The organism is Caloramator sp., from assembly GCF_020054765.1.
In the GTDB taxonomy this organism is placed as follows: Bacteria; Bacillota; Clostridia; order Clostridiales; family Caloramatoraceae; genus Thermobrachium; species Thermobrachium proteoclasticum.
Genome location: NZ_JAIHAO010000023.1, coordinates 1 through 40,595, shown reverse-complemented (window position 1 = coordinate 40,595; position 40,595 = coordinate 1). Strand labels below are relative to the sequence as shown.

At 33.7% G+C, this 40,595-nt stretch carries 44 protein-coding genes; 42 read left to right on the top strand and 2 right to left on the bottom strand.

The window, feature by feature from the left end:
• Positions 1 to 388: 388 nt before the first annotated feature.
• The 14 genes from JG776_RS12435 to JG776_RS08320 all read left to right on the top strand — a co-directional run bounded on the left by JG776_RS12435 (position 389) and on the right by JG776_RS08320 (position 13,727).
• On the top strand, positions 389 to 835 hold the full coding sequence (locus JG776_RS12435; RefSeq protein ID WP_366934198.1) for a CsxC family protein: 447 nt from the start codon (positions 389 to 391) through the stop codon (positions 833 to 835).
• A gap of 137 nt (positions 836 to 972) precedes the next feature.
• Positions 973 to 1,101: a hypothetical protein gene (locus JG776_RS08380; RefSeq protein WP_291966531.1), complete on the top strand. Its 129-nt coding sequence runs from the start codon at positions 973 to 975 to the stop codon at positions 1,099 to 1,101.
• Between the two features lie 171 nt (positions 1,102 to 1,272).
• Positions 1,273 to 2,136: a branched-chain amino acid ABC transporter permease gene (locus JG776_RS08375; protein WP_291966530.1), complete on the top strand. Its 864-nt coding sequence runs from the start codon at positions 1,273 to 1,275 to the stop codon at positions 2,134 to 2,136.
• A gap of 3 nt (positions 2,137 to 2,139) precedes the next feature.
• Positions 2,140 to 3,114 carry a branched-chain amino acid ABC transporter permease gene (locus tag JG776_RS08370; RefSeq protein WP_291966528.1) on the top strand — a complete coding sequence of 325 codons (975 nt, stop codon included), beginning with the start codon at positions 2,140 to 2,142 and terminating at the stop codon, positions 3,112 to 3,114.
• On the top strand, positions 3,111 to 3,872 hold the full coding sequence (locus JG776_RS08365; protein ID WP_291966526.1) for an ABC transporter ATP-binding protein: 762 nt from the start codon (positions 3,111 to 3,113) through the stop codon (positions 3,870 to 3,872). The genes JG776_RS08370 and JG776_RS08365 overlap by 4 nt, the downstream gene beginning before the upstream one ends.
• A gap of 11 nt (positions 3,873 to 3,883) precedes the next feature.
• A complete protein-coding gene (locus JG776_RS08360) occupies positions 3,884 to 4,591 on the top strand; it encodes an ABC transporter ATP-binding protein (RefSeq protein WP_291966524.1) in 708 nt (235 codons plus the stop codon).
• Between the two features lie 31 nt (positions 4,592 to 4,622).
• Complete coding sequence (locus JG776_RS08355; protein WP_291966522.1) at positions 4,623 to 5,822, top strand: ABC transporter substrate-binding protein; 1,200 nt, start codon at positions 4,623 to 4,625, stop codon at positions 5,820 to 5,822.
• An 11-nt stretch (positions 5,823 to 5,833) separates the two neighbouring features.
• Positions 5,834 to 6,652: an alpha/beta hydrolase gene (locus tag JG776_RS08350; protein ID WP_291966520.1), complete on the top strand. Its 819-nt coding sequence runs from the start codon at positions 5,834 to 5,836 to the stop codon at positions 6,650 to 6,652.
• 169 nt (positions 6,653 to 6,821) lie between these two features.
• The gene (locus JG776_RS08345) at positions 6,822 to 8,183 is read left to right on the top strand and encodes a sigma 54-interacting transcriptional regulator (RefSeq protein ID WP_291966535.1); all 1,362 of its coding nucleotides are present in this window, start codon (positions 6,822 to 6,824) and stop codon (positions 8,181 to 8,183) included.
• A gap of 110 nt (positions 8,184 to 8,293) precedes the next feature.
• On the top strand, positions 8,294 to 9,322 hold the full coding sequence (locus tag JG776_RS08340) for a 3-oxoacyl-ACP synthase (protein ID WP_291966518.1): 1,029 nt from the start codon (positions 8,294 to 8,296) through the stop codon (positions 9,320 to 9,322).
• Positions 9,323 to 9,337: 15 nt separating this feature from the next.
• The gene (locus JG776_RS08335) at positions 9,338 to 10,633 is read left to right on the top strand and encodes an acetyl-CoA hydrolase/transferase C-terminal domain-containing protein (protein WP_291966516.1); all 1,296 of its coding nucleotides are present in this window, start codon (positions 9,338 to 9,340) and stop codon (positions 10,631 to 10,633) included.
• A 10-nt stretch (positions 10,634 to 10,643) separates the two neighbouring features.
• Positions 10,644 to 11,531, top strand: a complete 888-nt coding sequence (locus tag JG776_RS08330; RefSeq protein WP_291966514.1) for an alpha/beta hydrolase — start codon at positions 10,644 to 10,646, stop codon at positions 11,529 to 11,531.
• A gap of 281 nt (positions 11,532 to 11,812) precedes the next feature.
• Entirely contained in the window at positions 11,813 to 12,268 is a 456-nt protein-coding gene (locus JG776_RS08325) for a hypothetical protein (RefSeq protein WP_291966512.1), read from the top strand.
• Between the two features lie 13 nt (positions 12,269 to 12,281).
• The gene (locus JG776_RS08320) at positions 12,282 to 13,727 is read left to right on the top strand and encodes a hypothetical protein (protein ID WP_291966510.1); all 1,446 of its coding nucleotides are present in this window, start codon (positions 12,282 to 12,284) and stop codon (positions 13,725 to 13,727) included.
• A gap of 217 nt (positions 13,728 to 13,944) precedes the next feature.
• Here JG776_RS08320 and JG776_RS08315 read toward each other — a convergent pair whose 3' ends face one another.
• Complete coding sequence (locus tag JG776_RS08315; RefSeq protein ID WP_291966508.1) at positions 13,945 to 14,715, bottom strand: hypothetical protein; 771 nt, start codon at positions 14,713 to 14,715, stop codon at positions 13,945 to 13,947.
• A gap of 110 nt (positions 14,716 to 14,825) precedes the next feature.
• Between JG776_RS08315 and JG776_RS08310 the strand changes: the two genes are divergently transcribed.
• Both JG776_RS08310 and JG776_RS08305 read left to right on the top strand, forming a co-directional pair.
• On the top strand, positions 14,826 to 16,784 hold the full coding sequence (locus JG776_RS08310) for a molybdopterin-dependent oxidoreductase (RefSeq protein WP_291966506.1): 1,959 nt from the start codon (positions 14,826 to 14,828) through the stop codon (positions 16,782 to 16,784).
• Between the two features lie 12 nt (positions 16,785 to 16,796).
• Positions 16,797 to 17,807 carry an asparaginase gene (locus JG776_RS08305; RefSeq protein WP_291966504.1) on the top strand — a complete coding sequence of 337 codons (1,011 nt, stop codon included), beginning with the start codon at positions 16,797 to 16,799 and terminating at the stop codon, positions 17,805 to 17,807.
• A gap of 60 nt (positions 17,808 to 17,867) precedes the next feature.
• Here the strand turns inward: JG776_RS08305 and hcp are convergent, their stop codons facing one another.
• Positions 17,868 to 19,514, bottom strand: a complete 1,647-nt coding sequence (gene hcp, locus JG776_RS08300) for a hydroxylamine reductase (RefSeq protein WP_291966503.1) — start codon at positions 19,512 to 19,514, stop codon at positions 17,868 to 17,870.
• A gap of 180 nt (positions 19,515 to 19,694) precedes the next feature.
• Between hcp and JG776_RS08295 the strand changes: the two genes are divergently transcribed.
• The 26 genes from JG776_RS08295 (at position 19,695) to murA (ending at position 40,435) form a co-directional block, all read left to right on the top strand.
• Complete coding sequence (locus JG776_RS08295) at positions 19,695 to 20,585, top strand: DUF1385 domain-containing protein (protein ID WP_291966502.1); 891 nt, start codon at positions 19,695 to 19,697, stop codon at positions 20,583 to 20,585.
• Between the two features lies 1 nt (position 20,586).
• Positions 20,587 to 21,429 (top strand): peptide chain release factor N(5)-glutamine methyltransferase, encoded by an 843-nt coding sequence (prmC, locus tag JG776_RS08290; RefSeq protein ID WP_291966500.1) that lies wholly within the window; start codon positions 20,587 to 20,589, stop codon positions 21,427 to 21,429.
• Between the two features lies 1 nt (position 21,430).
• Positions 21,431 to 21,961: a chromate transporter gene (locus JG776_RS08285; RefSeq protein WP_291966497.1), complete on the top strand. Its 531-nt coding sequence runs from the start codon at positions 21,431 to 21,433 to the stop codon at positions 21,959 to 21,961.
• On the top strand, positions 21,951 to 22,463 hold the full coding sequence (locus JG776_RS08280; RefSeq protein ID WP_291966496.1) for a chromate transporter: 513 nt from the start codon (positions 21,951 to 21,953) through the stop codon (positions 22,461 to 22,463). Before JG776_RS08285 ends, JG776_RS08280 begins: the two co-directional genes overlap by 11 nt.
• 85 nt (positions 22,464 to 22,548) lie before the next feature.
• Entirely contained in the window at positions 22,549 to 23,622 is a 1,074-nt protein-coding gene (gene prfA, locus JG776_RS08275; RefSeq protein ID WP_291966494.1) for a peptide chain release factor 1, read from the top strand.
• A gap of 44 nt (positions 23,623 to 23,666) precedes the next feature.
• Complete coding sequence (locus JG776_RS08270) at positions 23,667 to 24,044, top strand: hypothetical protein (protein WP_291966492.1); 378 nt, start codon at positions 23,667 to 23,669, stop codon at positions 24,042 to 24,044.
• Positions 24,045 to 24,066: 22 nt separating this feature from the next.
• Positions 24,067 to 24,675, top strand: coding sequence for a hypothetical protein (locus JG776_RS08265; protein ID WP_291966490.1), 609 nt, complete (start codon positions 24,067 to 24,069; stop codon positions 24,673 to 24,675).
• A 34-nt stretch (positions 24,676 to 24,709) separates the two neighbouring features.
• Positions 24,710 to 25,441, top strand: coding sequence for a ZIP family metal transporter (locus JG776_RS08260; RefSeq protein ID WP_291966488.1), 732 nt, complete (start codon positions 24,710 to 24,712; stop codon positions 25,439 to 25,441).
• Between the two features lie 14 nt (positions 25,442 to 25,455).
• Positions 25,456 to 26,499, top strand: coding sequence for an L-threonylcarbamoyladenylate synthase (locus JG776_RS08255; protein ID WP_291966486.1), 1,044 nt, complete (start codon positions 25,456 to 25,458; stop codon positions 26,497 to 26,499).
• A 9-nt stretch (positions 26,500 to 26,508) separates the two neighbouring features.
• Positions 26,509 to 26,955 carry a low molecular weight protein arginine phosphatase gene (locus JG776_RS08250; protein ID WP_291966484.1) on the top strand — a complete coding sequence of 149 codons (447 nt, stop codon included), beginning with the start codon at positions 26,509 to 26,511 and terminating at the stop codon, positions 26,953 to 26,955.
• A 76-nt stretch (positions 26,956 to 27,031) separates the two neighbouring features.
• Entirely contained in the window at positions 27,032 to 27,481 is a 450-nt protein-coding gene (gene rpiB / locus JG776_RS08245; protein ID WP_027307906.1) for a ribose 5-phosphate isomerase B, read from the top strand.
• Between the two features lie 19 nt (positions 27,482 to 27,500).
• Positions 27,501 to 28,133, top strand: coding sequence for a uracil phosphoribosyltransferase (upp, locus tag JG776_RS08240; RefSeq protein ID WP_291966482.1), 633 nt, complete (start codon positions 27,501 to 27,503; stop codon positions 28,131 to 28,133).
• Positions 28,134 to 28,141: 8 nt separating this feature from the next.
• Positions 28,142 to 28,585: a cytidine/deoxycytidylate deaminase family protein gene (locus JG776_RS08235; RefSeq protein WP_027307904.1), complete on the top strand. Its 444-nt coding sequence runs from the start codon at positions 28,142 to 28,144 to the stop codon at positions 28,583 to 28,585.
• A gap of 511 nt (positions 28,586 to 29,096) precedes the next feature.
• Positions 29,097 to 30,125 (top strand): MraY family glycosyltransferase, encoded by a 1,029-nt coding sequence (locus JG776_RS08230; RefSeq protein ID WP_291966479.1) that lies wholly within the window; start codon positions 29,097 to 29,099, stop codon positions 30,123 to 30,125.
• The gene (gene wecB, locus JG776_RS08225) at positions 30,126 to 31,277 is read left to right on the top strand and encodes a non-hydrolyzing UDP-N-acetylglucosamine 2-epimerase (protein WP_291966477.1); all 1,152 of its coding nucleotides are present in this window, start codon (positions 30,126 to 30,128) and stop codon (positions 31,275 to 31,277) included.
• A 424-nt stretch (positions 31,278 to 31,701) separates the two neighbouring features.
• A complete protein-coding gene (locus JG776_RS12430) occupies positions 31,702 to 32,088 on the top strand; it encodes an ATP synthase subunit I (RefSeq protein ID WP_366934197.1) in 387 nt (128 codons plus the stop codon).
• Positions 32,075 to 32,776: a F0F1 ATP synthase subunit A gene (locus JG776_RS08220; protein WP_291966475.1), complete on the top strand. Its 702-nt coding sequence runs from the start codon at positions 32,075 to 32,077 to the stop codon at positions 32,774 to 32,776. The genes JG776_RS12430 and JG776_RS08220 overlap by 14 nt, the downstream gene beginning before the upstream one ends.
• Positions 32,777 to 32,799: 23 nt before the next feature.
• Positions 32,800 to 33,045 (top strand): ATP synthase F0 subunit C, encoded by a 246-nt coding sequence (gene atpE, locus JG776_RS08215; RefSeq protein WP_027307899.1) that lies wholly within the window; start codon positions 32,800 to 32,802, stop codon positions 33,043 to 33,045.
• A gap of 134 nt (positions 33,046 to 33,179) precedes the next feature.
• Positions 33,180 to 33,659, top strand: coding sequence for a F0F1 ATP synthase subunit B (locus JG776_RS08210; RefSeq protein WP_027307898.1), 480 nt, complete (start codon positions 33,180 to 33,182; stop codon positions 33,657 to 33,659).
• A 1-nt stretch (position 33,660) separates the two neighbouring features.
• Complete coding sequence (gene atpH, locus JG776_RS08205; protein ID WP_291966473.1) at positions 33,661 to 34,212, top strand: ATP synthase F1 subunit delta; 552 nt, start codon at positions 33,661 to 33,663, stop codon at positions 34,210 to 34,212.
• Positions 34,209 to 35,714: a F0F1 ATP synthase subunit alpha gene (gene atpA, locus JG776_RS08200; RefSeq protein WP_291966472.1), complete on the top strand. Its 1,506-nt coding sequence runs from the start codon at positions 34,209 to 34,211 to the stop codon at positions 35,712 to 35,714. Before atpH ends, atpA begins: the two co-directional genes overlap by 4 nt.
• Positions 35,715 to 35,737: 23 nt before the next feature.
• A complete protein-coding gene (gene atpG, locus JG776_RS08195) occupies positions 35,738 to 36,583 on the top strand; it encodes an ATP synthase F1 subunit gamma (RefSeq protein ID WP_291966471.1) in 846 nt (281 codons plus the stop codon).
• Positions 36,584 to 36,593: 10 nt separating this feature from the next.
• A complete protein-coding gene (atpD, locus tag JG776_RS08190) occupies positions 36,594 to 37,988 on the top strand; it encodes a F0F1 ATP synthase subunit beta (protein WP_291966470.1) in 1,395 nt (464 codons plus the stop codon).
• Positions 37,989 to 37,999: 11 nt separating this feature from the next.
• Positions 38,000 to 38,410, top strand: coding sequence for an ATP synthase F1 subunit epsilon (gene atpC / locus JG776_RS08185; RefSeq protein ID WP_291966468.1), 411 nt, complete (start codon positions 38,000 to 38,002; stop codon positions 38,408 to 38,410).
• 63 nt (positions 38,411 to 38,473) lie between these two features.
• Positions 38,474 to 39,163, top strand: a complete 690-nt coding sequence (locus tag JG776_RS08180; protein ID WP_291966467.1) for a YwmB family TATA-box binding protein — start codon at positions 38,474 to 38,476, stop codon at positions 39,161 to 39,163.
• A gap of 18 nt (positions 39,164 to 39,181) precedes the next feature.
• A complete protein-coding gene (gene murA / locus JG776_RS08175) occupies positions 39,182 to 40,435 on the top strand; it encodes a UDP-N-acetylglucosamine 1-carboxyvinyltransferase (protein WP_291966465.1) in 1,254 nt (417 codons plus the stop codon).
• Positions 40,436 to 40,595 lie beyond the last annotated feature (160 nt).

Genomic DNA, 40,595 nt, shown 5'->3' with positions numbered 1-40,595 from the left:
TTCTTAGCTTTTCGACTTTGGAAAAGTCCGTAATTCGGCACAGGACGTGCCGAGCCGAGCGGCCATCAGGACGATGGCATCGCGAGGGTAGGACTTTTTTAAATAAAGAAAAGCTTAGAATTGATTAGCGAAATGAACGAATGCCTTAAAATCTTTCATGGGGCTAATCAATATATAACTTTTTCAACAGCCTGAGTATCTTAATGTATAAGACACTGGATTTTTTTATTTTAGTTTATCTTTTACGAATATTCAACAAAATATTAAATAATATGGAGTAGAAAAAAGTAAAAGGGGGCCATATATGCCAGATATAAGAAATAATATATCTATGGACGTAAAGCAGGAGGAAAATAGGGGAATTTGTAATCCAACATAAAATGAGCAAATCATAGAAGTTACAAATACAGAAACAAAATGTCTATGCAAGAACTATCAATATGGAAGGAAGAAATATGTTAAGATACCTGTAGTTCTTGCAGAATTTACCGTTCAGATAGATACAAAAGCAGATATAACTCTTCCAGAGGATGCAATAGATATTAAATTTATAGATAAAAATGTTTACCTCACCCAATGCCATCTAATACCAGGAACTAACAAAGTATATCTTGCAGGTTATGTAAGAAAAAATATAGTATATTCAACCTTTGGAGGAGTAGTTGGTAATGGTATAGGGGGTAATATAAGACACGCAACTTTAAACGTACCATTTGACTGTGTAACAGAGGTATGTTTTGAAAGATATCCAAAGATCTATTTAACACCTCCAAGGAAGGAAGTAGAGTTCTTAGATTGCAAAAAAACTGGTAATAATATAAAGGAAGATAACTAAAGCACGTAGAAATATTTAATGAGAGAGTTTATTGTGAGTTAGAGAACGTATATATCTATGAAACAGATATTAAACTTGACTCAAGACCAGTTAGAGGGTTTGAGACTGAAGAAGTATTTAGAAGAATAAAGGAAAAGATGGTTGTATATGTAACAATAAAGCTTCTCCAAAATCAGCAGGTATGTTGGGATGTACCAGTTGATTATGAAGAAGATGAGGAAGAAAAATTTGATGAACTAAAGGTTGAATTTGAGGATGAGAAATAGATTATAAAATGACTTAAGGCCTTATGCCTTAAGTCATTTTTGTATCATATATAGACACAGTCTCAAGTTTATACAAAATTAAGGTGTATAAACTTGAGACTTTTTTATTTTTAGATTGGCATATAAATTGCTTTAAAATATTAAGAAAATTCTATACACGGAGGTGGAGTGATGTCACAAGTAATTGTAAGTGGAATTATAACAGGAAGCCTTTATGCACTTGCTGCATTAGGATTGGTTTTAATCTTTAAAACATCGGATGTGGTAAATTTTGCACAGGGCGAGATGGCAATGTTTTGTACATTTATCGCATATACCTTTATGACCTTTTTAGGACTACCATACTATATAGCCTTTCCCTTAACAATAGTTTGTGCTGGAATTTTAGGGGTAATAGTTTATAGATTGATAATAAAGCCATTATCTAAATCCAATGTTTTGAGCATAATGATTGCAACATTGGGTTTAATTATGATTTTAAATGGACTTGCAGGAAATATATTTGGTTTTGAAACTAAGAGTTTCCCAAAGCTAATAAATGCAAAAAACATAAATATACTTGGTGTATCCCTTGAACCTAACAGCCTATTAATAGTTTTAATAACCTTTGCTATAATGCTGACACTCTTTTTTTATTTCAAAACTATGGAGGGAATAGCTATAAGAGCAGTTGCACAGGATGTTGATGCAGCAAAGCTAATGGGTATATCAGTAAAGAGGGTTACAGTAACAACTTGGATTATAAGTTCAATGCTTGCAGCAACAGCAGGTATGTTAATTGCACCAACAACATTTTTAGATATCAATATGATGTCTGAAGTGCATTTAAAATCCTTCTGTGCAGCAGTTTTAGGAGGTTTTAATACATTTGTTGGCCCAGCAGTTGGTGGCGTATTGATTGGTATTCTTGAAAATTTAGTTGGTAAATATATATCCCTTGCTTGGAAAACAGTTTTTGCTTTCATATTAATTATAGTAATGTTAGTGGTAAGGCCTAATGGATTATGCGGCAAAAGCTATAGAAGGAAGGTGTAGAGTATGAAAAAATATATGAAACAGGTTATTATTTTAGCAATATTTATACTTCTTCCGTTAGTTTTTAATTTTAATAGAAGCTTTATGACTCTTTTAAATATGGCGGGAATTTATGTTGTTATTGCAATAGGTTTTAACATACTTTTAGGATATGCAGGCCAAATTTCACTTGGACACGCTGCTTTTGTAGGAATTGGTGCATATACTACAGCAATTTTATCAACAAAGTATAATCTTTCCTTCATACTTATAATTCCAATTGTCATTTTAATAAGTGGAATATTAGGATTTGTTTTAGGGCTTCCTGCCCTTAGACTTCAGGGCAACTATCTTGCTATTGCAACATTAGGATTTGGTGTTGCCTTTAGCCATATATTTATGGAATGGGAAAGTGTAACAGGTGGTTTTTCTGGTATAAAGGGAATTAATCCTCCCACTTTATTTGGATATCAATTTAAAACAAGACTATCGATGTACTATTTTATCCTCTTCTTTATTGTAGTTTCAATCATATTTGCTAAAAACCTTATTAAAACAAAAACAGGAAGAGCTCTAATGGCTATAAGGGATAGCGAATATGCAGCTATGTCCCTTGGAATAGATGTTGCAAAGTATAAAACTATAGCCTTCTTAATAAGTGCAATATATGCAGGGGTTGCAGGTAGTCTTTATGCCTTTTTATTTAGACAAGTATACCCAAATACCTTTGATGTTGGTATGTCCTTAAACATACTTGCAATGATTGTAATAGGTGGAATTGCCTCAATTGAAGGATCTGTTGTTGGAGCACTTTTTATTACTTTGATTCCTGAATTTTTAAAGAATATAAAAGTACAAAATGCATCCTTTATACTTACAGGACTATTATTAATTTTATGTGTTATGTATTTCCCCTATGGACTTGTTGATATATATAGAAGATTTAAGGTGTGGCTGAAGAAAAAGGCAGCAGTTAAAGATGAGGGGGTTAAGGTATGAACAAGCAGGCATTAAACTTTAAAGATATAACAATTGCCTTTGGAGGGTTAAAAGCTATAGATAGTCTTTCCTTTGATGTTAAAGAGGGAGAAATAGTTGGTATAATAGGCCCAAATGGTGCTGGAAAAACAACCCTCTTTAATATAATAAGTCGTTTTTATAAGCAGGATACAGGAAAAATTGAGGTGTTTGGGGAGGATGTAAGTTCACTAAAGCCCCATGATGTAATAAATAAGGGAATAGTTAGAACTTTTCAAAATGTAGAGCTTTTTAAGCATATGACAGTATTAGACAACCTCCTAATAGGTCAGCATAGAAACTTAAACTATAACATATTTTCAAGCCTTATAATGACAAGAAGGGTTAAAAGGATAGAGGAGGATGCAAAGAAGAGGGCCTTTGAAATATTAAATATATTAGGTATTGGAAACTATGCCTATTACTATCCAATAAATCTTCCCTATGGAATACAAAAGAAGGTAGAACTTGCAAGGGCTCTAATTTCAAATCCAAGGATTTTAATATTAGATGAACCTGCAGCAGGAATGAATGATACAGAGACTATTGATTTATCAAACAAGCTAAAGGAATTAAAGGATAAGTTCAATTTAACAATCATAGTAATAGAGCACCATATGCCCTTTGTTATGAATATATGTGACAGAGTTGTAGTTTTAAATTTTGGTAAAAAGATTGCAGAAGGAACCCCAAATGAAATTAAGTTAAATCCTCAGGTTATAGAAGCATATTTAGGATAGGGGGGAATAAGATGCTTACCATTAAAAATCTAAAGGTCAACTATGGGTATGTTAATGCACTAAAGGGGGTTGATATAGATATAAAAGGGGGACAAATTGTTAGTATTTTAGGTTCAAATGGAGCTGGAAAAACAAGCCTCCTAAAGGCGGTGTCAGGACTTGTTGAGGATAAGTCTGGTACTATTTTATTTGATGGAGATGATATAACAAATATGTCAACAGAAAAAATAGTATCACTTGGAATTAGTCACTGCCCAGAGGGGAGAAGAATATTTCCTCAGCTTACTGTTGAGGAGAACTTAAAAATAGGTGCATATGTATTGAGAAATAAAAAAGTAAATTTACAGGAGGAATTTGAAAGAGTATATAGCTTCTTTCCAAAGTTAAAGGAGAGGAGAAGGCAGGTGGCAGGTACCTTAAGTGGAGGAGAACAGCAGATGCTTGCAATTGGTAGGGCACTTATGTCAAAACCTAAGCTTTTGATGCTTGATGAGCCTTCTCTTGGACTTGCTCCAATCATTGTTAATGAGATTTTTAAGATAATAAAACAAATAAATAGTGAAGGTGTAACAGTCTTATTAATTGAACAAAACGCAAATGGAGCATTAAAAATATCGGACTACAGCTATGTTCTTGAGTTAGGTCAAGTAGTATCAGAGGGAGATAGTAAGAAACTTTTAAATGATGAAGGCATTAGAAAATCTTATCTTGGTGCATAATTAATTTAAAAATATAAAGGGGGAATTTTTTATGAAAAAAATCTTATCAATCCTATTAACGCTTGTCTTATCACTATCTTTACTTTCAGGCTGTGGTAAGGAGACAAAAACAACATTAGCACAAGGGGTAGACGAAAAGACTATAAAGGTTGGAACAATAGGGCCAACATCAGGACCTATAGCAATAGTTGGAGTTCCTATGCTACACGGAATGCAGGCTTATTTTAATATGGTAAACGATTTAGGTGGAGTAAATGGCAAAAAGATTGAACTTATTGCAAAGGATGACCAATTTAAGCCAGATTTAGCACTTCAAAAGGCTGAGGAGCTTGTTGAAAAGGATAAGGTATTTGCTATTGTAGGTCAACTTGGTACACCAGGATGTCTTGGAACATTAGATTATTTCAAGGAAAAGGGAATACCTGCAGTATATCAAGGAACAGGAGTAAGTGCCTTTGCAAAGGCAAAGGGTAACTACTTCCCAGTACAACCAAACTATACCTTTGAAGGTGGACTACTTGTTAAATATGCTGTAGATAATCTAAAGGCAAATTCTATTGCAATAATATATGGTAATGATGATGCAGGAAAGGAAGAACTTGAGGGTGTTAAGGCACAACTTAAGAAGATGGGTAAAGAGGATGTTTTAAAGGCAGAGGTTCCATTTAATACACAGGATCTTGATTTCTCAGCACACGTTCAAAAGGCAGCAGAGGTTAAGCCAGATGTTACTATTGTTGTTGGATATCAAAAGGCAGTTCCAGGTATTTTACTTGAAGCAAAGAAACAAGGTTTTAAGACTCAATTTATGACTTCATATATAAATGCAGATTTAACAATGCTAACACTTGCTAAGGATGCAGCAGATGGTGTTATTGTTACAGCTTGGGTTCCAGATATAACAGATCCAAATAATCAAGCAGCTAAAAAGTTTATCGAAACATATAAAAAATACTTCCCAAATGAAACACCAAATGCCTTTGCAGCTGCTGGTTGGGTTGCAGCAGAGGTATTTGTAGAAGGATTAAAGAGAGCAGGAAATGACTTATCTTGGGAAGGATATATAAAGGCTATGGAAACATTTAAGGATTGGAATGATGGTATTGCGAAGGGCATAACATATACAAAGGACAGAAGAAATGGTGTTGAAAAAATGTATTTTATGAAGGCAGTTTGGGACGAAAAGATGCCAAGATTTGAAAAGATATCAGACTTTGTTGGACTTGAATAGGAGTTGATATTATGCCATTTGAAATAATAAACGATAAGAAGATGTATTATGAAGTATATGGAGAAGGTGAACCGCTAATTCTATTAAATGGAATAATGATGTCTACTGCAAGCTGGTTAGCATTTGTAGGCGTACTTTCAAAGTATTATAGAGTAGTTTTGGTGGATTTAATAGACCAAGGCAGGTCAGAGAAGGGAGATACTTTTTATACACAGGATATGCATACTGATATGCTATATGAACTTACAAAAAGGCTCAATATAGATAAGTTTAACCTTCTTGGTATCTCCTATGGTGGAGAAGTTGCAATGCTTTATGCATTAAAATATCAGAATACTTTAAAATCCCTCATCCTTTCAAATACAACTGCATATACAACTAAAATTATGAAACATATTGGTGATGCGTGGGAATATGCTGCTTCACTTTATGATACAAAAAATTTTATGAAGGCGACACTACCCTATATATATTCACAAAGATTCTATGAAGAAAATTTTAAATGGATTAACGATAGAATTGAGCTATTTGATAGTTTATTTACTAAAGAATGGTATGATGGTTTTAGAAGGGCTGTTAAAAGTGCAGATGAATTAAATATTTTAGATAGGATTTCAGAAATAAAAGTTCCAACTCTAATTATAAGCAGTGAATTAGATATAATAACTCCTATATACTATCAACTTGAAATAAAAAATAGAATAGAAAACAGTAGATGGATTGAGATTAAAGAGGCAGGACACGCATCTATGTATGAAAGACCAAATGAATTTGCCCTTGCTGTTATAGGATTTTTAAAGACAGCAGAATTTGATATTAAGATTAAATGATAGTAAGTAAACAAAAGGTGCTTGTTACCTTTTGTTTACTTATTTAATTTAGAATATTTTATATTTTTATTCAAAAATAATTTAGATTTATTTATAATAAAATATAGTAGAGTCTAAAAAGAATTTGGGGTGAGGGGAATGATTAATTTTATGAAGACAAGGGAATTCAATTTTTTTTTGCAAAAATTTATTTGATAAGTTACCTGTTCCAGTTGACTTTTTAGATAAAGATGGAAGAATTGTTTATATAAATAGATGTTTTTTAGAATTTTTAGGTTTAAATGAAGATGATGTATTAGGAAGGGTTGTTACAGAGGTTGAACCTACCTCCAAATTTTTAGAAACCTTAAAGTATAGACAAGCAGAGGTGGCTAAAAGGCACGTTTTTTCAAATGGAAAAGAGGCGATTGTACATAGAATTCCAATAATAGATGAAAAGGACAATCTAATAGGTGGATTTGGAATGCTTCTATTTGATGACTATGAAAAGCTCAAGCAGGTAACAGAACAGATAGAGAAAATACATAAAGAACTTAATCTATATAAAAATGAAATAGCAAAGATGAATAGGGCAAAATATTCCCTTGATGATATAATAGGTGAGTCAAAGCCTATGAAGCAGGCTAAATCTAAGGTTAAAAAGCTTGCCAGAGTAAATTCAAATATTTTAATTATAGGTGAGAGTGGAGTAGGTAAAGAGCTTTTTGCCCACGCTATTCATAACGAAAGTGAAAGAAATGAATTTCCTTTTGTTTCAATAAATTGTTCTGCTATTCCAGAAAATCTACTTGAGGCAGAGTTTTTTGGATATGAGGATGGTGCCTTTACAGGAGCAAGAAAGGGAGGAAACATTGGTAAGTTTGAACTTGCAAATGGAGGTACAATATTCTTAGATGAGATAGGGGATATGCCTCTATATATGCAGGCAAAACTTTTGAGGGTTTTGCAGGAGAAGGAAGTTGTAAGAATAGGTTCAAATAAGGTTGTAAAGCTTGATGTTCGTGTTATATGTGCAACCCATAAAAATTTAGAACAGCTTGTAGATGAGGGTAAGTTTAGGGAGGATTTATATTATAGACTAAATGTACTTTCCTTAGATATTCCTCCACTAAGACAGAGAAGGGAGGATATACCTCTTTTAGTTCAAAGGTTTGTAGAGAAGTTTTATAAGGAGACAGGACTTTATAGGGAGATACCAGAGGAAGTTATGAATATATTGTGCAACTATGATTGGCCAGGGAACATAAGGGAGCTTAAAAATATAGTTGAGAGAATATGCGTCAATGCAGATGATACTGAAGTTACGGTTAACGACCTTCCAGCATCTATATTAAATAAGACCTTTAGGATTGAACACAAGAAAAATCAAGGTTTAAGGGAGATTATGGAGAGTATAGAGAAGGAAATAATAATAAGCACACTTAAGGAGTGCAACAATAATAAGAGTCTTGCAGCCAGTAAGCTAAATATTCCAAGGGCTTCCTTATATAGAAAGATTGAAGAATATAACATAGAGAGTGAAAACAAATAATACATATGTAATAATTTGTTACACAGGAGTACCTTTAAAATGGTGCTCCTTAATTATTTTTTTTGGCATAGTTTTTGCAATATTAATAAAAAAAACTAAGGGGTGATGTTATGAGAAAGCACGTTGGAATTGCTGGGGTTTCTTATTATATTCCAGATAAATTTATGACAGCAAAGGAAGTAAGTGAAGCAACAGGAGGAGTTTGGACAGAGGAGGCTGTTATAGAAAAACTTGGATTTTATAAAAAGCCAATACCAGGAGAAGATGATGGAACACAGGAGATGGGGGTTAAGGCAGCACTAAATTGTCTAAAGGAATACAATATAGATCCAATGGAAATAGATGTTGTAATTTGTATAGGAGAAGAATGGAAGGAATATCCTTTAACTACATCCGCAATATACATACAAGAGAAGATAGGTGCAAAAAGGGCCTATGGTTTTGATCTGCAACAAAGATGCTGTACCTGCATTACTGCAATGAAGGTTGCAAAGGATATGATGATGAGCGATGATTCAATAAATACAGTTTTAATTGTAGGTGGATATAGAAACGGCGACTTTATCGATTATAAAAATAATAGGGTTAGTTTTATGTACAACTTAGGTGCAGGTGGTGGTGCCTTAATTCTTAAAAAGAACTTAGGTAAAAATGAGCTTTTAGAGTCTGCAATAATTAGCGATGGCTCCTTTGCAAGGGATGTTGGTGTAAGATACGGTGGTACTGTTAATCCAATTAATAGAGATAATGTGGATTATGCGTATAAGTCCCTTGATGTATTTGATGTAGAGGGAATGAAACAGAGATTAAATGAGAAATCAACACCAAATTTCTTAAAGGTTATAAGGGATTCGTTAAAAAAAAGTGGATATTCACAGGAGGATATAGGTTATCTTGCAATACTTCATTTTAAATATTCTGCACATAAGTATATATTGAAGGAGCTTGGTCTTGATGAATCAAAATCAGTTTATCTATGTGATTATGGTCATATAGGACAAATAGACCAGATTTTATCTTTAAAGCTTGGTTTAGAGCAGGGAAAGGTTAAGGATGGAGACATTGTTGTTATGGTTGGTGCAGGCATAGGATATGCTTGGGCAGCAAATACAATCAAATGGGGAAAAATTGAAGATTAAGGAGGCAGGATTTTTATGAACTTTAGAGAAGAATATAATAGAAAGCTAAAAAGCCTTGATGAAATTCTACATTTAGTTAAATCTAACTATGAAGTTTGTGTGGCACTTGCAGGTGCAGAACCTATGGACTTTTTAGGAAGACTTCACGAGATAAAGGATAAAGTTCAAAATGTATCGGTATTAACTTGTCTTAATATGGCTAACTATAAATTTACAAGTGAGCCTGATATGGAGGGGCATTTTATAAACAATACTTGGTTCTATAGTCCACTTACAAGAAAGGCACATCAAAATAGAACAGCAAGCTTTTTACCAAACCACCTACACCTTGCAGCAAGACAAAGATTAGGATATAGAAGGCCTAATATATTTGTTGGAACTGCGACACCAATGGATAAGCACGGTTATTTTAGCCTGTCCCTTTCTGTAACCTATGAGAGGGAATATATTGAGGCGGCAGATATAGTCATACTTGAAGTGAATGAAAATTATCCAAGGACCTATGGTGATACCTTTGTTCATATAAGTGAGGTAGATTATTTGTATGAAAGCAATAGAAAACCTCCAGAACTTACAATTGTTGAACCAAATGAAAAGGATATGATTATTGGAAACTATATAGCAGAGCTTATTGAAGATGGTTCGACTATACAGCTTGGTATTGGTGGAATTCCTAATGCTGTATCAAAGGCTCTTATAAATAAAAAGGATTTAGGTGTTCATACAGAGATGTTTACAGATGGAATGGTGGATCTATATAATGCAGGAGTTATAACAAATAAAAAGAAGACACTTCATAGGGATAAATTTATAGCGACCTTTGCACTTGGAACTAAAAAGCTATATGATTTTATAGACGAAAATCCAGCAGTTGAATTTAAAAGAGGATGCTATACTAATGATCCATATGTTATAGGTCAAAATTATAAGATGGTTTCTATTAATACATCCCTTCAGGTTGACTTAACTGGACAATGTTGTTCAGAGGCAATAGGACACCTTCAATATAGTGGAACAGGTGGACAATCAGATACTGCAATAGGAGCACAAAATAGTGTAGGTGGAAAGTCTATAATTGCACTTTATTCTACTGCAAAGAATGATACAATATCTACAATAGTTCCAATGCTCTCACAAGGTGCAGCAGTTTCACTTTCAAGAAATGATGTGGATTATGTTGTAACTGAGTATGGTGTTGCACCACTTAAGGGAAGAACAATAAGAGAGAGGGTAAGAAATTTAATTAGTGTCGCACATCCAAACTTTAGAGAACAATTAAAAAAGGACGCAGAAAAATATATGATTTGGTAGGAGGGGGATTATGGGAAAGGTTGAACTAAAAAAGGTAGAGCTTAAAAATGGAGAGGTAATTGGATATCGTGAAGGAGGGGAAGGAAAAACAATTCTTCTTGTACACGGTAATATGGTTTCCTCAAGGCATTGGGGAGAACTTTTAGAGAGACTTGCTGACGATTATCACGTTGTTGCAGTAGATTTAAGGGGAGCAGGTGTATCAAGTTATAATAGACCAATTGAAACATTTAGGGATTTTGCAGAGGATATTAAGCTTCTATGTGATGAACTAAATCTAAGGGATTTTCTACTAATAGGATGGTCAATGGGTGGAGGAATTTCCCAGAGATTTGTGGCAGATTATCAGGGCTATGCCAATAGCTTAATGCTTTATGAATCAATTCCCTGTTCAGGGTATTCATATCACAAAAAGGGACCAAATGGCGAATTTTTACCTGAATGTTATCAAAATAAAGAAGAACTATTGCAGGATAGAATCCAATTAAAACCTATGATAGATGCCCTTGAAAATAACAATAGAGCCTTTATTAAATATCTTTGGGATCAACTTGTTTTTAATGTTGTAAAGCCAAGTGATGAAGAGTATGAAAAGCTTTTAGATGACATATTTATGACAAGAAATCTAAGGGATGCAGCTTGGGCAGCCCACAGCTTCAACATCTCCCATATGTACAATGGTGTAACACAGGGCAGTGGAGAGGTCGATAATATAGCTATACCTGTTAGAATCTTTGCTGGAGATAGGGATTTGATTGTTCCTTCAAACTTAGCATACTTTACTGCAAAGGAAATTGGTGATAATGCAGAGGTTGTAATTTTAAATGGCTGTGGCCATACTCCACATTATGATAATATAGAGCTTGTATTACAAAAGATAAAGGAATTTTATAGATAAGTAATTTAAGGTGCCAAATACTTAGCATAGTTTCCCCTTATACTGTTTTGGCACCTTTTTTAATTGTATAAATATGATAAGGTGTCTAAAATATATACATTTTTTAAAAAAGATAGACGCTTAAAGTACATTATTTAAAGACTATTTTATGGCATATAATTTGCTTTTACTTTTTTAAAGGCAGCTGACCCTATGGCAGTTGACCTTATATAAAAAAAGGGGGGATTTTAAAATTTTTTAAAAGCTATCTTTAAATTTTAAATAAGTGGGGAGGTTTGGTTATGAATAAGAAGGATTTAACTGTATTAGTTATTTTGATTTCAGCAGTATTAATGTTAATAGCACAATTTACTAAAAATAATATGTTGTTTGCACTTTCTTTTCCTTTTGTATGTATAGCTTGGATGTGGCTTGGTGCGATGAAGAAGGATGGCGTTAGAGGTAGGGCGAAGGTTTCACTTATTTCAATACTTATAATATGGTTAATTGCCTTTTCTTCTATGGTTTCAATGAATAGTAGTGAAGTGACTGGATATTTCTTAGGGCTTCCAAAGGCAACAGCTATAATGGTATATGGTGTATGGTTTGCATCATTTTTAGTTGCAACTTTAGTTTATGCATTAAGGTTTGATAAGGATTATATAACAAATGAAGATATTAAGGAATTTAATCAAAGAACAGGTGCTAATATAAACATAGAAGTGACTGAAAATAAACAAGGCAAATTGAATATGTAATGGGGGGATAAAAATGTCGACCATTAGAGTTGTTATGGTTATTTATATGTTGGTGGTTTTGGCGATAGGTTATTATGCGATGAAACAGACAAATAGCTCATCAGACTTTTTTATAGCAGGTAAAAAGCTTGGACTTATGGCTCTTGCAATGGCATCCTTTTCAGCTGCGATTTCAGGATGGGTTTTTGTAGGAGGGCCAGGACTTTACTTTAGTATTGGACAAGGTTCGCTTTGGATGACTTTCCCGACAGCTATATCCTTTGCAATGGCCTGGATAATACTTGGTAAGAGAATGAGATTACTAACAGAAGTAAACGATTGTATGACTGCACCAGATGCTGTATATGCACGTTATAAATCAAAGTGGGTTAGCGGTATTGCAGCAGTTGCAATATTAGTTGGACTTGTTCTATATCTTGCAAATCAAATAACAGCCTTTGCATTTATTTTATCTCCTATATTTAAAATAAATTTCCAATGGGCTGTATTAGTTGGGATGGGAATAGTGCTTATATATTCTGTTGCAGGAGGAATGCTTGCAGGTGTTTATACAGACGTTTTTCAAGGAACTTGTATGATTATAGCTTCAATAATAATATTTACATTATGTTTAGTTACAGGTAGTGGAACACAAAATATGGCAGCTAATATTGTTGATGCCCTATCAAAGGATGCGGTAGGTGCAAAATTTGTGAATCCTTGGGGTGTAATGCCTGCAATAACAACAATGAGCTGGTTCTTCTGCCTATCCATAGGTATAGTAGGACAACCCCACATAGTTCATAAATTCTATATGGTTAAAGATGTTAGAAAGATGAGATGGGGAGTTGTTCTTGCAGCAATAGGTGGAATGGTTGCAGGATTATTATGGTTTGGTGTTGGTTTAACTGTAAAATATTTATCAGTAACAGGAAAGCTACCAAAAGAGGCAGTAGAACTATTAAAGAAATCAACCGACAACACAATAGTTGTATTCTTAAATTACTATACTCCAAAGGTAATAGCAGGAGTTGTATATGCAGGTATAGCATCAGCAATAATGTCAACAGCAGACTCCTTTATAAATATAGCTGCAGCAAGTGCAGTAAGGGACTTACCCTTTGCCTTTAACAAGAAGCTAACTTCAAAGCAAGAGCTTTTTATGGGAAGAATAGTGGTTGTTGTTATAGCTGTAATTACAATTGTTCTTGCACTAACACTTGGACCTAAGGGAATTGCTCTTCTTGGTGCATTTGGTTGGGGTACCTTTGCAGCAGCATTGGCACCAGCTATAGGTATTGGATTTAACTGGTCAAGAGGAACAAAACAGGCAGCCTTTGCTTCAATAGTTGTAGGACTTGTTTGCAATGTAGGGCTTGAAATAGCAAAGGTTTTAGGAGCAGGGTTCTACAAAACATATATTGCACCAAAGGGAATATATAATGGTACATTATCCCTATGTCTATCGATAATTATCTAAGCTTTTCTTTGTTTGAAAAAGTCCTACCCTCGCGATGCCATCGTCCTGATGGCCGCTCGGCTCGGCACGTCCTGTGCCGAATTACGGACTTTTCAAAGTCGAAAAGCTAAGATTTGCTAAAGCTTATGAAAGAGCCTTTAAAAATCCATTCTTGGGGCTTTAAATAGTACAAAGTGTAACATCTACAAAAGTATGTTTAGTTTTAATTTAAAAGGGGCTAATTAGCCCCTTTATTCATACAAACAACTTGATTCTGCATAAGCCTTAGATGAAGGTTTAGAACAATTTTTTCTCTCATCTTATAAAAGCAATCTTGTCCCTTTATATTTTCAACAGGTACCACATCCTCACGGCACATAAGTTCATTTATCTTATACCTTAATATTTCGCATATTATATTTTGATTAAAGTATCCCTTATCTTCGCATACAAAGTGATACTCAAGGGGGATAAACTTTTGTTCCTTATTTGTTTTTATCTCAGGTGGATTTATATAGCTTATTTCAGTTGTACACTCAAAGGGAACAATATAGGTTAAATATCTAATATTTCCGCTTGTGCCCTTTGAACTTTGGCAGCGGGCAGAGGCGTATTCTAATACTTTTTTTATGACACCACGTATAAATACTTTTTTAGTTCCAGGGATTAATTTACATTCCTTTAGCTGAAGTGTCTTTTTAGATCCTTTTATACAAACAACAGGTTCGCAAAACCTTACTGAGTTTTCAAGTTGAAGGCATATTTTAAATTGGCTTATTACAACTGGTACATTTATATAACTAACGTCGCTACAGCAGGGTTCATCAGGTTCATTTTTACATTCAGGTATATTTTTTGAGCTTATAAGTATAGAATCACATTCCTCCTCTTGACCTCCTCTTGAGGCCTCATCAACCTCTGTATTTTCATTATCCTCTAATATATTCACAGTTAAGTTGGGTTCTTCTTTAACATTTAACTCTTCACTTCTTTTAGATTTACTACTCATTTGACCACCCTAAATTAAACTTCATTTTATATTATGAAGTAGATAAAAGGATGGTTACTATTTATTTTTGATGATGTATAATTATTATAGTAATTTTTGGAGGGGATTATATGAAGATAAAAGCAGTATGTCCAAGGGATTGTTATGGAGGTTGTTCTTTGATTTTAGAGGTTGCAGATGGAAGAATTACAAAAGTGAAGGGAGATAAAGAAAACAGGGCGACAGAAGGAATAATATGTAGAAAAGGAATTGAATACATAAGTAGAAATTATGGCAAAAACAGATTAAAGAAGGCATTAAAAAGAGTTGGAGAAAAGGGAAAGGGAGAGTTTAAAGAAATTGATATAGAGGAAGCCTTAAATGAAGTTGCAAAACGTATAAAGGAAGTACAAGAAAAGGAGCCTTTATCCTTTTTATTTTACAAGGGAGCAGGGGAGATAGGAACAGCCTCAAAGGTATACAATAATTTTATAAATCAGTTAAATGGGTATACATATGTTTATGGAGACCTATGTTCTGCTGCGGGGCTTGAGGCAGTTAAGGCTACATATGGAAGTGTTGAACACAATGCTCCTTGGGATTTAGAAAATGCAAAGCTTATTGTTATTTGGGGTAAAAATCCTGCCAATACAAATATTCAGGAATTAATTCATATAAAAAGAGCAAAGCAAAAGGGTGCAAAGGTTGTTTTAATTGATATAAGAAAAAGTGAAACAGCAAAATATGCAGATTTAGTTATAAACCCTGAGGTTGGAACAGATTTAGTTCTTGCAATGGCAATACACAATTATTTAATAGAAAATAAAAAGTATGATGTGGATTTTGTTGAAAACTTTACATATGGATTTGATGAATTTAAGGCTGAGGCTAAAAGATATACTTTAGATTATGCAGAGAGAATAACAAAGGTTTCAAAGGAAGATATAGTTTATATAGCAGATATGATGGCGAGCATTAAACCATTTACATTGATTTGTGGCTTTGGAATACAAAGACAAGCACAAGGTGGTCAAACAGTGAGGGCAATTTCCCTTTTATCTGCACTACTTGGAAGTGTAGGAGTAGTTGGTGGTGGTTTTAGATATTCAAATCATACAAGGCCAAGGTTAAATATACCAAAGATGTTAAAACCAATTAAAAATATAAGAGGAATAAATGTAGTAAATATGGGACAAGAAATTAAAGAAAAAGGAATAAAGTGTATGCTAATTCAAGCTGCAAATCCAGTAATGTCAAATCCAAATTCAAGGGCTCTAAGGGAGGCACTTAAGGAACTTGATTTCTTAGTTTGTATTGATACAGTAGTATCGGAGACGGCAAAGTATGCAGATATAATACTTCCTGCAGCTTCTACCTTTGAATATTATGATGTTTTAAGGTCCTATTGGCATCCATATATTATGCTTCACGAAAAGGTTATAGAACCGCTTGGAGATTCTATGCACGAGAGCAGGATATATAGAGAACTGGCAAAGAGGATGGAACTTAATGAAGAAAAAATACCAGAAAATAATTTAGAATTTATTGAGTCAGTTTTAAAATATTCAAAGATTAATGCTACTATTGATGATTTAAGAAAAGGGCCATACTTAACTGATGATTATAGTGAAGTAGTTTATAGGGATAGGATATTTAAAACACCATCTGGTAAGATAGAATTCAAATCTATATTGCTTGATGAACAAGGTTTTGATGGTGTGCCAAGATATAGGGAGAATAATTTAAATAATGGTTTTAAGCTCATTTCTATTCATAATAAAGATGTGATAAACTCACAGTATTTAAATATACCTTCAATACAAGATAAATTAGATAATCCATATGCATATATAAACATTGAAGATGCAGAGGTACTTAAAATAGAGGACGGAGAAAAAATAAGAGTATTTAATGATAATGGAAGAGTAGAGCTAAATGCTAAACTTACATATGATATAAGAAGGGGACACGTTATTGTACCCTTTGGACAGGATATAGATTTAAACTCATTAATTAAGGGGCAGAATACCGACATAGGACTTTGTACAGTTTTTCATAACATAGAAGTTAATATTGAAAAAGTAAAATAGGGGGAAGAAATTATGTCAGAAATATTTGTGGAGGTTACTCGGGGACCTTTAGTGGAATGCATCCATAGAGGGGATGCGGTTGTTGTAGAGAAGACTGGAAAGGTTTTAGCATATTCTGGAGATGCCTATAAACTTACCTATATTCGTTCTGCTGCAAAGCCAATACAGACAATGAATGTAATATTATCTGGTGCTGCAGATAGATTTAATTTTAGTGATAAAGAAATAGCAATAATGTGTGCGTCCCACTATGGTGAAGAATTTCATATAAATACACTCAATGAAATGCTAAAAAAGATAAACCTTAAGAAAGAGGCTCTTTTATGTGGGGAAACCTATTCAATAAATCAAGCATATAGACACAAACAGCTAAAGGAAAATCATAGTATAACAACTCTAAATTCAGATTGTTCAGGTAAACACATAGGAGTTGTTGCAACCTGCCTTCATAAGGGATATGGACTTATAGACTACAACACAAAGGAACATCCTGTCCAGAGGGATACATTAGAGGTTGTTGCAAAGGTGTGTGATATTGATAAAGAAAAGATTATAATAGGTGTTGATGGATGTAGTGTTCCTGTATTTGGTATGCCGATCTATAATATGGCATTAGGTTATGCAAGAATGGTTACAGGGTATGGATTAAATGAAGAATATAAAGCTGCAGCAGAGAGGATATATAATTCTATGGTAGCCCATCCTGAAATGGTGGCAGGAACTAATGGTTTTTGTACAGAGCTAATTAAGGCAGCCGGTGGAAAACTAATTGGAAAGCTTGGGGCAGAGGCTGTGTACTGCATTGGTATTAAGGATTTAGGAATAGGAATAGCAGTTAAAATAGAGGACGGAAACTATAGAGCGCTTTATCCTGCGGTAATGAAGATATTAGAGGATTTAAAGATACTAAATTATAATGAAATAAATAGGCTCTTGAACTTTAAAAACCCTCCAAATTTAAATAATAAGGGGGTTAAGGTTGGAGATATTAGAGCGGTTGTTGAGATGAAAAGGGTTCTTTAAGTTATATATTTAAAAAATTCCTTAATTGAAAAGAGGGGATAGAATCTTATCCCCTTTTTTTTATCCTAATATAACCTTTAAGTCCTCATCAGGAGTAGATATTGGCTTAATATTAAACTTATCGATTAAAACCTGAAGAACATCTGGTGAAATAAATGCTGGTAAACTTGGACCTAAGTAGATGTTCTTTATTCCAAGGGAAAGTAAAGTTAAAAGTATGCAAACAGCCTTTTGTTCATACCAGGATAAAATTAATGAAAGTGGCAAATCATTTACCGTACATTTTAGAGCATCGGCAAGGCCAAGGGCTATTTTAATTGCAGAATAGGAGTCATTGCATTGTCCAACATCCAAAAGTCTTGGGAACTCACCAATAGTTCCAAAATCCATCTTATTAAATCTATACTTACCACAGGCAAGGGTTAATATAATTGTATCCTTTGGCGTTTTTTGTGCAAATTCTGTGTAGTAGTTTCTTCCAGGTCTTGCACCATCACATCCACCTATTAAGAAGAAGTGTCTTATTTGTCCTTGCTTTACTGCATCAAGTATCTTATCTGCAAGTGATAAAACAGTATTGTGCCCAAATCCAACGAGTATTGTTTTTTCAGGTTCATCTTCTGTAAATCCACCAAGTTCAAGGGCTTTGTTTATAATTGGAGTAAAGTCTTTTTTTCTATTCTTTTCTTCAATATGTTGAACCTGTGGCCATCCTACAATACTTGTTGTAAATATCCTATCTTTATAGGAATCACGAGGTTTTTGTAGACAGTTAGTAGTCATTAATATACAGCCTGGTAAGTTATCAAATTCTTTTTGTTGGTCCTGCCAAGCACCACCAAAGTTACCAACAAGGTGTTTAAACTTCTTAAGTTCTGGATAACCGTGGGCAGGAAGCATTTCACCGTGGGTATATATGTTTATTCCCTTTCCTTCAGTTTGAACTAATAGCTCATATAAATCCTTAAGGTCGTGCCCAGATACAACAATAAAAGGTCCCTTTTTCTTTGTAATTAAAACAGGGGTTGGCACAGGGTTTCCATAGGTTTGTGTATTTGCTTTATCCAATAGTTCCATACATTTCAAATTAATTTTTCCAAACTCCATAGTTAAATTGAACAAATCATCTACACTTAATGAGTTGTTAAGGGTTGCAGCAAAACCCTTATAGAAGAAGTTATTAACTTCCTCATCAATATATCCTAAAACGTGGGCGTGGTGTGCATAGGCAGCCATACCCTTAAGTCCATATATTAATGTTTCCCTTAAAGAACGAATGTTAGCATCAAGGGTTTGGTCATACATTATACCAGCCTTTTTTGCATCCTGTAGCATTTGTTCTTTAGAATTTGGCAGTTTATAGTTTACGCATTCAGGAACATTGGAGGGTAGATTTTTAAGCTGAGATTTTAAGTTTTCCTTTACCTTTTCGGCCTCCTTTAAAAAGCATATAAATCTTTCTGGATCAAAGTTTACATTGGTAAGAGTAGAAAAACAGGCATCTGCAACAAATTTTGAGATTTCCTTATCAATTGATTTCCCTTGATTTAAAAGTTCATTTCCAATAAATCCTATCCCTTTAAGTTCGTATACAAGCAAATCCTGAAGTGCTGCAACTTCTGCATCTTTACCACAGTTACCAGCCTTTGTGCACCCCTTTCCACCTATTGTCTGCTCACACTGATAACAAAACATCAATTCCTCCATTTATTTAACCTCCTTTTTATATTTACATATTTAGTTTGTTCAAAAAAAATATATATAATCTTAAAAGGGAACCTATTTTATTTTGTTTTATAGACATTTGTATTTATGTTTGATATAAATATATATAAGGATTTTATTTTGAAATTTATAAAAATTAATTTAGAAATTTGGAGGTATAAGATGCAGGTTGGTGGACAAGCAGTTATTGAAGGTGTAATGATGAGGGCACAGGATAAAATGGCAGTTGCAGTAAGAAAACCTGATGGTGAGATAGAGGTTAGTGTTGAAAATATAGAGCCTTTATATAAAAAATATAAAATACTTTCCCTTCCCTTTATTCGAGGGGCTGCTGCTATGATAGAATCTTTAATAGTTGGTATTAAAACTTTACAGTATTCAGCCTCCTTTTATGAGGATGAAGAGGACAAAAGTAGGTTTGAAAAGTATCTTGATGAAAAATTTAAAGGTAAATCGGAAAATATAATAATGAGTTTAACTCTTTTTACATCCTTTGCATTTGCAATATTTTTGTTTGTACTTTTGCCGACTTTTGCAGCAAATTTTTTTAAGTCAAAAATACAAAGTAACATCTATATAAACCTATTTGAGGGATTTTTGAGGCTAATTATTTTCCTTGTATATATATATTTAATAAGCAAAATGGAGGATATAAGAAGGGTTTTTGAATATCACGGTGCAGAACATAAAAGCGTATTCTGCTTTGAGGCAGGAATACCTCTTACTGTTGAGAATGTATCTAAGTTTTCAACGCTTCATCCAAGATGTGGAACAAACTTCCTTTTAATAGTTATGCTGATTAGTATATTTATATTTAGTTTTTTTGGATGGCCTAATATAATAGTAAGAATAGTATCAAGAATATTATTAATACCTGTTGTTGCGGGTATATCCTATGAGATAATAAAGTGGCTTGGAAAATCGAACACAGGGCTTTCAAGAGCCCTTGCATATCCAGGGCTTATGCTTCAAAGACTTACAACAAGAGATCCCGATGAAAAACAAATAGAAGTGGCAATAGCTGCATTAAAGGCTGCCATAGGGGAGGAATAATATGACTATTTTAGAGGCAATCAGATACGGAATACAAAATATAAATTCAGATACACCTCAGCTTGATGCTGAGGTTCTTTTGAGCAGTGTACTAAAAAAGGATAGACTTTATTTAATAATTCATAGAGATGATACATTAGATAATGAAGTTATTGAAAAGTATAAACAGTATGTAGAGAGAAGAAAAAAGGGAGAACCAGTTGCTTATATAATAAACCAAAAAGAATTTTATGGTTATGAATTCTATGTTGAAAAGGGAGTTTTAATACCACGCCCAGATACAGAGATACTTGTTGAGGAAGTTATAAAAAGAAGTGGAGAATATGAAAACCCTGTAATAGTAGATGTAGGATGTGGAAGTGGTGCAATTTCTGTTGTATTAGCAAAGGAGATTAAAGGTAGTAGAGTTTTTGCACTTGATTTAATGGATATACCTATTAAAGTTACGAAAATAAATGCCAAGAGGCTCGGCGTTGAAGATAGGGTACAAGTAATAAGGAGTGATATTTTTGAAAATCTTAATAAGGAATTAGAGGGGAATGTTGATATAATAGTTTCAAATCCTCCTTATATAAGGGACGAAGTAATTCCGACTCTTATGACAGATGTTAAAGATTTTGAACCCTATGAGGCATTATCTGGCGGAGAGGATGGGCTAATATTTTATAGAAGAATTGCAGATGAAGCATTAAAGTATTTAAAAAAGGATGGATTAATTGCCTTTGAGATAGGATTTGACCAAAGGGAGGCTCTTTTTAATATTCTTTCAAGGGATTATAAAAATATAGAATGTATAAAGGATTTGGCAGGTTTAGATAGAGTAATACTTGCAAGGAGGGGGTAGAATGCTAATTCAGCTTTTTATGTCCTTTGCTAAAATAGGGGCCTTTACATTAGGTGGAGGTTATGCAATGGTTCCGCTTATTCAAGAGGAGGTTGTTGAAAAGAAGAACTGGATAGAAAAGGAAGAGTTTTTGGATATACTGGCAGTTTCACAATCTACTCCTGGTGCCCTTGCGGTTAATATGTCTGTTTATATAGGATATAGATTAAAGGGATTATTAGGGGCGGTATTTGCAGCGCTTGGATGTATTCTTCCTTCCTTTTTATCTATTATATTTATTGCAGCCTTTCTTACAAACTTTTTAGATTATAAATACGTAAAAAAGTTTTTTCAAGGAGCAGGGCCTGCAGTTGCAGCACTAATTTTGTATTCAGCAATAAAGATAGGAAAGACAAAAAAGTTTAAATGGTACTATTATATAATAACTGTTCTTACAATTGTACTTATGTTTTTAAAGGTTGACCCTATTGTTATAATTTTATCCTCTGCTATTTTAGGCTTATTGATAAGGGGGGAGAAGGATGGCATTTAGGCTGTTTTTAATTTTTTTTAAGATAGGTGCCTTTTCGATAGGTGGAGGTTATGCAATGCTTCCCTTTATTGAGAGGGAGTTTATAGGGAGAGGTTTTTTAACTATGAAGGAGTTTTCAGATATACTTGCCATATCTCAAATGACTCCAGGCCCTATCGCAATAAACTCTGCAACCTTTATAGGGTATAAAATGGCTGGTGTATTTGGAAGTGTAATGGCAACACTTGGAGTAGTTTCTCCCTCCTTTATAATGATTTTAATTATTGCAGCCTTCTTAAAGAGGTTTTATGAAAGGGAAGGTGTAAAGAAGGCCTTTAATGGAATAAGACCAGCAGTTCTTGGACTTTTAATATATGCTTCCTTTTCAATATTTAAAAGCAATGTTACAGGTGTTAAGGATGGTTTTATATATATTTTATCTTTGCTGTTACTTATGTATTTTAAATTAGATACAATATTAGTATTAATTATCTGTGGTATACTTGGTATAATTCTTTTTTAATAATATTTTTGTTGCAACAATGTAAATTCATTGCTAAAATAAGATAGGTATATTGTAAATTAAACTAAAGTATGGAGTGATAACTATGTTGCATAAATTGGATTTTATTGAAGAAAAGTATGAAGAGCTTTCAAAGAAGATAGCAGACCCAGATGTTATTTCTGATAATACTCTTTTTCAAAAATTATGTAAAGAACACAGTTCGATGGAACCAATTGTATTAAAGTATAGGGAATATAAGGACATTCAAAGGAGACTTAAGGAAGATAAGGAAATGCTCCAGGAGGGCGGACTTGACGATGAAATGGAACAACTTGTAAAGGAAGAGATAAAGGAGCTTGAGGAGAAGGTTGTAGAAACTGAAAAGGAACTTAAGATTTTACTTCTTCCAAAGGATCCAAATGATGATAAAAACGTTATCGTAGAAATAAGAGCAGGTGCTGGTGGTGAAGAGGCTGCACTATTTGCAGGAGACCTATTTAGAATGTACACAAGATATGCTGAAAGACATAACTTTAAAGTAGAGGTTATATCAGCTAATGAAACAGGAATAGGTGGATATAAGGAAGTTATATTTATGATAAAGGGACAAGGTGCCTACAGTAGATTAAAGTATGAAAGTGGAGTTCACCGTGTTCAAAGAGTTCCTCAAACAGAGTCAGGAGGAAGAATACACACATCAACTGCAACAGTTGCAGTTTTACCAGAAGTTGAGGATGTTGAGGTTGAAATCAATCCAAACGATTTAAGGGTTGATGTTTATCGTTCATCAGGTCACGGTGGACAAAACGTTAATACAACAGACTCAGCAGTTAGAATAACGCACCTTCCAACAGGTATTGTTGTAACGTGTCAGGATGAAAAGTCCCAGATTAAAAATAGAGAAAAGGCAATGAAGGTTTTAAGAGCAAGGCTTTATGAAATAGAGCTTCAAAAGCAGCAGAGCCAAATTGCTGAAGAGAGAAAGAGCCAAGTAGGTTCTGGAGATAGAAGTGAAAAGATAAGGACATACAACTTCCCACAAAGCAGAATTACAGACCACAGAATTGGGCTTACGATATATAAATTTGATGCATTCTTAGATGGAGAAATTGATGAAATGATAGATGCACTTATCACAAATGACCAAGCAGAAAAATTAAAGGCAGCAGGAGAATAGGCATGCTACTTAGCATGCCCAAATTTTTAGCTGGGGGTGCAATTATGAAACGCTATATTGCTAATAGACCACTGTATTTAATTTTCCCTCTGTTTGTTTTATCTATAATTTTTTCATATCTTCTGGTGCTTTATAAAAAAAGCTATACCTATGTAAACTATATAAATATAGGATTTGATATATTTATATTGATCTTTTATTTAAGAAGCTTCTGCATTGAAATTAGTATAGATAGTAAAGGAATAAATTTTAAAGGACTGTTTTTAAGAAAAAGGGTATATATAGAAGACTATATAGGAATTGCACAATCAAACTTCTTAACTCAAGTTAAAACAAAATCAGGAAACTTTTATATACTTACCACCAAAAATGGACGTAATATTTTAAATGATATGTTTAAAAATCTAAATAAAGGGGAATGACTTGCATTAAAGGGGTGGTACAGTGAAAATAAAAAAGAAACTTGCAAAGGAAAGGGCAAAGTTTAAAAGAAGTATATTCTTTTCAATAATTGTAATGATAGTAATGCTCTATCTTGTAAAGGTTCTTGATGATCAAGGCTATTTTATAGGTTTAGAGAGAACACTTATATATGCAAATTTATATATAATAGAGTTTTTGTTTATAGTCTATATGTTTAGGATGTATGTGGATTCAACCTTTGATATAATATTTAAACAAGACAGAGTTAAGGTGCAAAAGCTCTTTAGTAGGGTGGTTAATATTCCGTTAGATAATATATTGTTTGTTGATGTTGTAGAAAAATATGATGATTTTCAAATAATAATTTTAATTGATAAAATGAAACGTTCAAAATCATTAATTCTATTTGATAAGCAGTATGCATTAAATCATAATGACTATTTAAAATGTTACAAAGAGGCATCACATTTTTATGATAGGGAAAAATTTTATTGTTATATAATTAAAAATGGAGGAGCTAAAAAATATTTTTATTTATATAAGCTATACAAGACCTGCTATAGAGCCCACTTTACAGATAGAGCAATAAAATACATAAAATTAGTTATAGACGAATATAACCTCTCATAAACTTAAAAGGAGAAAATCAAAAAGGAGAGGTTTTATGGAATCAAGATTGTATATAACCCTATTTGCTACATTTTGCTGTTTGGTTGGAACATCCCTTGGAGGTGCACTAACAGTACTCTTTAGAAAAACGAATAATATGGTTTTATCTGCTGTTATGGGTATAGCTGGAGGGCTTATGCTCTCTGTTGTTACCTTTGATTTGATACCAGAGGCAATATTAATGGCAGATTTAGAAGTTGTTTTAATTGGAATAATATTTGGAGTCATATTTATTTCACTTCTTGATATATTTTTGCCCTATAGTAATTTCGTAAAAAAATATGGTAAAGGTATTAAAGTTGCACTGCTTCTTGCTTTTGGACTTGCTGCCCATAATTTTCCAGAAGGGCTCGCAATAGGTTCAGGTTTTAGAGGAAGCAGCATATTAGGGTATAAGATTGCCTTTGTAATAGCACTTCACGATATACCAGAGGGTGCAGCAGTTGCAGCTCCACTTTTAAGTTCGAGATTATCTAAGCTAAAAATAATTTTATTTACTGCAATAACAGCACTCCCTACTGCGATAGGTGCCTATATTGGTGCCTATATTGGTGAGATACAAAAGAGCTTTATTGCGGCATCATTAGGATTTGCATCGGGAACAATGCTCTACATTGTATGTGGAGAGTTAATACCTGAAAGTAAGGAAAACTACAGAGGATTGTTTTCAACTCTATCAATCATAATTGGATTTATAATAGGTTTTATTTTTATTAATATAATCTAATGGAGGCGAAGAGGTTGGATACAAAGGTTTATTATGTGGATGAACATAGTGATGAAAAGATAAAAGAGGCGGCAGAAGTTATAAAAAGGGGAGGTCTTGTTGTTTTCCCTACAGAGACAGTATATGGGCTTGGGGCCAATGCACTTGACGAGGAGGCCTGCAGGAGGATATTTAAGGCAAAGGGAAGACCACAGGACAATCCGCTTATAGTTCATGTTGCGGATTTTGATATATCAGAATATGTAGAGTATATACCAGAAAATGCAAAAAAAATAATGGAAAATTTTTGGCCAGGACCAATAACAATAGTTGTAAAAAAGAGTAGCAGCATACCTATGCTTGTTACTGCAAACTTAGATAGTGTTGCAATTAGAATGCCCTCCAATAAGGTTGCAAGAAAGCTGATAGAGTATGCAGGGGTTCCGGTTGCAGCACCAAGTGCCAATATATCAGGAAGGCCAAGTCCAACCACAATAGAACATACAATTGATGATTTAATGGGAAAGGTTGATATGATTATTGGGGGAGATAAATGTGAATTTGGTCTTGAGTCAACGGTGGTTGAGGTTTTAGATGAAAAGGTTACAATACTAAGACCTGGTGCTATAACAAAGGATATGCTGGAGGAAATTGGGCTTAATGTAGATATTGATCCTGCAATTTTAACAAAGCCAGATGAAAATCTAAAACCAAAGTCCCCGGGTATGAAGTATAGACATTATGCTCCAAAGGCTGAAATGACAATAATAACAGGAAGAATAGAAAGAGCTGTTGATTATATAAATATGAAAATAGATGAAATGAAATCAAAGGGTAAGCTTGTTGGTGTTCTTGCGACAGATGAGACAAAAGATCTGTATAGGGGTGGATATATTATTTCCATAGGAAGTAGAAAAAAATTAGGACTTATTGCTGCAAATCTATTTGACACATTGAGGGAATTTGATAAAATAGATGTAGATTATATATATGCAGAAGGTTTTGAGGAAGATGGATTAGGACTTGCTATAATGAATAGAATGAAAAAGGCTGCATCATATAATGTCATAAATCTATAGGAGGTAAGTATGAAGCTACTATTTGTGTGCACAGGAAATACTTGTAGAAGCTGTATGGCAGAAGGAATAGCTAAAAAAAGGGCACAGGAATTAAATTTAGATATGGATATCTCATCCGCTGGAATCTATGCAACAAATGGTGCATCCTGCTCTTTAAATGCACTACTGGCTATGGAGGAGATGGGAATAGATATAAGAAACCATCTTTCAAGGCAGCTTACATACGAACTTTTAGAAAATTCAGACCTTGTTTTAACTATGACAAGAGCACACAAAGATACAATACTTTCATACTATCCATCCTTTTCTAATAAAGTTTTTACACTTTTAGAATATATTGGAGAAAGTGGAGATATTGTAGATCCATTTGGTGGAGATATTGAAACTTATAGGGCTTGTGCTAATGAAATTAAACAAGCTATAGATATTCTATTCAGTAAATTAAAGGAAAGTTAAGGCTTTTTAGCCTTTTACTTTCCTTTTTTGTTAAATAAAAAGGTGAACTTACAAACTATATAAAGGAGGAATACCTATGAAGATAGCTTTAGGATGTGACCACGGAGGATACAATTTAAAACAGGCTATTTTAGAACATTTAGAGAAGAAGGGAATAGAATATAAGGATTTTGGATGCTATTCAATAGAATCCTGTGACTATCCTGATTTTGCAGAAAAGGTTGCAGAGTCAATAGTTAAGGGGGAATATGACTGCGGAATACTAGTCTGTGGAACAGGAATTGGAATATCAATAGCAGCAAACAAGGTTCCAGGAATTAGAGCAGCCCACTGTACAGATACATTTAGTGCAAAGGCAGCAAGACAGCACAATAATGCAAATATATTAGCACTTGGTGAAAGAATAACAGGAATTGGCCTTGCACTTGATATAGTTGATGCTTATCTTGAGGCTGAATTTGAAGGTGGCAGACACCAAAGAAGAATAGACAAGATAGCAGAAATTGAAAAGAAATATTCAAAATAAATAATATGAGGAGGATATTATGGATAAGAGAGTTATTGTTATTGATCACCCGCTAATTCAACACAAATTATCAATAATGAGGGATGTTAACACTGGTTCTAAGGATTTTAGAGAACTTTTAGAAGAAATATCAATGCTTATGGGTTATGAAGTTACAAGAAGTTTCCAACTTGAAGAGGTTGAAATTGAAACACCAATATGCAAAACAAAGGCAAAGATGTTAACTGGAAAGAAGGTTGCAATAGTTCCTATTTTAAGAGCAGGACTTGGAATGGTAGATGGAATGCTAAGATTAGTTCCAGCAGCAAAGGTTGGACATATTGGACTTTATCGCGACCCAGAAACTTTAAAGCCAGTTGAATATTACTGCAAGCTTCCAAGCGATATTGAAGAGAGAGAAATAATAGTTACAGATCCAATGCTTGCAACAGGTGGTTCTGCTGCAGATGCTATTAAGCTTTTAAAGGACAAGGGAGCAAAGAATATTAAGCTTATGTGTTTAATTGCAGCACCAGAGGGAATAAAGGCAGTTCTTGAGGCTCATCCAGATATTGAGATATACGTTGCACACGTAGATGAATATCTAAACGACCACGGATATATTGTTCCAGGACTTGGAGATGCTGGTGATAGAATATTTGGTACGAAGTAGGTGTAGCAATGAGACCAAGCTGGGATGAATATTTTATGGAGATTGCCCATACAATAAAGAAGCGTTCAACCTGCCTTAGAAGACAGGTAGGAGCTGTTATAGTTAAGGACAATAGAATTCTTACAACAGGATATAATGGTGTTCCGCCTAAGATGAAGCACTGTCTTGATATTGGATGTCTAAGGCAAGAACTTAACATTCCATCAGGGCAAAGGCACGAACTATGCAGAGCACTACACGCAGAGCAAAATGCTATAATACAGGCTGCAAAGTATGGAATATCAATAGAGGGTGCAACTATTTATGTTACTGCACAGCCCTGTATTATATGTGCAAAGCAGATAATTGCATCAGGAATAAAAAAGATTGTATTCTCGGGAGACTATCCAGATGAACTGTCACTTGAGATGATAAAGGAATCAGGAGTTGAAATTGTAAGGTTTACTATATAGTGAAAAAGCCCACAATGTATTATTTGTGGGCTTATATTGTTGACAAACTCATTTGTTAGCTAAAGTATGAAAAAGCCCTATGAAAGGATTTCGATAGGCTCTTTCATGAGCTTTAGCAATTCTTGCTTTTCGAATTTAAAAAAGTCCGTAATTCGGCACAGGACGTGCCGAGCCGAGCGGCCATCAGGACGATGGCATCGCGAGGGTAGGACTTTTTTAAACAAAGAAAAGCTTAGAATTGCTTGGCGAAATGAACGAATGCCCAAGAAATCCTTCATGGGGCTTTTTAATGCTTTAATACTTTAGATAAAAATTGGGTTTGTAAATAATCTGAGTCCACTTTGCATTATTTGTGGGCTATTTTGATTTATAAATATAGTTGGAAAAAATAAAATATATAAATTTTATAAAAAGATGTCCTAATCTGTAAAGTTCATTTATTTTTAATTATTTTTTTTATTATTTTATGATAAAATGTTTATGGTATTTTAAAAAAATGAGGTGTAGTAAAATGAAGTATCTTTATATGTTTTTGTTTCCAGCTTTAACATCCTTTTTATTAACACCATTGGTAAAAAAGCTTGCATACATATTAGGTGCAATAGATGTACCGAAAGATGAAAGACGACTACATAAAGAGCCTATTCCAAGGCTTGGGGGACTTGCTATTTTTACATCCTTTTTAATTTATTCTTTATATTACATAGGTTTTAAATCTAATTTTGATGGTATATTAGTAGGTGCATCAATTATAGTAGCTATGGGTATAGTAGATGACATAAGGGAGTTAAAACCAAAGACAAAGCTTTTATTCCAGATAATTGCTGCTATTGTTTTAATATTATATGGAATAAAAATAAATTACATAACAATACCCTTCCTACCTGGAACAGGCTCCTTTTACATAGGATGGTTAGGTATTCCAATAACTATTCTATGGGTTGTTGGTATGACTAATGCTGTTAATTTAATTGATGGATTAGATGGTCTTGCCTGTGGCGTTTGTACGATTTCTGCCTTATCATTATTTGGAGTATCAATTATAAGTGGTAGAATGATAGTGGGTATTTTGTCAATAATATTATCAGGTGCGTGTATAGGATTTTTATACTACAACTTCAATCCAGCAAGTATATTTATGGGAGATACAGGTTCGCAGTTTTTAGGTTTTACCCTTGCAGCAATATCAATACAAGGTGCAATAAAGTCAGCAACAGCAGTTGCTGTAGCAGTACCAATATTGGCACTTGGACTTCCTATTTATGATACTTTATTTGCTATGATAAGAAGAAAAATAAACAATAGGCCTATTATGGAGGCAGATAAGGGACATCTTCACCATAGACTTTTAGCATTAGGGTATAGTCAGAAGCAGGTTGCTATAATTTTATATATAGTTAGTGGAATTTTTGGAATAACATCTATTATAGCAATGTCAGTTTCAACAAAAAAATCCTATTTAATATTGATGATTGTATGTACTTTAGTATTGGCCTTTGCAACAGAATTAGGACTTTTAAAAAAACAAAGAGGTGATTAAATGTTAAAGGTAATGACTATTTTTGGAACAAGACCAGAAGCTATAAAGATGGCACCACTTGTAAAGGAGCTTGAAAAAAGAGAAAATATTAATTCAATTGTTTGTGTTACAGCACAGCATAGACAAATGCTTGATCAAGTATTAGATTTGTTTAAAATAAAACCGGATTATGATTTAAATATAATGAAGGATAGACAAACGTTAACATCAATTACAACAGGTGTTCTTGAAGGCCTTGATGAGCTTTTTAAGGAAGTAAAACCGGATATTGTTTTAGTTCACGGTGATACGACAACAACCTTTGCAGGAAGTCTTGCGGCCTTCTATAATAAGATAAAAATAGGACACGTTGAAGCAGGTCTTAGAACCTTTGATAAGTATTTTCCATTCCCAGAGGAGATAAATAGAAAGTTAACAGGTGCACTTTCAGATATTCATTTTGCACCAACACCAACTTCAAAGCAAAATCTATTAAATGAGGGTGTAAAGGAAGAGTCTATATTTATAACAGGCAACACAGTAATAGATGCATTAGAGGAGACTGTTAGTGATGAATATGTTTTTGAAAATGAAGTTTTAAATAATATAGATTTTAAAAATAAAAAGGTGATAATGGTTACAGCCCATAGGCGTGAAAATTGGGGTGAGCCTTTACAAAATATATGTAGAGCCTTTAAGAGGATAGTTGAAATTAATGATGATGTTGAGATTGTTTATCTTGTGCATCTAAATCCAGTTGTTAGAGAAACAGTATATAGTATATTAGATGGTGTAGAGGGAGTACATCTTCTTCCACCACTTGATACTAAGGAAACCCATAACTTAATGAATAGATGCTATATGGTAATGACAGATTCAGGAGGATTGCAGGAGGAAGCACCACACCTTGGAAAGCCTGTACTTGTATTAAGGGATGTTACAGAACGTCCTGAGGCAGTTGAGGCTGGAACTGTAAAGGTAATAGGAACTGATGAGGAGAATGTATATAAAGAGGCAGAAACATTAATAAAAGACCAAAGGGCATATAAGGCTATGGCCAATGCAGTAAATCCCTATGGAGATGGAAAGGCTTCAAGGAGAATAGTGGATGCTATATTGTACTATTTTGGTTTAATTAATGAAAGACCCGATGAATTTAGAGCTAATAAATAGTAAAATCCATAGTTATAGTTTGATAAATAAAGAAATATAAAACGTAAATTAGACTAATCAGTCAAATTTGCGTTTTTTTAACATAAAAAGTGTTGAATTTTATCGAATAAGTGTTAAAATATCTAATGTGAGGGCTAACTGACAGCCAAGCTCGGAGGTCGGGTAGTCTTAGATTGTTAGGCAGACAGTTACCTTATTAGGGTAGATGTAGGCCGGTACCAAAATTTTTGGTACCGGCCTTTTTTAATTAAAATTTCTGACAAGTTATAAAATTTAAATATCTATATCTTTGATTGACAGTATAACTTGAGAGGAGTATTATTTATTAATGAATTAGAATATCGTTAAAATACAATATAATTTATATGTATTAAAAATATAAAACTTTAGAAACTAAGATAAAAGACATTTTTGGTGGTGTTTTATGGTTGATTATTTCATATTTAGCTTTATTTTAAAAAAGCTGAAATTTTCCCTTAACATATTTTTGATATTAATGTTGTCAATATTAGTTTTTAATAAGAATTATTTCATATCATATTTTTTAGGGTATATCATTGGGGTATTTAATTTTATCCTGCTGTCGCTTGGAACAAATTATATAATAAGCAGAAAAGTTAATCACTCTAAGATTATTCAGTTTATATTTTTTACGATGAGAATAATTTTAATAGCGCTAATTTTAGCAAGTGCAGTTAAGGATGGTTATAACGTTTTTATACTCTTTTTAGGGTTTCTAACAATAAATATATCTATAAAAATAGGTGCATTATTAGACTGTAGAAGGGAGGGACAATATGGGAAAGAGTGAAGCAATTTTTACATTAAGACTTTTAGGATTAAACATACCCATATATTTTTCAGTTATAGCACAGTGGATAGTTATTGCTTTTATTATGATTATAGTTCCATTTTTAGTAAGAGATTTAAAGACAGTTCCAAAGGGAAGACAAATTTTTGTAGAAGTAGTTGTGGAAAAAATAAATTCACTTGTAAAGGGAAGTATGGGAGATGAATACAAAGGTTTTGCCCCCTTCTTTGGAACACTTATGATTTATCTTTTATTTTTGAATTTATTTGGCTTAACAGGTTTTAGGCCTCCTACTGCAGATTATAGTGTAGCACTTGGTTTAGCACTTATATCCTTTGTGCTAATACAGGTAAATGCTATAGTTCATAGTGGAATATTAGGGTACTTTAAGGGATATGCAAAACCATTTTGGTTTATGCTTCCTTTAAATATAATAGAGAGATTGGTTGTACCTGTTTCTTTGAGCCTAAGATTATTTGGTAATATAACTGCTGCAGTTATTATGATGGAACTTCTATATGAAGGATTGGAATTTTTAAGCCATTCACTTCACCTTAAGGTTCCTGTGTTTGCAGCCTTTTTACCAATACCATTCCATATATATTTCGATTTATTTGATGGAACAATACAGATGTTTATATTTGTTATGCTAACAATGATTTTTATAAAAACTACATCAGAACATTAAAGGAGGAGATTATAATGACTACAATGGATCCAAAAGCATTTATATTAGGACTTTCAGCAATAGGAGCAGGTATTGCCGCACTTGCAGGACTTGGAGCAGGAATAGGTACAGGAATTGCTACAGGCAAGGCAGTAGAAGCAGTTTCAAGACAACCAGAGGCTAAAAATGATATAGTAAGTACACTAATCATAGGTTCAGCCTTCTCAGAAGCAACAGCAATTTATGGATTGCTTGTTGCAATACTACTTATAATTGTTAAGTTAGTATAAATTTAAAAGAACTATTTATAATTTAAATTAGCCCCACGAAAGGAATTTATATTCAATACTTCGTGGGGCTAACCAAAACTTATCTATAAAAATAAAAGGATGAACCCTAATTTATAGCCTTTGGAGGTGAAAGTATGGAGATAAAGTTAGCTACAGTTTTAATAACAATATTCAATGTTGTTATTTTATATATATATCTTAAGAAAAAGCTTTTTATACCAGTTACAACCTTTATGGAAAATAGAACAAATACAATTGAAAATAACATTAAAACATCGGTAAATAAAAAGAAGGAAGCAGAAGAACTTAAAAAACAATATGAAGAAAAGCTTAAGGAATTAAATGAAGAGGGAAGAAAAATAGTTGAGGAATATAAAATTAAAGCCCAAAGCATTCACGATGAGATTGTTGAGGCAGCAAAAAAAGAGGCAGATTTTATAAGACAGAGGGCAAGAGAAGATGCAGAGCTTGAAATGGAAAGGGCACAGGATGAAATTAAAAAGCAAATTGTGTCTTTATCTCTTTTAGCTGCTGCAAAGGCAATTGAAAGGGAACTAGATGAAGAAAAACATCATGCACTAATTAGGGAATTTATAAATAGGGTAGGTGCATAATATGCATGAAATAGTTGCGGCAAAGTATGCTGAGGCACTTTTAGAAGAGGCAAAAATAACAGGAAATTTAAAGGAATGTATTGAGGATCTTGATAATTTCTGCAAACTCTTAAGAGGAAATAGGGAGTTTTATGAGTTTTTAATACATCCAGAGATAAAGGATGATGAGAAGATAAATATAATAAACAGTTCATTAAAGGGTAAAACACCAGATGAACTAATAAGAACAATAATTCTTCTTATAACCCACGATAGAATAGAGGATATATTCCTTGTTAATGAGGAGTTTAAATATAGGTATTATGAACATATAGGAGTAAAGTTTGCACTTGTTAAAACAGCCGTAAAATTAAATGATGAAGAAATAGAAGCTTTGAGAAGTAAACTAAAGAGAAAGTATAATTGTGATATTGAGATAGAGAATATCGTTGATGAGTCCTTAATTGGAGGAGTATATCTTAAGGTATCAGATGAAACAATAGATGAAACAGTAAAGGGAAGACTTGAGAGGATAAAGAAGCAACTTCTTAAGAAGGATGAGGTGATAATATGAGCATAAGACCTGATGAAATAACAAGAATATTAAAGAGGCAGCTTGAAGGATATGAAAATAGATTTGAAATAGAGGATACGGGTACGATAGTTCAAATTGGAGATGACATTGCAAGAATCTATGGCTTAAATAACTGTATGTCTGGAGAACTTTTAGAGTTTCCAAATGGAGTATATGGTATGGCACTAAACCTTGAGGAGTCTAATGTAGGTGCTGTTCTATTCGGAAATCAGCAGGGTATAAAAGAGGGAGATGTAGTAAAAAGAACAGGAAAGGTAGTTGAAGTTCCTGTTGGAGAAGCTTTAATAGGAAGAGTAGTAAATGCATTGGGTGAACCAATAGATGGAAAAGGGCCAATAAAGGCAACAAAAACAAGACCGGTTGAGACACAAGCTCCAGGAGTTATAGAAAGAAAATCGGTAAAAGAGCCAATGCAGACAGGTATAAAGGCAATAGATTCAATGGTTCCAATAGGTAAAGGACAAAGAGAACTTATTATAGGAGATAGACAAACAGGTAAAACAGCAATTGCTATAGATGCAATTATAAACCAAAAGGATAAGGATGTAATATGTATTTATGTTGCAATAGGACAAAAACAGTCAACAGTTGCCCACATAGTAAATACATTACAACAGGCAGGTGCAATGGACTATACAATAGTTGTGTCAGCCTCTGCATCTGATACAGCACCACTTCAATTCTTAGCACCATATGCAGGTTGTGCTATGGGGGAAGAATTTATGTATAACGGAAAACACGTTTTGATAATTTATGATGATTTATCAAAGCACGCAGTGGCATATAGAACTATGTCACTACTATTAAGAAGACCACCAGGACGTGAAGCCTATCCAGGTGATGTATTCTATTTACATTCAAGACTTTTAGAGAGAGCTGCAAAGCTTTCGGATGAATTAGGAGGAGGATCTATGACGGCCCTTCCTATAATTGAAACCTTAGCCGGTGATGTTACTGCATATATTCCAACAAACGTAATTTCCATTACTGATGGGCAGATATTCCTTGAAACAGACCTTTTCTTTGCAGGGGTAAGACCAGCTATAAACCCTGGTATATCAGTTTCACGTGTTGGAGGTTCTGCACAAATTAAAGCTATGAAGCAGGTTGCAGGTATGTTAAGAATTGAGCTTGCACAATATAGAGAACTTGCAGCATTTGCACAGTTTGGTTCAGATCTTGATAAGGAATCAAGAGCACGAATTGAGAAGGGACAAAGACTTGTAGAAATTCTAAAGCAGGAGCAGTATTCACCTATGCCTGTTGAAGAACAGATAGCTATTTTATATGCAGCAATAAACAATTATTTAAATGATATTAAAGTTGAAGATGTTAGAAGATTTGAAAAGGAATATTTAGATTTTCTAAAAACCCACAAGAGAGAAGTTTTAAATGCTATAGTTGAGAAAAAGGAATTAACAGATGAAATAAAGAAGATGTTAGAGGATGCAATTAATGAATTTAAGGGTAATTTTAAATAATATACCCTTCTGGAGGTGTTTTTATGGCAGGAGGGCTAATTGACTTAAAAAGAAGAATAAAGTCAGTACAGAATACTCAAAAGATTACAAAGGCAATGGGGCTTGTTGCAACATCAAAATTTAAAAAGGTTAGAGCAAGGGCTGAAAAAAATGAGCCATATATAAATAAATTCAATGAGGTCATAAAGACATTAGCATTAAGCCAAGATGCAGAGTCAAGTATATATTTTAATAAAAATAAGGTTGATACAGATTTGTATATAATTATAACTTCTGATTCAGGGCTCTGTGGCAGCTATAATGCCAATGTAATAAAAAGAGCCTTAGAAGATATGGAGGGTAAAAAGGTTAAGCTTTTAACTGTTGGGGAAAAGGCAAGAAGTTTTTTTGTAAGAAGGGGATACGATACTATTGCAGAGTATGTAGAGGTTGGCGATTATCCAGTTTATTGGGATGCTGTAGATATTATGAAACACGCAATAGACTCCTATAAAAATGGTGAGGTTAGAAGCGTAAAACTTATTTATACTAAGTTTTATTCACCTGTTAAACAAGAGGTGGAGGTTTTAAAACTTTTACCACTTGAAAAACCAAAGGAGAAGGTAAATAGGGAGTTTGAGTTTGAACCAAGAGCCAGTAGGGTTTTAGACTATATTTTTCCAAAGTATCTTAACAATATGCTTTACTATGCTATTTTAACAAGTATTGCGAGTGAATATGCAATGAGGATGAATGCTATGGATAGTGCAACAAAGAATGCACAGGAGTTATTAAATAAGCTGCAAACAATGTACAATCGATTAAGACAGAGCAGCATAACTCAGGAGATAACAGAGATTGTAAGTGGTGCAGAAGCATTGAAGGAGTAGGAGGGATAGTGTGAGTAAGGGAAAGGTTGTACAGGTAATTGGACCTGTTGTTGATATAAGGTTTGAAGAAGGCCATTTACCAAGTATATATAATGCAATAAAAATAGATAACAATGGAAAAGAGCTTGTTGCAGAGGTTATGCAGCATATTGGAGATGATACGGTAAGAGCTATTGCTATGGATTCAACTGATGGACTTGTACGTGGTGCTATGGCAGAGGATACTAATGCACCTATATCAGTACCTGTTGGTGAAAAAACATTGGGTAGATTATTTAATGTTTTAGGAAAGCCTATAGACAATTTAGGAGACGTAGAGGCAGAGGAATACTACTCAATTCATAGAACACCACCAAGTTTTGAAGAACAATCTGTTCAACCAGAGATGTTTGAAACAGGTATTAAGGTTATAGATCTTCTTGCACCATATCAAAAGGGTGGAAAGATTGGTCTATTTGGTGGTGCAGGAGTAGGAAAGACAGTTTTAATACAGGAGCTTATAAATAACATAGCAAAACAGCACGGAGGACTTTCTGTATTTACAGGAGTTGGAGAGAGAACAAGAGAAGGTAATGATCTTTATAATGAAATGAAGGAATCAAAGGTTATAGACAATACAGTTCTTGTGTTTGGACAGATGAATGAACCACCTGGAGCAAGAATGAGGGTTGCTCTAACAGGACTTACAATGGCAGAATATTTTAGAGATAAAGGTCAAGATGTACTTTTATTCATAGATAATATATTTAGATTTTCACAGGCAGGTTCAGAGGTTTCAGCACTGCTTGGAAGAATTCCATCAGCAGTTGGATATCAGCCTACTCTTGCAACAGAGATGGGTGCACTTCAGGAGAGAATTACATCTACAAAGCACGGTTCAATTACATCTGTTCAGGCTGTATATGTTCCTGCAGATGACTTAACAGACCCAGCACCTGCAACAACTTTTACACACCTTGATGCGACGACAGTTTTATCAAGGTCAATAGCAGAGCTTGGTATTTATCCAGCAGTTGACCCACTTGATTCAACATCAAGAATACTTGATCCAAGAATAGTTGGAGAGGAACACTATGAAACAGCACAGAGGGTAAAAAATATTCTTCAAAGATATAAGGAGCTTCAGGATATAATTGCAATACTTGGTATAGATGAGTTGTCTGAGGAGGATAAACTTGTTGTATCAAGGGCAAGAAAGGTTCAAAGATTTTTATCACAGCCCTTCTCAGTAGCAGAACAATTTACAGGTATACAAGGAAAATATGTACCTGTAAAGGAAACAGTAAGAGGATTTAAAGAGATACTTGATGGAAAATATGATAATATTCCAGAGGCAGCCTTCTTTATGGTTGGAACTATAGATGAGGTTGTTGAAAAGGCAAAGGCATTAGGATATGAGGTATAAGAGGTGATATTATGGCTAAATTTAGCCTGGAGATTGTTACACCAGATAGAAGATTTTTTAAAGGAGAAGTAGATTCGTTAATTGTAAGTAGCCTTGTTGGCAAAATGCAGTTTCTTGCAAACCACACCCCCTATGTTGCCGCAATTTTACCTGATGTTATAAAGATTACACAAAATGGCTTTAATAAGTATGCTGTTATTGCAGGAGGTTTTATTGAGTTTATAGATAATAAGGCAATAATAATGGCAGATGCAGCAGAGTGGCCGGAGGAAATAGATAGAGAAAGGGCAGAGGAAGAGCTTGATAGAGCAAGGAAAAAGCTTCAGGCAAAGGATGAAAATATTGATTATCTTAAGGCAAAATTGAAGCTTATGAAGGCAACGGCAAGATTGAAGGCAAGCGATATAATGAATAAAAAGTAGAAAATTTGAATAAAACCACTTTTTCATGGACATACTCTTTTATAAAAAGGGGAGGGTGTTAAAATGAAAAAGTGGTTTTGTTTATTATTAATTCTAATCATTATACTTTTTACATTTTGGAATTATCAAAATAAAATTTATGCAGACATTATTGATGCTTGCTATGAAGCAGGTGGTGAAACAATAAATATACAGTTAGAGGGAAGTAGTTTTCTATCAGGTTATAATGATAAATATTTGTTATCAAAAGAGCTAATCAGTGGGTTTGATGTCATATCCTATGATTATATACAAACAGAAGAAGAGTTTCTCCTTAATGCAATTATGTCAAGTGGCTACATTACAGTAAGATTAAGGGATGTAGAGGATAAAATTTATGCTTCCTTAACAGTTTCACAAAATGCACACAATGTGAATATAAATAATATTAAGCAGACTATTTTTATTAACTTTATAAAACATAGGGCAATCCCTAAGTTTTCAATACTGGTTGTAGGAAAATTTAGTGGGAAACTTACAAAAGCTGAGATGAAGGAAAAGGCAGTTGAGATATTAAAGAGAAAAAGGGCTATTTTTGTAGATGGTATTGAAAATGAAAACTTAGTTAGTGTATCTGCCTTTTTACCAACTTTAGAGGAGAGAAAAAAGTGTGAAGATAAGTATATAAACTTAAACATAGCCTTAAGATATAGTGATTTAAATAAATGTACATATATTTGGATTGGCAGTCCACTTATATTTGAAGAGTATTAATTTTTGGAGGAATATATGATGGAGAGAATTGTTGTAAAGGGAAATAACAAATTAAAAGGAACAGTAAAAATAAGTTCTGCAAAAAATTCAGTGCTTCCTATTATCGCTGCATCTATTTTATGCCACGATAGATGTGTTATAGATGATGTACCAAATCTTGATGATGTTAAAGTAATGTGTAGTGTTCTTGACTCTTTAGGTGTAAATATTAATATGGATATTAAAAAGGGTATAATAGAAGTTAAGGATGGTTCTTTAAAAACATTAGAACCTCCCTATGAACTTGTAAAAAAGATGAGGGCATCTTTTTTAGTTTTAGGTCCAATACTATCAAAATATGGAAAAGCAAGAATTTCAATGCCTGGAGGGTGTAATATTGGAAGTAGGCCTATAGATTTACATCTAAAGGGTTTTTCACTTCTTGGTGCAGATATAAATATTGGACACGGATATGTGGAGGCAGAGTGTAAAAAACTTAAGGGAAACAAAATCTATTTAGATTTTCCATCAGTTGGGGCAACAGAAAATATAATGATGGCAGCTGTTTTAGCAGAGGGAGAAACAGTAATTGAAAATGCAGCAGAGGAACCAGAGATTGTTGATCTTGCTAATTTTTTAAATAGAATGGGAGCAAATATTTTAGGAGCTGGAACTGACACAATAAGAATTCAGGGAGTAAAGGAATTAAAAGGGACAATCCATCAGCCTATACCAGATAGAATAGAAGCTGGAACCTATATGGTAGCAGCTGCAATTACAAGAAGTGATTTAATAATTGAAAATGTAATTGTAGAGCATATAAGGCCTATTATTGCAAAGCTTGAGGAATGCGGAGTAAAGGTTTTAGAAGTTCCAGGAGGAGTTAGAGTTATAGGCACAGATAATCCTAAACCAGTTGACATTAAAACATTACCTTATCCAGGATTCCCCACAGATATGCAGGCACAATTTATGGCATATTTGTGTACAGTTGAAGGAACATCTATTGTTACTGAAACAGTATTTGAAAATAGGTTTATGCACGTTACAGAACTTAAAAGAATGGGAGCAAATATAAAAATAGATGGTAGAAGTGCTGTTATCGAAGGAGTCAAAAAACTAACTGGTGCAGATGTTAGAGCAACAGATTTAAGAGCAGGAGCTTGTTTGATTTTAGCAGGACTTGTGGCAGATGGTGTGACAACAATTGGAGATATTCAACATTTAGATAGGGGCTATGTTGATATTGTAGGTAAGATGAAGTCCATAGGGGCAGAAATTGAAAGGGTGTAGGAAGGTGCCGTAATGGCACCTTTTGTTTTTTTGGCATTGTACCCCCATAAAGGATTTCTCTGGCATTCGTTCATTTCGCTAATCAATTCTAAGCTTTTCTTTGTTTGAAAAAGTCCTACCCTCGCGATGCCATCGTCCTGATGGCCGCTCGGCTCGGCAC

Coding starts and splice junctions, on each gene's coding strand:
- prfA (WP_291966494.1), top strand. CDS start 22,549: ATGTTGCATAAATTGGATTTTATTGAAGAAAAGTATGAAGAGCTTTCA.
- JG776_RS08370 (WP_291966528.1), top strand. CDS start 2,140: ATGAAAAAATATATGAAACAGGTTATTATTTTAGCAATATTTATACTT.
- wecB (WP_291966477.1), top strand. CDS start 30,126: ATGTTAAAGGTAATGACTATTTTTGGAACAAGACCAGAAGCTATAAAG.
- JG776_RS08365 (WP_291966526.1), top strand. CDS start 3,111: ATGAACAAGCAGGCATTAAACTTTAAAGATATAACAATTGCCTTTGGA.
- rpiB (WP_027307906.1), top strand. CDS start 27,032: ATGAAGATAGCTTTAGGATGTGACCACGGAGGATACAATTTAAAACAG.
- JG776_RS08320 (WP_291966510.1), top strand. CDS start 12,282: ATGTCGACCATTAGAGTTGTTATGGTTATTTATATGTTGGTGGTTTTG.
- JG776_RS08330 (WP_291966514.1), top strand. CDS start 10,644: ATGGGAAAGGTTGAACTAAAAAAGGTAGAGCTTAAAAATGGAGAGGTA.
- JG776_RS08375 (WP_291966530.1), top strand. CDS start 1,273: ATGTCACAAGTAATTGTAAGTGGAATTATAACAGGAAGCCTTTATGCA.
- JG776_RS08305 (WP_291966504.1), top strand. CDS start 16,797: ATGTCAGAAATATTTGTGGAGGTTACTCGGGGACCTTTAGTGGAATGC.
- hcp (WP_291966503.1), bottom strand. CDS start 19,514: ATGGAGGAATTGATGTTTTGTTATCAGTGTGAGCAGACAATAGGTGGA.
- JG776_RS08310 (WP_291966506.1), top strand. CDS start 14,826: ATGAAGATAAAAGCAGTATGTCCAAGGGATTGTTATGGAGGTTGTTCT.
- JG776_RS08230 (WP_291966479.1), top strand. CDS start 29,097: ATGAAGTATCTTTATATGTTTTTGTTTCCAGCTTTAACATCCTTTTTA.
- upp (WP_291966482.1), top strand. CDS start 27,501: ATGGATAAGAGAGTTATTGTTATTGATCACCCGCTAATTCAACACAAA.
- JG776_RS08340 (WP_291966518.1), top strand. CDS start 8,294: ATGAGAAAGCACGTTGGAATTGCTGGGGTTTCTTATTATATTCCAGAT.
- JG776_RS08360 (WP_291966524.1), top strand. CDS start 3,884: ATGCTTACCATTAAAAATCTAAAGGTCAACTATGGGTATGTTAATGCA.
- JG776_RS08270 (WP_291966492.1), top strand. CDS start 23,667: ATGAAACGCTATATTGCTAATAGACCACTGTATTTAATTTTCCCTCTG.
- atpC (WP_291966468.1), top strand. CDS start 38,000: ATGGCTAAATTTAGCCTGGAGATTGTTACACCAGATAGAAGATTTTTT.
- prmC (WP_291966500.1), top strand. CDS start 20,587: ATGACTATTTTAGAGGCAATCAGATACGGAATACAAAATATAAATTCA.
- atpE (WP_027307899.1), top strand. CDS start 32,800: ATGGATCCAAAAGCATTTATATTAGGACTTTCAGCAATAGGAGCAGGT.
- atpA (WP_291966472.1), top strand. CDS start 34,209: ATGAGCATAAGACCTGATGAAATAACAAGAATATTAAAGAGGCAGCTT.
- JG776_RS08260 (WP_291966488.1), top strand. CDS start 24,710: ATGGAATCAAGATTGTATATAACCCTATTTGCTACATTTTGCTGTTTG.
- JG776_RS08355 (WP_291966522.1), top strand. CDS start 4,623: ATGAAAAAAATCTTATCAATCCTATTAACGCTTGTCTTATCACTATCT.
- murA (WP_291966465.1), top strand. CDS start 39,182: ATGGAGAGAATTGTTGTAAAGGGAAATAACAAATTAAAAGGAACAGTA.
- JG776_RS08325 (WP_291966512.1), top strand. CDS start 11,813: ATGAATAAGAAGGATTTAACTGTATTAGTTATTTTGATTTCAGCAGTA.
- atpH (WP_291966473.1), top strand. CDS start 33,661: ATGCATGAAATAGTTGCGGCAAAGTATGCTGAGGCACTTTTAGAAGAG.
- JG776_RS08180 (WP_291966467.1), top strand. CDS start 38,474: ATGAAAAAGTGGTTTTGTTTATTATTAATTCTAATCATTATACTTTTT.
- JG776_RS08250 (WP_291966484.1), top strand. CDS start 26,509: ATGAAGCTACTATTTGTGTGCACAGGAAATACTTGTAGAAGCTGTATG.
- JG776_RS08280 (WP_291966496.1), top strand. CDS start 21,951: ATGGCATTTAGGCTGTTTTTAATTTTTTTTAAGATAGGTGCCTTTTCG.
- JG776_RS08220 (WP_291966475.1), top strand. CDS start 32,075: ATGGGAAAGAGTGAAGCAATTTTTACATTAAGACTTTTAGGATTAAAC.
- JG776_RS12430 (WP_366934197.1), top strand. CDS start 31,702: ATGGTTGATTATTTCATATTTAGCTTTATTTTAAAAAAGCTGAAATTT.
- JG776_RS08285 (WP_291966497.1), top strand. CDS start 21,431: ATGCTAATTCAGCTTTTTATGTCCTTTGCTAAAATAGGGGCCTTTACA.
- JG776_RS08315 (WP_291966508.1), bottom strand. CDS start 14,715: ATGAGTAGTAAATCTAAAAGAAGTGAAGAGTTAAATGTTAAAGAAGAA.
- atpG (WP_291966471.1), top strand. CDS start 35,738: ATGGCAGGAGGGCTAATTGACTTAAAAAGAAGAATAAAGTCAGTACAG.
- JG776_RS08295 (WP_291966502.1), top strand. CDS start 19,695: ATGCAGGTTGGTGGACAAGCAGTTATTGAAGGTGTAATGATGAGGGCA.
- JG776_RS08335 (WP_291966516.1), top strand. CDS start 9,338: ATGAACTTTAGAGAAGAATATAATAGAAAGCTAAAAAGCCTTGATGAA.
- JG776_RS08350 (WP_291966520.1), top strand. CDS start 5,834: ATGCCATTTGAAATAATAAACGATAAGAAGATGTATTATGAAGTATAT.
- JG776_RS08235 (WP_027307904.1), top strand. CDS start 28,142: ATGAGACCAAGCTGGGATGAATATTTTATGGAGATTGCCCATACAATA.
- JG776_RS08380 (WP_291966531.1), top strand. CDS start 973: ATGGTTGTATATGTAACAATAAAGCTTCTCCAAAATCAGCAGGTATGT.
- JG776_RS08210 (WP_027307898.1), top strand. CDS start 33,180: ATGGAGATAAAGTTAGCTACAGTTTTAATAACAATATTCAATGTTGTT.